General features: G+C 71.3%; 51 protein-coding genes and 2 tRNA genes (2 of these 53 cut by a window edge). 31 read left to right on the top strand and 22 right to left on the bottom strand.

Annotated elements, in window-relative coordinates; genetic code table 11:
* From VTA80_RS04105 to VTA80_RS04085, 5 genes are all read right to left on the bottom strand, one after another.
* A protein-coding gene (locus VTA80_RS04105; protein ID WP_407344136.1) for a 6-phospho-beta-glucosidase crosses the window boundary here: on the bottom strand, nt 1–328 show its start. It extends 950 nt beyond the left edge of the window; the window shows 328 of its 1,278 coding nt (coding positions 1–328); the start codon lies at nt 326–328; the stop codon falls past the left edge of the window.
* A 2-nt stretch (nt 329–330) separates the two neighbouring features.
* Nucleotides 331–1,164: a carbohydrate ABC transporter permease gene (locus tag VTA80_RS04100; protein ID WP_407344135.1), complete on the bottom strand. Its 834-nt coding sequence runs from the start codon at nt 1,162–1,164 to the stop codon at nt 331–333.
* The gene (locus VTA80_RS04095) at nt 1,161–2,189 is read right to left on the bottom strand and encodes a carbohydrate ABC transporter permease (protein WP_407344134.1); all 1,029 of its coding nucleotides are present in this window, start codon (nt 2,187–2,189) and stop codon (nt 1,161–1,163) included. The genes VTA80_RS04100 and VTA80_RS04095 overlap by 4 nt, the downstream gene beginning before the upstream one ends.
* 2 nt (nt 2,190–2,191) lie before the next feature.
* Nucleotides 2,192–3,544 (bottom strand): ABC transporter substrate-binding protein, encoded by a 1,353-nt coding sequence (locus VTA80_RS04090; RefSeq protein ID WP_407344133.1) that lies wholly within the window; start codon nt 3,542–3,544, stop codon nt 2,192–2,194.
* 87 nt (nt 3,545–3,631) lie between these two features.
* Complete coding sequence (locus VTA80_RS04085) at nt 3,632–4,807, bottom strand: ROK family protein (protein WP_407344132.1); 1,176 nt, start codon at nt 4,805–4,807, stop codon at nt 3,632–3,634.
* Nucleotides 4,808–4,975: 168 nt separating this feature from the next.
* On the opposite strand from VTA80_RS04085, the gene VTA80_RS04080 reads away from it, so the two are divergent.
* Nucleotides 4,976–6,043, top strand: a complete 1,068-nt coding sequence (locus tag VTA80_RS04080; protein ID WP_407344131.1) for a 3-isopropylmalate dehydrogenase — start codon at nt 4,976–4,978, stop codon at nt 6,041–6,043.
* An 83-nt stretch (nt 6,044–6,126) separates the two neighbouring features.
* A complete protein-coding gene (locus VTA80_RS04075; protein ID WP_407344130.1) occupies nt 6,127–7,257 on the top strand; it encodes a branched-chain amino acid aminotransferase in 1,131 nt (376 codons plus the stop codon).
* 84 nt (nt 7,258–7,341) lie between these two features.
* On the opposite strand, the gene VTA80_RS04070 is transcribed toward VTA80_RS04075, so the two are convergent.
* The 6 genes from VTA80_RS04070 to VTA80_RS04045 are packed head-to-tail and all read right to left on the bottom strand — an operon-like array spanning nt 7,342 to nt 17,140.
* Entirely contained in the window at nt 7,342–7,755 is a 414-nt protein-coding gene (locus tag VTA80_RS04070) for a response regulator (RefSeq protein ID WP_407344129.1), read from the bottom strand.
* Nucleotides 7,752–10,082, bottom strand: coding sequence for a PAS domain-containing protein (locus tag VTA80_RS04065; protein ID WP_407344128.1), 2,331 nt, complete (start codon nt 10,080–10,082; stop codon nt 7,752–7,754). Before VTA80_RS04065 ends, VTA80_RS04070 begins: the two co-directional genes overlap by 4 nt.
* Entirely contained in the window at nt 10,079–12,178 is a 2,100-nt protein-coding gene (locus tag VTA80_RS04060) for an ATP-binding protein (RefSeq protein ID WP_407344127.1), read from the bottom strand. The genes VTA80_RS04065 and VTA80_RS04060 overlap by 4 nt, the downstream gene beginning before the upstream one ends.
* Nucleotides 12,175–12,642, bottom strand: coding sequence for a two-component system response regulator (locus VTA80_RS04055; protein ID WP_407344126.1), 468 nt, complete (start codon nt 12,640–12,642; stop codon nt 12,175–12,177). Before VTA80_RS04055 ends, VTA80_RS04060 begins: the two co-directional genes overlap by 4 nt.
* A complete protein-coding gene (locus tag VTA80_RS04050) occupies nt 12,639–14,186 on the bottom strand; it encodes an ATP-binding protein (protein WP_407344125.1) in 1,548 nt (515 codons plus the stop codon). Before VTA80_RS04050 ends, VTA80_RS04055 begins: the two co-directional genes overlap by 4 nt.
* The gene (locus tag VTA80_RS04045; RefSeq protein WP_407344124.1) at nt 14,186–17,140 is read right to left on the bottom strand and encodes an ATP-binding protein; all 2,955 of its coding nucleotides are present in this window, start codon (nt 17,138–17,140) and stop codon (nt 14,186–14,188) included. Before VTA80_RS04045 ends, VTA80_RS04050 begins: the two co-directional genes overlap by 1 nt.
* Before the next feature lie 398 nt (nt 17,141–17,538).
* Here VTA80_RS04045 and cimA point away from each other — a divergent pair, with 398 nt between their 5' ends.
* Entirely contained in the window at nt 17,539–19,161 is a 1,623-nt protein-coding gene (gene cimA, locus VTA80_RS04040; RefSeq protein ID WP_407344123.1) for a citramalate synthase, read from the top strand.
* 98 nt (nt 19,162–19,259) lie between these two features.
* A complete protein-coding gene (locus tag VTA80_RS04035; protein WP_407345681.1) occupies nt 19,260–20,309 on the top strand; it encodes a biotin/lipoate A/B protein ligase family protein in 1,050 nt (349 codons plus the stop codon).
* 94 nt (nt 20,310–20,403) lie between these two features.
* Here VTA80_RS04035 and VTA80_RS04030 read toward each other — a convergent pair whose 3' ends face one another.
* Nucleotides 20,404–21,114 (bottom strand): YggS family pyridoxal phosphate-dependent enzyme, encoded by a 711-nt coding sequence (locus VTA80_RS04030; protein WP_407344122.1) that lies wholly within the window; start codon nt 21,112–21,114, stop codon nt 20,404–20,406.
* A 56-nt stretch (nt 21,115–21,170) separates the two neighbouring features.
* Here VTA80_RS04030 and VTA80_RS04025 point away from each other — a divergent pair, with 56 nt between their 5' ends.
* Entirely contained in the window at nt 21,171–21,563 is a 393-nt protein-coding gene (locus VTA80_RS04025; RefSeq protein WP_407344121.1) for a YccF domain-containing protein, read from the top strand.
* Nucleotides 21,564–21,594: 31 nt separating this feature from the next.
* On the opposite strand, the gene ybaK is transcribed toward VTA80_RS04025, so the two are convergent.
* Together ybaK and VTA80_RS04015 are read right to left on the bottom strand one after the other, a co-directional pair.
* Nucleotides 21,595–22,143 (bottom strand): Cys-tRNA(Pro) deacylase, encoded by a 549-nt coding sequence (gene ybaK / locus VTA80_RS04020; protein WP_407344120.1) that lies wholly within the window; start codon nt 22,141–22,143, stop codon nt 21,595–21,597.
* An 11-nt stretch (nt 22,144–22,154) separates the two neighbouring features.
* Nucleotides 22,155–24,677: a DEAD/DEAH box helicase gene (locus VTA80_RS04015; RefSeq protein WP_407345680.1), complete on the bottom strand. Its 2,523-nt coding sequence runs from the start codon at nt 24,675–24,677 to the stop codon at nt 22,155–22,157.
* A 193-nt stretch (nt 24,678–24,870) separates the two neighbouring features.
* Here VTA80_RS04015 and VTA80_RS04010 point away from each other — a divergent pair, with 193 nt between their 5' ends.
* Nucleotides 24,871–25,188: a hypothetical protein gene (locus tag VTA80_RS04010; RefSeq protein WP_407344119.1), complete on the top strand. Its 318-nt coding sequence runs from the start codon at nt 24,871–24,873 to the stop codon at nt 25,186–25,188.
* A 102-nt stretch (nt 25,189–25,290) separates the two neighbouring features.
* Nucleotides 25,291–26,673, top strand: coding sequence for an aminopeptidase C (locus VTA80_RS04005; protein ID WP_407344118.1), 1,383 nt, complete (start codon nt 25,291–25,293; stop codon nt 26,671–26,673).
* A gap of 69 nt (nt 26,674–26,742) precedes the next feature.
* Here the strand turns inward: VTA80_RS04005 and VTA80_RS04000 are convergent, their stop codons facing one another.
* Nucleotides 26,743–27,099 carry an SHOCT domain-containing protein gene (locus VTA80_RS04000; RefSeq protein WP_407344117.1) on the bottom strand — a complete coding sequence of 119 codons (357 nt, stop codon included), beginning with the start codon at nt 27,097–27,099 and terminating at the stop codon, nt 26,743–26,745.
* A 9-nt stretch (nt 27,100–27,108) separates the two neighbouring features.
* Nucleotides 27,109–27,546 (bottom strand): DUF6325 family protein, encoded by a 438-nt coding sequence (locus VTA80_RS03995; protein WP_407344116.1) that lies wholly within the window; start codon nt 27,544–27,546, stop codon nt 27,109–27,111.
* Between the two features lie 122 nt (nt 27,547–27,668).
* Between VTA80_RS03995 and VTA80_RS03990 the strand changes: the two genes are divergently transcribed.
* The 3 genes from VTA80_RS03990 to VTA80_RS03980 all read left to right on the top strand — a co-directional run bounded on the left by VTA80_RS03990 (nt 27,669) and on the right by VTA80_RS03980 (nt 31,139).
* Nucleotides 27,669–27,875, top strand: coding sequence for a hypothetical protein (locus VTA80_RS03990; RefSeq protein ID WP_407344115.1), 207 nt, complete (start codon nt 27,669–27,671; stop codon nt 27,873–27,875).
* A gap of 127 nt (nt 27,876–28,002) precedes the next feature.
* Nucleotides 28,003–30,372: a transglycosylase domain-containing protein gene (locus VTA80_RS03985; protein ID WP_407344114.1), complete on the top strand. Its 2,370-nt coding sequence runs from the start codon at nt 28,003–28,005 to the stop codon at nt 30,370–30,372.
* A gap of 20 nt (nt 30,373–30,392) precedes the next feature.
* A complete protein-coding gene (locus VTA80_RS03980) occupies nt 30,393–31,139 on the top strand; it encodes an SAM-dependent methyltransferase (RefSeq protein WP_407344113.1) in 747 nt (248 codons plus the stop codon).
* Between the two features lie 29 nt (nt 31,140–31,168).
* On the opposite strand, the gene VTA80_RS03975 is transcribed toward VTA80_RS03980, so the two are convergent.
* Nucleotides 31,169–32,107 carry a 3-methyladenine DNA glycosylase gene (locus VTA80_RS03975; RefSeq protein WP_407344112.1) on the bottom strand — a complete coding sequence of 313 codons (939 nt, stop codon included), beginning with the start codon at nt 32,105–32,107 and terminating at the stop codon, nt 31,169–31,171.
* Between the two features lie 77 nt (nt 32,108–32,184).
* Between VTA80_RS03975 and VTA80_RS03970 the strand changes: the two genes are divergently transcribed.
* The 8 genes from VTA80_RS03970 to VTA80_RS03935 all read left to right on the top strand — a co-directional run bounded on the left by VTA80_RS03970 (nt 32,185) and on the right by VTA80_RS03935 (nt 38,183).
* On the top strand, nt 32,185–32,919 hold the full coding sequence (locus VTA80_RS03970) for a pyridoxal 5'-phosphate synthase (RefSeq protein WP_407344111.1): 735 nt from the start codon (nt 32,185–32,187) through the stop codon (nt 32,917–32,919).
* Nucleotides 32,916–33,677, top strand: a complete 762-nt coding sequence (locus VTA80_RS03965; RefSeq protein ID WP_407344110.1) for a maleylpyruvate isomerase family mycothiol-dependent enzyme — start codon at nt 32,916–32,918, stop codon at nt 33,675–33,677. Before VTA80_RS03970 ends, VTA80_RS03965 begins: the two co-directional genes overlap by 4 nt.
* A gap of 67 nt (nt 33,678–33,744) precedes the next feature.
* Complete coding sequence (locus VTA80_RS03960; RefSeq protein WP_407344109.1) at nt 33,745–34,557, top strand: methyltransferase domain-containing protein; 813 nt, start codon at nt 33,745–33,747, stop codon at nt 34,555–34,557.
* Between the two features lie 60 nt (nt 34,558–34,617).
* Nucleotides 34,618–35,400, top strand: a complete 783-nt coding sequence (locus tag VTA80_RS03955; RefSeq protein ID WP_407344108.1) for a fumarylacetoacetate hydrolase family protein — start codon at nt 34,618–34,620, stop codon at nt 35,398–35,400.
* An 88-nt stretch (nt 35,401–35,488) separates the two neighbouring features.
* The gene (gene gltX, locus VTA80_RS03950) at nt 35,489–37,021 is read left to right on the top strand and encodes a glutamate--tRNA ligase (protein ID WP_407344107.1); all 1,533 of its coding nucleotides are present in this window, start codon (nt 35,489–35,491) and stop codon (nt 37,019–37,021) included.
* Complete coding sequence (locus VTA80_RS03945) at nt 37,018–37,809, top strand: HAD family hydrolase (RefSeq protein ID WP_407344106.1); 792 nt, start codon at nt 37,018–37,020, stop codon at nt 37,807–37,809. The genes gltX and VTA80_RS03945 overlap by 4 nt, the downstream gene beginning before the upstream one ends.
* Nucleotides 37,810–37,953: 144 nt before the next feature.
* Nucleotides 37,954–38,025, top strand: a tRNA-Gln gene (locus tag VTA80_RS03940).
* An 85-nt stretch (nt 38,026–38,110) separates the two neighbouring features.
* Nucleotides 38,111–38,183 (top strand) — tRNA-Glu (locus tag VTA80_RS03935).
* 151 nt (nt 38,184–38,334) lie between these two features.
* Here the strand turns inward: VTA80_RS03935 and VTA80_RS03930 are convergent.
* On the bottom strand, nt 38,335–39,054 hold the full coding sequence (locus tag VTA80_RS03930) for an IclR family transcriptional regulator (RefSeq protein WP_407344105.1): 720 nt from the start codon (nt 39,052–39,054) through the stop codon (nt 38,335–38,337).
* Nucleotides 39,055–39,153: 99 nt separating this feature from the next.
* Between VTA80_RS03930 and leuC the strand changes: the two genes are divergently transcribed.
* The 6 genes from leuC (at nt 39,154) to VTA80_RS03900 (ending at nt 45,221) form a co-directional block, all read left to right on the top strand.
* Nucleotides 39,154–40,620, top strand: a complete 1,467-nt coding sequence (gene leuC, locus VTA80_RS03925; protein WP_407344104.1) for a 3-isopropylmalate dehydratase large subunit — start codon at nt 39,154–39,156, stop codon at nt 40,618–40,620.
* 58 nt (nt 40,621–40,678) lie between these two features.
* Nucleotides 40,679–41,317 carry a 3-isopropylmalate dehydratase small subunit gene (gene leuD, locus VTA80_RS03920; RefSeq protein WP_407344103.1) on the top strand — a complete coding sequence of 213 codons (639 nt, stop codon included), beginning with the start codon at nt 40,679–40,681 and terminating at the stop codon, nt 41,315–41,317.
* Nucleotides 41,318–41,475: 158 nt separating this feature from the next.
* Nucleotides 41,476–41,988: an HU family DNA-binding protein gene (locus tag VTA80_RS03915; RefSeq protein ID WP_407344102.1), complete on the top strand. Its 513-nt coding sequence runs from the start codon at nt 41,476–41,478 to the stop codon at nt 41,986–41,988.
* 96 nt (nt 41,989–42,084) lie between these two features.
* The gene (gene murA / locus VTA80_RS03910; RefSeq protein WP_407344101.1) at nt 42,085–43,401 is read left to right on the top strand and encodes a UDP-N-acetylglucosamine 1-carboxyvinyltransferase; all 1,317 of its coding nucleotides are present in this window, start codon (nt 42,085–42,087) and stop codon (nt 43,399–43,401) included.
* 27 nt (nt 43,402–43,428) lie between these two features.
* Nucleotides 43,429–44,217 (top strand): lysophospholipid acyltransferase family protein, encoded by a 789-nt coding sequence (locus tag VTA80_RS03905; RefSeq protein ID WP_407344100.1) that lies wholly within the window; start codon nt 43,429–43,431, stop codon nt 44,215–44,217.
* A gap of 5 nt (nt 44,218–44,222) precedes the next feature.
* Entirely contained in the window at nt 44,223–45,221 is a 999-nt protein-coding gene (locus VTA80_RS03900) for an NAD(P)H-dependent glycerol-3-phosphate dehydrogenase (RefSeq protein WP_407345678.1), read from the top strand.
* A gap of 81 nt (nt 45,222–45,302) precedes the next feature.
* On the opposite strand, the gene VTA80_RS03895 is transcribed toward VTA80_RS03900, so the two are convergent.
* Nucleotides 45,303–46,478, bottom strand: a complete 1,176-nt coding sequence (locus tag VTA80_RS03895) for a trans-sulfuration enzyme family protein (RefSeq protein WP_407344099.1) — start codon at nt 46,476–46,478, stop codon at nt 45,303–45,305.
* A gap of 77 nt (nt 46,479–46,555) precedes the next feature.
* On the opposite strand from VTA80_RS03895, the gene VTA80_RS03890 reads away from it, so the two are divergent.
* Nucleotides 46,556–47,752: a D-alanine--D-alanine ligase family protein gene (locus VTA80_RS03890; protein WP_407344098.1), complete on the top strand. Its 1,197-nt coding sequence runs from the start codon at nt 46,556–46,558 to the stop codon at nt 47,750–47,752.
* 12 nt (nt 47,753–47,764) lie between these two features.
* Here VTA80_RS03890 and VTA80_RS03885 read toward each other — a convergent pair whose 3' ends face one another.
* Nucleotides 47,765–48,250: a DUF3515 domain-containing protein gene (locus VTA80_RS03885; RefSeq protein ID WP_407344097.1), complete on the bottom strand. Its 486-nt coding sequence runs from the start codon at nt 48,248–48,250 to the stop codon at nt 47,765–47,767.
* A gap of 101 nt (nt 48,251–48,351) precedes the next feature.
* On the opposite strand from VTA80_RS03885, the gene VTA80_RS03880 reads away from it, so the two are divergent.
* Nucleotides 48,352–49,359: a thiamine-phosphate kinase gene (locus VTA80_RS03880; protein WP_407344096.1), complete on the top strand. Its 1,008-nt coding sequence runs from the start codon at nt 48,352–48,354 to the stop codon at nt 49,357–49,359.
* A gap of 24 nt (nt 49,360–49,383) precedes the next feature.
* On the opposite strand, the gene VTA80_RS03875 is transcribed toward VTA80_RS03880, so the two are convergent.
* Together VTA80_RS03875 and rpmB are read right to left on the bottom strand one after the other, a co-directional pair.
* A complete protein-coding gene (locus tag VTA80_RS03875) occupies nt 49,384–49,908 on the bottom strand; it encodes a GNAT family N-acetyltransferase (RefSeq protein ID WP_407344095.1) in 525 nt (174 codons plus the stop codon).
* Between the two features lie 171 nt (nt 49,909–50,079).
* The gene (gene rpmB, locus VTA80_RS03870; protein ID WP_130103427.1) at nt 50,080–50,271 is read right to left on the bottom strand and encodes a 50S ribosomal protein L28; all 192 of its coding nucleotides are present in this window, start codon (nt 50,269–50,271) and stop codon (nt 50,080–50,082) included.
* Nucleotides 50,272–50,466: 195 nt separating this feature from the next.
* Here rpmB and VTA80_RS03865 point away from each other — a divergent pair, with 195 nt between their 5' ends.
* The 5 genes from VTA80_RS03865 to rsmD form a co-directional block, all read left to right on the top strand.
* The gene (locus VTA80_RS03865) at nt 50,467–52,119 is read left to right on the top strand and encodes a DAK2 domain-containing protein (protein ID WP_407344094.1); all 1,653 of its coding nucleotides are present in this window, start codon (nt 50,467–50,469) and stop codon (nt 52,117–52,119) included.
* 42 nt (nt 52,120–52,161) lie between these two features.
* Complete coding sequence (locus VTA80_RS03860; RefSeq protein WP_407344093.1) at nt 52,162–54,462, top strand: ATP-dependent DNA helicase RecG; 2,301 nt, start codon at nt 52,162–52,164, stop codon at nt 54,460–54,462.
* Nucleotides 54,463–54,525: 63 nt separating this feature from the next.
* On the top strand, nt 54,526–55,221 hold the full coding sequence (locus VTA80_RS03855; protein ID WP_407344092.1) for an ATP-binding cassette domain-containing protein: 696 nt from the start codon (nt 54,526–54,528) through the stop codon (nt 55,219–55,221).
* Nucleotides 55,222–55,223: 2 nt separating this feature from the next.
* The gene (locus VTA80_RS03850) at nt 55,224–56,765 is read left to right on the top strand and encodes a DUF6297 family protein (RefSeq protein WP_407345677.1); all 1,542 of its coding nucleotides are present in this window, start codon (nt 55,224–55,226) and stop codon (nt 56,763–56,765) included.
* On the top strand, nt 56,762–57,236 hold the 5' portion of the coding sequence (rsmD, locus tag VTA80_RS03845) for a 16S rRNA (guanine(966)-N(2))-methyltransferase RsmD (RefSeq protein ID WP_407344091.1). It continues 191 nt past the right edge of the window; the window shows 475 of its 666 coding nt (coding positions 1–475); it begins with the start codon at nt 56,762–56,764; its stop codon lies beyond the right edge, outside the window. The genes VTA80_RS03850 and rsmD overlap by 4 nt, the downstream gene beginning before the upstream one ends.

The following is a 57,236-nucleotide window of genomic DNA, read 5'->3' as shown; positions in this document are numbered from 1 at the left end:
CGCCGGTCGTCTCCTGGCCGATGCACCCGCACGCGTGCGGAAACGTCTCGTCCCTGTGCCGGGCCTGCTGGCCCCCGATCCGCAGCTGGAAGAGCACCGCGTTCGCGTCCCGGACCCCGGCGACGACGTCGGACGTGGTGGTCACGCGCACGGGGTAGCCCGCGTGGTCGAACATTCGCCGGGACACCGCCGCCACGAGCGCGAGCCGGTGGGCGTCCGGGTCGACCAGGCAGAGCTCGTCGAGCGGGAGGATGCCGCGCAGGCGGGCGAACCCGTCGACGAGCTCGGGGGTGTAGGTCGAACCGCCGCCGATGACAGTGAGCTTCATGACTATCCCTTCACTCCGGTCAGGGTGATGCCCTGGACGAAGATGCGTTGTGCGAGGAAGAAGATGAGGACGACGGGGACCATGGCGATCAGCGTCGCGGCCATCGTGAGGTTCCAGTCCACCGACCGGGAGCTGCGGAACTGCGCGAGCGCGTACGAGATCGGCCAGGCCGACTCGTTCTCGGACGTGTACAGCAGCGGTCCGTAGTAGTCGTTCCACGAGGCGAAGAACATGAAGATCGACGTCGCCGCGATGCCCGGCTTGGCCATCGGCAGGATCACGCGCCAGAGCGTGCGCAGCTCGCCGCAGCCGTCGAGACGGGCCGCCTCGGTGTAGTCCTTCGGGATCGTCAGGAAGAACTGGCGCATGAGGAAGATCGAGAAGGCATCCCCGAGCAGGTTGGGCAGGATCAAGGGCCACAGGCTGCCGGTGAGGCCCAGCTTCGTCCACAGGACGTAGAGCGGGACCGAAGTGACCTGCGGGGGCAGGAGCATCATGGCGATGATGCCGAGGAAGAGCAGGTTCGACCCGCGGAACTGGATCCGGGCGAGCGCATAGGCGGCCGGGACCGACGAGATGAGCATGAGCGCGGTGGCGGCGGTCGCGTAGATGAACGAGTTCCCGAAGTACTTCACCATCGGCAGCTTGTCGAAGACGGTCGCGAAGTTCTCCGGATGCCACGACGTCGGCCAGGAGAAGGAGGTGCCCGCCTGCTCAGGTGACATCAGCGACGTGAGGATGATGAAGGCCAGCGGTGCGAGGAACATCGCCGCCAGGGCGCTGAACACCAGGTGGTCGGTCACGAAGACGACTGCGGAGCGCTTTCGGGTGTTCAACTCGCCACCTCCGGGCTGTAGGCCTTGAACTTGCGGAGCAGGACCGCCATGAAGATCGCCGTGACCACGAACAGCAGGACCGCCATCGCGGAGCCGTAGCCGAGGAGGTTCGCGCCGAACGCCTTGGAGTAGAGGAGCTGTCCGTACGTCAGGGTCGAGCTGTCGGGCCAGCCCAGGAGCGAGCTCGTCCCGGCACCGACCGCGGCCTTGCCCTGGGCGGTCGCCGAGGCCACGGCGGGTTCGGTGAAGTACTTGAGCGCCCCGATGATCCCCGTGATGAGGGAGAACAGGATGATCGGCGCCATGTGCGGGACGGTGACGTACCGGAACGCCTGCCACGAGTTCGCGCCATCGAGCTCGGCAGCCTCGTACTGCTCGGTGGGGACGTCGAGCAGGGAGGCCAGCAAGATCACCATGAGGTCCCCGAGGACCCACAGCCCGAGGAACGTCAGCGCGGGTTTGGCCCACGCAGGGTCGGTGAACCATCCGGGGCCGTCGATCCCGAAGTGCCTCAGGATCTGGTTGAGCGGGCCGTTCTGCGGGTTGAGGACGAACACGTAGGCGATCGTCGAGGCCACCGGCGGGATGAGGGCAGGCAGGTAGTAGATCGTCCGCAGAACACCCGAGGTGCGCCGGGCGCGGGTCAGGACCCACGCCACGAACATCGCCCCGATGATGCGCACCGGGACCAGGATCACGATGAACCACAGGGTGTTCAGCGCTGCGGTCCCGATCAGCGGGTCGCCACCGAACATGTACTTCCAGTTCGCGAAGTTGTTCCACCGTGGCGGGTTCGACAGGTCGAACGCCGTGAACGAGTAGTACACGGTCATGATCAGCGGATAGATGAAGAAGATGACCATGCCGAGCAGGGTCGGGGTGAGGAGCGCGAGGGCGACGAGCTGGCGGCGGCGGCGGACGGTGGTCGGCCGCCGGGCCGGTGCACCCGCCGCCGCCAGAGCGGCGGGGGGTGCACCGTCGACGGGCCCGAGGCCTGCGGCCAGGTCGGGGGTCGGTGACCGCATGGTCAGCTGCCGGCCTGGAGGGCCACCGCAGCGTCGATCTGGTCATCGACGGTGGTGAGCATCGAGCCGAGGTCGTCGATCGTGCCGGCCTGCCACTTCTGCGTCTGCGTGCCCAGGATCGTCTGGTACTCGGGTCCGATGCCGCTCGGCGGCGTGGTCTGCGAGTGGGGGTCCTGGAAGATCGACAGGAACGTCCTGAACTGGTCGGAGACCTCGAGGGCGGGGTCGTTGATGGCGTCGCTCATGGTCGGCACGTTCTTGAGCCCGTTGGAGAGCTTGACCTGGCTCGCGGTGTCCGTCGTGAGGAACTTGATCAGTGCCCACGCGGCCTCGGGGTTCTTCGACCCCTTGCCGATGCCCACGATGTTGCCGGTGATGTACCCGGCTCCGTAGCGGTCCTCCGAGCCCGCGGCGGCGGGGAACGGGGCCGTGCCGTAGTTCAGGTCGGGTGCCTGGTCGGCGATGAACGCGGTGCGGTACTCGCCGTCGAGGTTCATCGCGAGCTTGCCGCTCTGGAAGTCGTTCTCGGCGGAGAACTCCTGACCGAGGGCTGCCTGGAAGGCGCTCAGCTTGTCGAACCCGCCGAGCTTGCCGATCAGGTCCTGCTGCCACTCGAGCAGCGTCTTCCACCCGGCGGACGATCCGACGATCGACGTACCGTCGTCCGCCAACCACTGGGCGTCCGCGGACGGGGCCCAGTGCGACTCGGCGTTCTCGTAGTAGCCGAGGAGGGGCATGAAGCCCAGGGTCTTGATCGACCCGTCGTCGTTGAAGGTCGTCAGCTTGACCGCCATCGTGGTGAGCTCGTCGAGTGTCTTGGGCGGTGCGGTGAACCCGGCCGCGGCCAGGAGGTCCTTGTTGTAGTAGAGACCGTAGACGTCAGCCAGCGCGGGCATGGTGCAGCGGGTTCCGTGGTACTGGGTGTAGGACAGCACGGTCTGGGGGATCTGGGTCAGGTCGACCGCGTCACGGGTGATGAAGTCGGCGAGGTCGACGAAGTCCCCGGACGAGCAGAGCGTGCCGACCTGGTCGGTGGAGTACGAGAGCCCGACGTCGATGGCCTGGCCCGCCGAGATGGCCTGGCGCATCTTCTGGTCGTCCTGCCCCGACTTGACGTCGACGGTGACGCCCGGATTCGCCGCTTCGAAGTCGTCGACGACCGACTGGATCACGTCGGCCTCGCGATCGGAGAAGAAGTGCCAGAACTCGACCTTGCCGGACAGCGTCGCCGGGGCGGTGGCCGCGGCGGTCGGTCCGGATGCGGCCGATCCGCTGCAACCCGTCAGGGAAACGGCGGCGGTGACCAGTACTGCTGTGGTGACAAGCAGGGAATGCCTGCCGATGCGAGGACTCACCATGTGCTCCGTTCGTTCGGTGAACGTCGACTCCGTCGACCGGCAGGTTGCCGGGGCGGGTGTGCTTGTGCGGGGGTTCAGTCGGGATCAGGTGACGAGATCGAGCAGGCGGTTGCGCAGCGCCGCGGCAACCACCGTTCGGGCCCCGCGCAGGACGGGGTGGTCGGGTACGGCGGTCGCGGCGACCGAGGGCGACCAGCCGGTCGTCTTGCGGATGCTCGCCTGCACCAGCTCGGCGAGGAGGTCGCCCCCCGCGGCGCCGGTCGGCCCGCCGAGCACCACGATGTGCGGGTCGAGCACCGCGAGCACGGGTGCGACCGCGAGCGAGATCCGGGGAGCGAGCTCCGTCAGGACGGCGATGCGGTTCGGGTGGGTGGCGAGCGCACCGACGACGACGTCCGACGAGCGCCCGTGCACGCCGTGGCGGCGCGCGATCTTCGCGACGGCTGCGCCGCCGATCAGCCCCTGGAGGTCGCGCGCCGCGGGATCCAGCTCGGCCGCGGTTCGCGGTGCGGGGAGGTACCCGATCTCGCCGGCGCCTCCCGCGGCGCCGCGGTGCAGGCGTCCGTCCAGGTCGACCGCGAGCCCGAGGCCCTCGCCCATCCACAGCAGGGCGAAGTCCTCGGTTCCGCGGCCAGCGCCCTCGGCCCGTTCGGCGACCGCTGCGAGGTTGACGTCGTTGTCGATCAGGACGGTGACGCCGAGAGCGTCTTCGAGCTGCGCGCGCACCGCCTTGCGCGGCCAGCCGGGGAGGTAGCCGGTGAAGGCGAGATCGTCCGTCCGGGGGTCGACAGCGCCCTGGAGGCCGACGATCACGGTCACGACGGTCCGGGTGGTCACCCCCGCGGCCTCGCAGGCAGCGCTGATCGCCGCCGAGATGTCACTCACGGCCGAGCGGTCCTGGCCAGTGCGGGCGAGCGGGACCTCGGCGATCGGGTAGGCGGTGCCCAGCGCGTCGACCAGGGTGGCGCGAGCGTGCTGGGGCTGCAGGTCGATGGCCACCGCACAGGTGTTCTGACCGAGCACCCCGTAGGACGCGGCATGGGGGCCGCGCGCCGTCGAGACGTGGCCCACAGGGGCGATCAGGTCAGCTCGCTCGAGCCGGGTGACGACCTGGGAGGCAGTGGGTTTCGAGAGTCCGGTGAGCTCGCCGATCTGCGACCTCGTCAGCGGTCCGCGATCGATCAGGAGGGCGAGCGCGGTCCGGTCGTTCATCGCGCGCAGGAGTCCGGGTGTGCCGGGTAGGCCCTGGGTACGGGTCATGATGTCCTCCACCTCGACCTCGAGGGATCGTCGTTGCGGATCATCGGTGATCTGCGACGCCGTCAAACTAACAGTAAAGTTTCCTAATAGTAAAGACCGAGACTCAGCGACGTTCATAGGGCGAGATGAGCATCCCGAGGCGTGGGACAATGGACTAGGCTCACGGTCATGAAGCGCACCCTCGAACTGGCAGTCATCGCTGGCGACGGCATCGGTACCGAGGTCGTCGAGCAGGGGTTGATCGCGCTCGATGCCGCGCTCAGCGGGCAGGACGTCGTCGTGCAGACCACGGCGTTCGACCTGGGCGCCAAGCGCTGGCACGCGACGGGCGAGACCCTGACCGACGACGACCTCGCCGCGATCCGCACCCACGACGCGATCCTGCTCGGCGCGGTCGGCGACCCGCAGGTCCCGTCGGGCGTGCTCGAGCGCGGGCTTCTGCTGCGGCTCCGGTTCGCGCTCGACCACTACGTCAACCTGCGCCCGAGCAGGCTGTTCCCCGGGGTGACCTCCCCGCTCGCCGATCCCGGCGAGGTCGACTTCGTCGTGGTCCGCGAGGGCACCGAGGGTCCGTACGTCGGCAACGGTGGCGTGATCCGGGTCGGCACGCCGCACGAGGTCGCGAACGAGGTGAGCGTCAACACCGCCTTCGGCGTTGAGCGTGTGGTGCGCGATGCCTTCGCGCGGGCCGCGGCGCGGCCGCGCAAGCAGCTCACCCTCGTGCACAAGCACAACGTGCTCGTCTACGCCGGGCATTTGTGGCGTCGCACCGTCGAGGCCGTCAACGCCGAGTTCCCCGAGGTCACCGTCGACTACCTGCACGTCGATGCCGCGACGATCCTGCTCGTGACGAACCCGTCGCGGTTCGACGTCATCGTCACCGACAACCTGTTCGGCGACATCCTCACCGACCTCGCCGCGGCCATCACCGGCGGGATCGGCCTGGCCGCGTCGGCCAACATCAACCCCGATCGGGATGCCGCGGGCCACGCCGTCGCGCCGTCGATGTTCGAGCCCGTGCACGGCTCGGCCCCCGACATCGCCGGTCAGGGGATCGCGGACCCGACGGCGACCGTGCTCTCGGTCGCGCTGCTGCTCGACCACCTCGGGCTCCCGGTCGCCGCTGCTCGCGTGGAGCGTGCGGTGGCCGCCGACCTGGCGGACCGCCCGGCCGGTGCACGACTCCGCTCGACCGTCGAGGTCGGCGCCGACCTGGCCGCGCGTATCCGCGCTTGATCTGACGACCGGGTCCGCCGCCGTGAACCCGGCCTCGACCCCGGGTACCGTCGTTCTCGTCTACCTGGTGAAAGGCCCTTTTCATGACTACGACCTCTGATCTCGACGCTGCTGGCCGCCTCGACCGCGCCGCCGCGGCGTTCGAGCTGCACCGCACCGACAGCCCGCTCCCGCCCGCCGAGCGCACGGCTGCGATCGCCGCCCCCAAGTTCGGCACGGTCTTCACCGACCACATGGCCCGGATCACCTGGACCGCCGTCGTCGGCTGGCACGACCGGCGGGTCGAGAAGTACGGGCCGCTCCTGCTCGACCCCGCCTCCGCGGTGCTGCACTACGGGCAGGAGATCTTCGAGGGCCTCAAGGCGTACCGCCATGCGGACGGGTCGATCTGGACGTTCCGGCCGCAGGCGAACGCGGCCCGGTTCGCCGCCTCGGCCCGCCGGCTCGCGCTGCCCGAGCTGAGCGAGGACGACTTCCTGGGTGCCATCGCGGCGCTCGTGCGCACCGACGTGGAGTGGGTGCCGTCCGGCGGAGAGACGAGCCTGTACCTGCGACCGTTCATGTATGCCTCCGAGAAGTACCTCGGCGTGCGCACCACCCTCGAGGCCGAGTTCCTCGTCATCGCCTCCCCGGTCGGCTCCTACTTCGGCGGGGTCGTCGCGCCGGTGTCGATCTGGGTCTCCCAGCACTACCACCGCGTCGGCGCGGGTGGCACGGGTACCGCCAAGTGCGGCGGGAACTACGCCGCGAGCCTGCTGCCGCAGCAGGAGGCCCACGACCGCGGATGCGAGCAGGTCTGCTTCCTCGACGCCGCCACGAACACGATCATCGAAGAGCTCGGGGGCATGAACGTGTTCGTCGTGCACGCCGACGGACCCGTGTCGACCCCCGCGCTCACCGGCTCGATTCTCGAGGGCGTCACGCGCTCGTCGATCATCGAGCTGCTGACCGACGCCGGTCACGAGGTCGACGAGCGCACGATCTTGCTCACCGAGCTTCAGGCGGGGATCGCCGACGGGTCGATCGCGGAGGTCTTCGCCTGCGGGACGGCGGCCGTGATCACTCCCATCGGTCGGCTCGCGGGGGAGGACTTCGACCTCACCGTGGCCGACGGCGGGGCCGGCGACCTGACGAGTCGCATCCGCGCCCAGCTGACCGACATCCAGTACGGCCGCGCGGAAGACCGTCATGGCTGGCTGCGCCGGCTGGTGTGATGGCTGGCTGCGCCGGCTGGTGTGATGGCTGGCTGCGCCGGCTGGTGTGATGGCTGGCTGCGCCGGCTGGTGTGAAGGGTCGAGTCAGGTCCGGTCGCCTGGCAGGTGAGCGGTCGGGATCGTCTCGCCACGCAGGGCGAGCGCGATCGTGCTCGCCAGGACGTCGTTCTCGACCGGCTTGCGCAGGAAGGCGGCGACGTCGAACCGGCGAACCTCCGGCTCGGTCGCGCGGGGGTCTCGCCCGGTCAGGACGATGACCGGTAGCGCGCTCAGTTCGGGCAGGCTGGCGTACCGCTCGAGCACGGTCAACCCGTCGCCTCCGGGTAGCCCGATGTCGAGCAGCACGAGGTCGGGGTTCTCCGCCAGCGCCACGCTGACCGCGGTGACGCCGTCCTGGGCGGCGGCCACCTCGTAGCCGAACGCTCGCAGGCGCAGCATCATGCCGCGTCGCAGGTCGTCGTCGTCCTCGACGATCAGGATCTTGGCGATGGTACTCATGGGGAACCTTTCGACTCGCTCGCTCCTGCTGTTGCGCTGTCTGGCGCGGGGCAACGCGGGACGGTGAACGTCACCGTGGTGCCGTGGCCCGGAGTGCTCGCTGCGCAGATCGTGCCCCCCTGCCGTTCGACCAGGTCCTTGCAGATGTAGAGCCCGAGGCCGAGTCCGTTGCGGCTCTTGTCGGCCTGGTGATCGACGTGGAAGAACAGCTCGAAGATGTGGTCGAGCTCCTCGGGTGGCATCCCGCACCCGGTGTCCGTCACCTGGACCACGACCTCCCTGCTCTGCGTGGTCGCGGTGACCGTGATGAGCCCGCCTGCCGGCGTGAACTTGATGGCGTTGTCGAGCACATTGAGGAGCACCTCGCGGAGCCGGTCCGGGTCGGCGAGCACCGGCGGCAGCTCCTCGTGGTGCTGGCTCAAGGTGATGCCGCGTTGCGTCGCCGCCGGAACGAGCCCGGTGGTGACCTCGTCGAGCACCTCACCCAACACCAGCGGGTGACAGTCGATGTTCAACCCCGGGCCGCCTGCCTGGACCACCTCGAGCAGGTCGTCGATCATGCCTTTGAGCTGGTCGATGTTGCGCGACATGACGCTCAGAAGCTCCGACTGCGCTGGAGTCGGCGGACCGCCCACGCCGTCGGCCAGCAGTGTGGCGAACTGATGCACGACGGCCAGGGGCGCTCTGAGCTCGTGGGACACGTGCGACAAGAAGTCGTCCCGCCGCTCCTCGGCCAGATGCCGCTCGGTCACGTCCCGCCAGGCCAGGCAGATCCCGTCATCGACGCGCGCTGCTCGGATGTCATAGTGCAATTCGGTGCCGATGATCTCGTGGTAGTAGGCGACACCGTCGAGCGAGAGCGGTTCTCCGGTCTCGACCACACGCCGATACGCCTCCAGCGTGGCGGTGCCGGTGTGGCCCGGGAACAGGTCGAGCAACCGTGCTCCGAGCAGTTCAGAGAGAGTCAGGCGGTTGTGGGTGCACGCGGCCGGGTTGGCTTCGAGATACACGAAGTCCACGATCTGTCCGGCCGCATCACGAACGGCCTCGAGCAGGACCTGCGGGTCCATGAGGGAGTCCACCGCGGCGCGCAGCCGGCTCCGGTGGCGCTGGGCGGACTCCTGCGCCAGGACGAGCTCGGTGACGTCCTGGAAGCTCGCAACCACGCCCGCTTGGAGACCGAGCTCGTTGACAACCGGCGCGATGTGCTCCGACATCCATCGCCAGGTCCCGCACGTGGTGCGAAGCCGGATGACTATCCCGGCTTCGGCCGGGTCGGCCCCTGGCGTTGCATACGCAGCGTCTCGCATCACCGCTGTGGCGAGCAGGTCGTCCGGATGGATCAGGTCGCCCAGCGTCGTGCCCACCAGTTCCTCGGGCGTCCAGCCCATCGAGCGGGTCACGGCGGGCGATACCCAGCTGATCACACGATCCGACTGAGTGAGAACCACGAAGTCCGAGGCGTTCTCGGCGACCAATCGATAGTGATCTTCCGAGGCCTGCAGCGCGTTCTCCACATCGACCTCGGCCTGGACGTCCCTGAACCCGGCGACGAGGGCCACGACGGAGCCCGTGTCGTCGGCGATCGGGCGCCATCTCCGCGAGATCCAGCGGTAGGAGCCGTTCGGGCAACGGATGCGTGCCCGCCCGGAGACGGATTGGCCGAACAGGAGGCGGGGGACGCTCTCGTGCGTCCGCTCGAGGTCGTCGGGGTGGGCCAGGTCAAGCGTTTGCTGGCCGACCAGATCCTCGGGCAACCACCCCAGGACGGGCGTGACCGAGGTCGATGCCCAGGTGATGACGCCGTCGGGCGCGGCCTGGAGCACGAAGTCGGAGGCGTTCTCTGCGAGCAGCAAGTTGACCCGGCCCGTCTCAGCGAGGGACAGCTCGGCGTGACGTTGTTCCGTGATGTCACGTGCCGACACCAGAAGACCATCTCCGAACCGTGCGACCGTGAGCCAGACGGAGCCCTCGACCCCGTTCTCCTGGAACCACGGCACGTCGAACGACGCGGGCGTCCCCGAATCGATCACCGCGAGACACGCATCGAAGATCCCCAGCTCGCGGACCGAGGGAAACAGCTCGCACTGTCCGCGCCCGACGATCGCCTCGACCGGCATGCCGTAGAGCCGAGCCGCGGCGTGGTTCGCGAACGCGTACAACAGCTCGACGATCGCGCCGTCCGGGTCGCGGACCGCGTGCAAGAGAAAGACCGGGTCCGGCAGTGCCGCCAGCGCCGCGGCGAGCTCGATCGTCGAGGGCCGCTCGGCTGTGGGCGTGGTCCGGCGGGGGTGCGGCACGCCCGCCGGTTCCTGCGGGGTGCTCATCCGACGGCCAGCCGATCGGCGCGTCGACGGGCGGGGCACGGAAGGGTGAACGTCACGGTGGTGCCGCCGGCAGGCGGGCTCGCCGCCCAGATCCGTCCGCCCTGGGTCTCGATCAGTGCCCGACAGATGTACAGGCCCAGGCCCAGGCCCTTGCGGCTCTCCGCGCTGTTGTGATCGACCTGGAACGACTTCTCGAAGATGCGATCGACGTCGTCGATCGTGATCCCTCGTCCGGTGTCTCGAACGCTCACCTGGACGCTGCCATCCCTCGGCACTGCCTCGACCGCGATCAGTCCGCCCGACGGGGTGAACTTGAGGGCGTTGTCGACCAGGTTCGCGAGGACCTCGTGCACCCGCTCCGCGTTCGCGACCACCAGCGGGAGGTCGCCACACTCCAGCTCCAGGGTGATCTGGCGGTCGTCGGCGGTCCGGGCATATCCGGCGATCGTCTGGGTGAGCACGACCCCGAGCGCGAGCGGCTCGCACTCGAACGTCAGCCCGCCCGTCCCGGCCCTGCTCACCTCGAGCAGGTCGTCGATCATGACCTTGAGCTGTTTGACGTTGCGTTCGACGATCCCGAGGAACTCCTCCTGGTCGCTGGTCAGCGGTCCACCGACCCTGTCGATCAGCAAGGAGGAGAACTGGTGCACCACCGCCAGCGGGGATCTGAGCTCGTGCGAGATGTGCGACAGGAACTGGTCCATCGAGGTGAGTTCCTGCTCCCGTTCGATGTTCGCCGTCACGGTGGCGGTCGCATCATCGATCTGAGCGAACAGGACCGCTTCGCCGTTGGGCTCGTCCAGCCACGACAGCGCGACCATCCCCCAGGCACCACCAGCTTCGCTCGCCCGCAGGGCCATGTTGCCGCGAAGCTCACCCTGGCCGGACTCGATCACCTCGAGAAGGGCGCGCTGGTCGAGCTCGGCAGCGAAGATCGAGATGAAGGGGGCTCCGACGAGCTGGTCAGCTCCGCAGTCGATCAGGCGCACCAAGGCAGCATTGACCCGGGTGATCTCGCCGTGGCGGTTGACGAGGAGCTGGCCGGTGAGCGCCTCGTCGAATACGCGCTGGAAGCGATCCTCCGTGACTCGAAGCGCTCGCTGGGCGCGGACCAGGGCGGCTTGTTCGGTCACCCGGATGTGCGCCAACCTGCCGACGAGCGCCGTGACCATCAGGACGAAGGCAATGGCGCCACCGAGTGCGAGAGCGAGGTTGCGCTTGAAGGCGGAAGCTGGGGCGAGCCCGACCGAGACGGGCAGGGTTGCCGTGACGGTCCAGCCCAGCTCGGGTACAGGCGCGGTCTCAGTGAACTTCCCGTCCACGATGGCGCTCGTGGCGGACCCGGCAAGCGCACGGGTGGTCGCGGCGGAGAGCTTGTGCGGAAGGGGTTGCCCCCGCCCGTCGACGGCCACCTCGCTGAACAGGCCCTCGCCGCGCTGGTCGGTCACGAGCAGAGTCACGCCGTCATCGATGCGTGCACCGTCGACCACCCCGCGGATGGACTCGAGCGACCACAGCACGGTCAGCGATCCGAGCATCTGCGATCCGTCGAACACAGGAGCAGAGATCGCCACGACGAGCGGGGCTCCGGTAGCGGCGCTGCGGTAGGCGGAGGAGACGTACGGCCGGCCCGTGCGCGCCACGCCCTGGAACCAGTCGCGGAAGGAGAAGTCTTGGCCGATCATCCCTGGCTGGGTCGGGTAGAAGGCGACGATCAGCCCGTCGCTGTCGGTCAGGAAGGTGGCAAACCCTCCCGCGGTGCGCGCGAGGGTCGAGAGCTCGCCGTCCATCAAGGCGGGGGGAGCGGGCTTCCGGAGGCTGTCGACCACGGGCGCGTGCTCGGCCGTCACTGCGACGGCGTCCTTGAACTTCTGACCCTCGTGCTCCAGCGCGCGCAGGGCGGCATTGCGGTTGGACTGCACGCTCCGCTCCGCCCCGTTCCGGACGGTTCGGGTCGTCTCGAGGGCCGCGAACCCCGCCAGCCCGACGAGCAGTGCGATCGCCAGCAGCGCCACGGACACCACCAGAGCGAGGGGATGCGTGAGCGGCGCCAGCCGTGACCCGCTCATCCGGGCGTCGAGCGACCGTGTGGTCATGACCGAAGCGGCGGTGGGGGCCAGGCGGACCAGTCGGGGACGAACGGACCGGCCGAGGGGTCATCGGGGACGGCCGCCGCGGGGACCGTCTCGCCCCGCAGGGCAAGGGTGATCGTCCTGGCGAGCACGTCGTTGTCGACCGGCTTGCGCAGGAACGCCGCGACGTGGAACTTGCGGGCCGCCGGTTCGGACGTGCGGGGGTCTCGTCCGGTCAGCACGACGACCGGGATGGCGCACAGGGCCGGGAGGTTCGCATACCGTTCGAGGACCGTGAAGCCGTCGCCCCCGGGCAGCCCGAGGTCGAGGAGCACCAGGTCGGGCTGCTCCTGCCGGGCGATGCTCACGGCTGCGACTCCGTCCTGGGCGGCCACCACGTCATATCCGTAGGTCCGCAGGCGGAGCATCAGACCCCGTCGCAAGTCGTCGTCGTCCTCGACCACCAGAACCTTGGACTGGGTCTTCATGTCGTGACCTTCTGTCGATCGGGTGGTTGTTCGGTGCGGCGCGGGGGCGTGAGCAGCGGGAGGGTGACCGTGATCGTGGTCCCCTGGCCGAGGACGGCGGCGGCCTTGATCGTCCCGCCCTGGAGCTCGATCAGGTCTTTGCAGATGTACAGGCCCAGGCCGAGCCCGTTACGGCTCTCCTCGCCGTCGTGGCTCACCTGGAAGAACTGCTCGAAGATGCGGTCGAGGTCCTGGGGCGGGACTCCGCGACCCGTGTCCGCGACGGTCACCGCGACGTGGTCGTCCTGTGTGATCGCGCCGACCGTGATCTGCCCACCGGCCGGGGTGAACTTCAGGGCGTTGTCGATGAGATTGGTGATCACCTCCTGGATCCGGGCCGCGTCGGCGCGTATCGGGGGGAGGTCGCCGAGCTCGAGGTTCAGACCGACGCGCCGGCGCTTGGCCGCCCAGATGAAGCCCGCGGTCGCTTCGGTGAGCACGCTGCTCAGGTCCACCGCGCCACAGTTGACCGTCAGCCGACCGTTCGTGGCGCGGCCCACCTCGAGCAGGTCGTCGATCATGAGCTTGAGCTGACCCACGTTGCGCGTGACGACGGTGAGGAACTCCTGCTGGTCCTCGGTGAGCGAGCCACCGACGCCATCGATCAGCAGCGACGTGAATTGGTGGACGACCGCGAGCGGAGCCCGCAGCTCATGCGAGACATGCGAGAGGAAGTGGTCCTTGGCCTTGAGCTCGTCCTCGCGCGCGAGGCTCCGGTGCACGTCGGCCGTCACGTCCGCCACGGTCCCGACCCACCCGGGCCTGCCGCCGGGGGACGGGAGAGGTCGGGTGGTGATCAGCACGAACCGGGACTCCCCGCCGGGAGTCGGGATCTCGAGGCGTCGGCCGACCATCGCGCTGTCGTCGTCGACACGCTCCGAGACGAGCTCGGCGCGCTGCTGCGGGGTGAGGAAGAGATCCCACTGGCGCCCGGCGGCGGCCTCGGCCGAGATTCCCGTGACCAACGACCACTGAGGGTTGGTGTAGGTGTACCGCTTCTCGCCGTCGGTCTGGAAGATGCCGATCGGCGCAGCGTCCGTCAGCAGGCGCAGCCGGTCGGCCAACGACTGGACCTCGCCCATGCTCGTGGCGATGTCGCGACCCTTGCGGTACAGGCCGGCGAACGCCGCGACCTTGGCGCGGAGCTCGTCCGGCTGGACCGGGGAGAAGATGAAATCGACCGCCCCCTGGGCGTAGCGGTCGAGGGCGGGGATCTCGTGATTGGCGTTTGCCGTGACGAAGATGATCGGGGTCAGCTCGTTCGCCTGGCGTTGGCGGATCAGCGCCGCCGTCTCGAACCCGTCCATGCCCGGCATCCGCACGTCGAGCAGGATCACGGCGAAGTCCTGGACCAGGACGGCGCGCAGCGCGGCCACCCCGGAATCGGCCTCGACGATCGCATAGTCGAACGGCGACAGCACGGCCGTCAGGGCGAGACGCTTGGCGGGATTGTCATCGACGATGAGAACGGGGACCGATGCCGGGACCGCCCGTGGCTCGGTCATTACGGGGTCGTCTCGGTGTGGGTCGTGCTCCACGGCGCGAGGGTCTGGAGCAGTTGTGCGGTATCGATCGGCTTGGGGACGAAGCCGCTCGCGCCGGCCTCCAGGCATCGCTCGCGCTCGCCGACCACCACCTTGCCGGTGATGGCAACGATCGGGACCGACGGGTTGAACGTCCGGATGTGCCGGATGGTCTCGTACCCGTCCATGGCCGGCATCATGATGTCCATCAGCACGATGTCGACGTCCGCGGCCGACCGGATGATCTCGATGGCGTCGGGGCCGCTCTCGGCGGTCACGACGTCGGCGCTGCATCGCTCCAGCAGTGCCGCGAGCGAGAAGACGTTGCGGAAGTCGTCGTCGACCACCAGGAACTTCATGCCCGCGATCGAACTCGTCGTGGGTGGAACCTGTCGCTGATGGGGGATCACGGCGGGTTTCGGGGCGATCTCTGCGACCTGCAGAGCAGCAGGGACAGAGACCCGTACCGGGGTCGGTGCCGTCTCCTGCTGGTCGAGAGGCAGGTACACGCTGAAGATGCTGCCGCGACCGGGCGTGCTGGCGACAGTGATCTCCCCACCGAGCAGGCCGACCAGCTCGCGGCTGATCGACAGGCCCAGACCGGTGCCGCCGTAGGTGCGCGCCGTGGAGCCGTCGCCCTGGGCGAAAGCCTCGAAGATCAGGCGGTGCTGCTCGGCATCGATGCCGATGCCGGAGTCGGTGACCGAGATGACCAGGACGGACGGCGCTGCTACCAGGGCGGGGACGTCCGTGCTCCAGCCGCCCTCAGCGAGCCCGAGCCGGACCTGGACCGCACCCGTCTCGGTGAACTTGAACGCATTGGCGAGCAGGTTCGTGAGGATCTGGCGGAGCCGCAGCGGATCCGTGACGATCGTCGTCGGACTGCTCGGATCGAGATCGATCGACAAGCCCACCCCCTTCTTCTGGGCGATGGCCGCGAACTCTCGCAGGAGGGTCGCGCGGAACTCCGCGACGGACACCGCGGCCATCTCGACGACGACGGTCCCTGACTCAGCCTTGGCAAGGTCGAGCACGCCGTTGAGGAGCCCCAGCAGGTCCATGCCGGAGGCGCGGATGACTCGCGCGTACTCGACCTGCTTGTTCGTGAGGTTGCGCTCGGGGTTGTCCTCGAGCTGCTCGGCGAGGATGAGGAGGCTGTTGAGCGGCGTGCGCAGCTCGTGGGACATGTTCGCAATGAACTCGGACTTGTACTTCGAGGACACGGCGAGCTGACCGGCCTTCTCCTCGACGAGGTGCTTGGACTCCTCGATCTCCTGGTTCCGGCGCTCGGCCTCCGTCTTCTGCGCGGCGAGCAGGTGAGCCTGGCGGCCGAGGTCCTGGTTCGACGCGCGCAGCTCTTCTTGCTGCGTGCGGAGCTCTTCCGCCAGCGACTGCGACTGGATGAGCAAGTTCTCGGTCCGGGTGTCGGCCTCGATCGTGTTCAGGACGAGCCCGATGCTCTCCGTGATCGAGTCGAGGAAAGTCTGATGGGTCGGGCCGAACGCCGAGAACGAGGCGAGCTCGACGACGGCGCGCACCACCCCCTCGAACAGCACGGGCAGCACGATGATGTTCAGCGGAGCGGCAGCCCCGAGCCCCGAGTTGATCCGCACGTAGTCGCTGGGGACCTCCATCAGCAGGATCCGCTTCTTCTCCTTGGCGCACTGGCCCACCAGGCCCTGGCCGACCCGGAACGACGTCGAGAGGTTGCGGCGCTCCTCGTACCCGTAGCCGGCCTGCAGCTCCAAGATGGGCTCGCCGGTGGGCGCTTCGGTCATCGAGTAGAAGACCGCGTGCTGGGCCAGGACGAGCGGCGCGAGCTCGGACAAGATCATGTTCGCGACGGTCGTCAGGTCGCGCTGGCCCTGCAGCATGCGAGTGAAGCGCTCGCGGTTCGTCTTGAGCCAGTCCTGCTCGACGTTCTGGCGGGTCGTCTCCCGCAGGGTCCGGATCATGGAGTTGAGCTTGTCCTTGAGGACTGCGACCTCCCCGCTCGCGTCGACGCTGACCTGCCGGGTGAGGTCGCCCTCGATGACCGCGGTCGCGACCTCCGAGATCGCGCGCACCTGGTTGGTGAGGTTGGCGGCGAGCTGGTTGACGTTGTCGGTGAGGTCCATCCAGACCCCGCCGACCTCCTTGGTCTGCGCCTGCCCACCGAGCTTGCCCTCGACGCCGACCTCGCGGGCGACCCGGGTGACCTCCCCGGCGAAGGTCTTGAGCTGGTCGACCATCGCGTTGACCGTGTTCTTCAGCTCGAGGAACTCTCCGGCCACGTCGATCGAGATCTTCTTGCTCAGGTCACCGTTCGCGACGGCGGTGGTGACCTCGGCGATGTTGCGCACCTGGCCGGTGAGGTTGCGGGCCATCAGGTTGACGTTGTCCGTCAGGTCCTTCCACGCACCCCCGACCTCGGAGGTGACCGCGGCCGCCTGACCGAGCTTGCCCTCGGTCCCCACCTCGCGGGCGACTCGGGTCAGCTCGGACGTGAGCCCGTTGAGCTGGTCGACCATTGCGTTGGTCGTGTTCTTGAGATCGGCCATCTCGCCGCCGACGACGACCGTCACCTTCTTGCTCAGATCACCGTTGGCCACCGCGCCGATGACCCGCTGCATCTCGATGGTCGGGCGGACCAGGTCGTCGATCAGCACGTTGACCGACTCGATGCTCTCGGACCAGCCCTGGGTGCGGCCGCCGACCGTGGCGCGTTGCGACAGCCGGCCCTGCTTGCCGACCACCTGGCCGACCCGGGCCAGCTCGGCAGCGAGCGCCTCGTTGGCCCCGATGATGTCGTTGAGCCCGTCGGCCACCTTGCCGGGGAGCCCGGTCAGGTCGATCGGCATGCGCGCGGTGAAGTCGCCCGCCTTGACCCGGAGCAGCACTCCCATCAGGACACTCAGATCGAGAGCGCTGGCGTCCGCAGGTGCGAGAGCAGGCACGGGTAACCTCCGGGAGAAGTCGTGACGATCAACCCATATCGGCCCTTGCGGAGAACATCGACCGACCTGCCCTCGAGGATGAGGTCAACAGCGACGCGAGTTTTCGCCCATCCAGTGGATGGACAAGGGGTTCTCATCCTCCGGACGCTGTGCCATGATGCTCAACGTGCCTCTCTTCCAGCTCATTATCGTGTAGCGCGTTCGGCAGACCGCCGAACGCGCAGACCTCCCGAGCCCTCGGGGGTCTTTTTGTTGTCGGGCACCACCCCCGCCTGACAGCTCGTCGATCGCCCGCCCGGCACCACCCCTCGCCGGCTGCTCCTCGCACAGGACACGTGATCGACGAAAGCGGCACCCAGACCTAGACACTCACCTCTACGTCTTGAAGAAAGTTCATCGTGACCAGCGACCGCTCCCCGCTCAGCGCCTTCGACGTCTACGACACGACCCTGCGCGACGGCGCGCAGCAGGAGGGGATGAACCTCTCGGTCGCGGACAAGCTCGCCATCGCCCCGCTCCTGGACGAGCTGGGCGTGGGCTACATCGAGGGCGGTTGGCCCGGGGCCATCCCCAAGGACACGGAGTTCTTCGCGCGTGCGGCCAAGGAGCTGCACCTGAAGAACGCCGTCCTCGCGGTGTTCGGCGCGACCCGCAAGGCCGGGGTGCGGGCGTGGGAGGACCAGCAGGTGCGCGCCCTGCTCGACGCCGAGGCCCCCGTCGTCACCCTCGTCGCCAAGAGCGACATCCGGCACGTCGAGCGGGCGCTGCGCACGACCGCCGCCGAGAACCTCGCGATGATCACCGACACCGTCGCGCTCCTCGTGGGAGAGGGGCGCCGGGTGGTGCTCGATGCCGAGCACTTCTTCGACGGCTACCGCTACGACCCCAGGTACGCCGTCGAGGCCGTCCGGGCCGCCTTCGCGGCGGGCGCCGAGGTCGTCACGCTGTGCGACACCAACGGCGGCATGCTGCCCGACATGGTGGGCCAGATCGTCGGTGAGGTGCGAGCCGCCATCGGGCATGGGCCTCGGCTCGGGATGCACGCCCACAACGACTCGGGCTGCGCGGTCGCCAACTCCCTCGCGGCCGTCGGGGCCGGGGCCAACCACGTCCAGGGCACGGTCAACGGCTACGGGGAGCGCACGGGCAACGCCGACCTGATCGCCGTCGTCGCGAACCTCGAGATCAAGCAGGGCCGCGCCCTCCTGCTTGGCTCGGGCGCGCTGCGCGAGGCCACCCGGATCGCGCACGCGATCAGCGAGATCACCAACATCAGCCCGTTCGCCCGTCAGCCGTACATCGGCGCGAGCGCGTTCGCGCACAAGGCGGGGCTGCACGCCAGCGCGATCCGGGTGGACCCCGACCTGTACCAGCACATCGACCCGGTGCGCGTGGGCAACGACATGCGGATGCTCATCTCCGACATGGCTGGCCGCGCGTCCATCGAGCTCAAGGGGCGTGAGCTCGGCATGGACCTGTCCGGCCAGAGCGAGCTGCTCGGCCGGGTGATGAACCGCATCAAGGATGCCGAGGCCGAGGGCTACACCTACGACGCCGCGGACGCCTCGTTCGAGCTGCTGCTCCGCGAGGAGGTGGGCGGGGAGCGTGTCGCGTACTTCGACGTCGAGAGCTGGCGCGTGATCGTCGAGACCCTTCCAGGCGCACTCGACCACGCCAACGCCGAGGCGACCGTGAAGCTCACCGCGGGCAACCAGCGCACCGTCGCGACCGGCGAGGGCAACGGCCCGGTCAACGCGCTCGACCACGCGCTGCGCCAGGCGCTGCTCACCACGTACCCCGAGATCGAGCGCTTCGAGCTCATCGACTTCAAGGTGCGGATCATGGACACGATGCACGGCACCGACGCGGTGACGCGGGTGCTCGTCGAGACCATGGACTCCGGTGCGGAGACCACCTGGCGCACGGTCGGCGTCGGGCCCAACGTCATCGAGGCGTCGTTCGAGGCGATCGTCGACTCGCTCGTCTACGGGCTGCTCCGATCGGGCATCGTGCGCCGCTGAGCCGGTCATAGGATGACTTGGTGACCACCTCGGCGACAGTCCCCGGCTCCACGCCCCCCGACCCGCTGGCCTCCAGCAGCACCGAGCTCGTCGGCGCCCTGCGGGGCGAGTACAAGGTGCCGGGCGGCAAGATGGTGGCCGCCGACGTCGTCGTCGTCGACGGGGTGCTGACCTCGGTGGCGATCAGCGGGGACTTCTTCCTCGAGCCCGACGACGCGCTCGAACGCATCGACGCCGCCCTGGTCGGGCAGCCGGTGGCCGCCAAGGTCGCCGAGCTGACCGCGGCCATCGACGCCGCGCTCGACGACTCGGTGACGCTCATCGGCTTCACGCCCGAGTCCGTGGCGATCGCGGTGCGACGTGCCCTGGGGCACGCGACGAGCTGGCGCGACCACACCTTCGAGCTGATCCACACCGGCCCGCAGGCGCCCGCGTTGCATGTGGCGCTCGACCAGGTGCTCGCCGAGGAGCTCGCGGCCGGTCGCCGGGGCCCGACGCTGCGGTTCTGGGAATGGGTCGAGCCCGCGGTCGTGATCGGGTCGTTCCAGTCGCTGCGCAACGAGGTCGATCCCGACGGCGCCGCCAAGTACGGGATCACCGTGGTCCGGCGCATCTCCGGCGGTGGGGCGATGTTCATGGAGGCCGGCAACTGCATCACGTTCTCGCTCGTGGTGCCGGCGTCGCTGGTCGACGGGCTGAGCTTCGAGCAGTCCTACGCGTTCCTGGACGACTGGGTGCTCGGGGCGCTGGCCGACGTCGGCGTCACGGCCGGGTTCTCGGGGCTGAACGACATCGCGTCGCCGGCGGGCAAGCTCGCCGGGGCGGCGCAGAAGCGGCTCGCCGGGGGGGCTGTGCTCCACCACGTGACGATGGCCTACGACATCGACGCGGACAAGATGCTCGAGGTGCTCCGCATCGGCCGCGAGAAGCTCTCCGACAAGGGCACCACGAGCGCCAAGAAGCGCGTCGACCCGGTGAGATCGCAGACCGGCCGTCCGCGCACCGAGGTCATCGAGGCGTTCAAGGCCCACTTCCGCACCCGCTACCCGACGGTCGACGGCGCACTGACGGAAGCAGAACTCACCAGAGCGGCCACCCTGGTCGAAACCAAGTTCGGCACAGAAGCCTGGCTCCAGCGAGTCCCGTAGGCCGCCGAACTCGGAGGTTTGCGTCGAACTAGGACCTCAGGGTGTCCTAGTTCGAGGCAAACCTCCGAGTTCGCGGGCTCTGTTGGTTCGCCGGTTATCTCGGGCCGAAGACGGCTTGGCCCGGGCGGACTATCGTCGCGCCTTCCTTGATGGCCAGGTCTAGGTCTCTGGTCATGCCCATCGAGAGGTCCGTGGCCTGAGCCGTGGCCTCGCCGCCCTGGTGGACGACGGCGTCTCGTAGCTCGCGCAGGCGGGCGTAGCCCGCTCGTACCGCGCCCACGTCGGGGGAGTTCAGCCCGATCGTCATGAAGCCGCGCAACCTCAGGCCACCGAGCTCGGCGACCTGCATCGCCAGGTCGGTCGCCGCATCCGGGACGACGCCGTACTTGGTCGCCTCGCCGGAGACGTTCACCTGCACCAGCACGTCCAGCACGCGGTTGGCGTCGGCGCAGCGCTGGGCGAGGCGGGTGGCGATCTCGAGGGAGTCGACGGTCTCGACGCAGGTCGCCCAGCGCAGCGCGGCGTTGACCTTGTTGCCCTGCAGGTGGCCGATCAGGTGGACCTCGACGTCGAGATCCGCGAGCTCGGGCCCCTTCGCGACGAGCTCCTGGACCTTGTTCTCGCCGATGAGGTCGACGCCGAGCCCGATCGCGGCGCGCACGAGGTCGGCGGGGATCGTCTTGGTGGCGAGCAGGAGCCGCACCGACCCGGCGGGCCGGTCGGCCGCATGCTCGGCCGCGGCGATCCGGGCCCGGACCGCCGCCAGGCCCCGGGCGACCTGAGCTGGGGCGTCGTCGTCGGTCATGGGAACGCACCCTAGCGGGGTGTCGGGCCGGGGCCGGGATGCGGCAGGGTAGGAGGATGCGAACGCTGCTCAACCTCATCTGGCTCGTCCTGTCCGGCTTCTGGATGGCCGTCGGCTATGCCCTCGCAGGGGTCATCTGCTGCCTCCTGATCGTCACGATCCCCTTCGGGATCGCCTCGTTCCGGATCGCGAACTACGTGCTGTGGCCGTTCGGGCGCACGGTGGTTGAGAAGCCGACGGCCGGGATCGGCTCGGCCCTCGGCAACGTGATCTGGGTGATCGTGGCGGGCATCTGGCTCGCGATCGGGCACCTGACCACCGGCGTGGCGCTGTGCCTGACCATCATCGGGATCCCGATGGGGATCGCCAGCTTCAAGCTCATCCCGGTCTCGCTCATGCCGCTCGGCAAGGAGATCGTCTCGACGGACGTCCCGTTCGGGGCCCGCTGACCGCTGCCCGGCCGGGGCGGTCCGGGTCGGCCTAGGCGCGGGCGATCGGGGCGACGACGGCGCCGGTCAGCCGGATCAGGTCGACCGGGGCCAGCTCGACGTCGAGCCCGCGCCGCCCGCCTGAGACGAACACGGTCTCGTGGTCCTGTGCGGTCGCGTCCACGACCGTGCGCAGCCGTTGCCGCTGGCCGAGCGGGGAGATCCCGCCCACGACGTACCCGGTCGCGCGCTCGGCCGCGGCCTGCTCCGCCATCGCGGCCTTCTTCCCGCCGACGGCGTGCGCGAGGGCCTTGAGGTCGAGCTGACCCGTGACCGGCACCACCGCGACGGTGAGAGTGCCGTCGACGGCGGTGACGAGCGTCTTGAAGACCCGGGCCGGGTCGACGCCGAGCACCTCCGCCGCTTCCATCCCGTACCCGACCGTGCTCGCGGGGTCGTGCTCGTAGGGGTGCACCACGTGCTCGGCGCCCGCGACGTCGAGTGCCACGAGGGCCGGGGTTCCGCCGGCGGAGTGCTTGGCCGACTTCTTCGACGCGGTGTTCTTCGACGCGGTGTTCTTCGACGCGGTGTTCTTCGACACGGTCGCCGCCCCTACATCGGGCCGACGGCGGTGACGTGCAGGACGGCCTCGCCGGCGACGTCGCTCGCGTCGAGGTCGACGACGGCCTCGATCCGCCAGTCGTGGTCCCCGGCGGGCTCGTCGTCGAGCATCTGGCGCACCTCCCAGCGCAGGCCGTCGGCGCCGGAGCGCTCGGTGATCTGCAGCAGCTTCGGGCCGCGCGCGTCCGGGCCGATGCCGATCGCGTCGTGGTCGGTGTAGAACGGGTCCAACGCGGTGGCCCAGGCCTCGGAGTCCCAGCCGTCGGCGCCGTCGAGCGCGCCGAGCGCGGCGTAGTTCTCCCGCGCGGCCAGGTCGACGCGGCGGAACAGGGCGTTGCGCACCAGCGCCCGGAACGCGCGCTTGTTCGTCGTGATCGGCTTGGGTGCGTCCTCGGTGTCGACGTCGACGACCGCGTCCGACCCGTCGGCCGACGGGTTGCGCAGCCGCTCCCACTCGTCGAGCAGGCTCGAGTCGGTCCGCCGGACGAGCTCCCCGAGCCACTCGACCAGCTCGGCGAGCTCCTCGGTGCGGCTCTCCTCGGGCACGGTCTGGCGCAGCGCCCGGTAGGCGTCGGCCAGGTAGCGCAGCAGCACGCCCTCGGTGCGCTCGAGCGCGTAGTTCGACACGTACTCGACGAACGTCATGGTGCGCTCGTGCATGTCGCGCACGACCGACTTGGGCGAGAGCTCGAGGTCCGCGACCCACGGGTTGGTCTGGCGGTAGGTCACGAACGCGCCCGTGAGGAGCTCGGCGAGCGGCATCGGGTAGGTGATGTCCTCGAGCAGGGCCATGCGCTCGTCGTACTCGAGGCCGTCGGCCTTCATGGCTGCGACAGCCTCGCCGCGAGCCTTGTTCGACTGTGCCGAGAGCACCTGGCGCGGGTTGTCGAGCGTCGACTCGATGACCGAGACGACGTCGAGTGCGTGCGTCGGCGACTCGAGGTCGAGCAGCTCGAGGGCGGCGAACGCGAACGGGGACAGCGCCTGGTTGAGGGCGAAGTTCGCCGGGATGTCGACGGTGAGGCGCACGGTCAGCCCGTGGCCGTCCGGGCGCGGTACCCGCTCGATGACCCCCGCGGCCTTGAGGGAGCGGTACACCGCGATCGCCTGCCGCACGTGGCGGCCCTGCGCGGACTCGGGCTCGTGGTTGTCGGTGAGGAGGTGCTTCATCGCCTCGATCGGGTCGCCCGGCCGGGCGAGGATGTTGAGCACCATCGCGTGCGAGACGGCGAAGCTCGAGGTCAGCTGCTCGGGCGCGGCGTCGCGCAGGCGTTCGTAGGTCTTGTCGGTCCAGTTGACGGCGCCCTCGGGGGCCTTCTTGCGCACGATCTTGCGGATCTTCTTCGGGTCGTCGCCGGCCCGCTCGAGCTGCTTGCGGTTCTCGATGACGTGATCGGGGGCCATCACGATGACCTCGCCTACGGTGTCGTAGCCGGCGCGGCCGGCGCGGCCGGCGATCTGGTGGAACTCGCGCGCCGACAGGTGACGCATCCGGACGCCGTCGTACTTGACCAGCGAGGTCAGCACGACCGTGCGGATCGGCACGTTGATGCCGACGCCGAGGGTGTCGGTGCCGCACACGACCTTGAGCAGGCCCTTCTGGGTCAGCCGCTCCACGACGCGGCGGTACTTGGGCAGCATGCCCGCGTGGTGCACGCCGATCCCGTGGCGCAGCAGGCGCGACAGCGTGCGGCCGAACCCGGGGCCGAACCGGAAGCCGCCCAGCTCGACGGCGATCTCGTCGCGCTGCTCGCGCGAGGCGACGTTCATGCTCATGAGCGCCTGCGCGCGCTCGACGGCGGCGGCCTGCGTGAAGTGCACGACGTACACGGGGGCGCGGTGGGTGTTGACCAGCTCCTCGAGCAGCTCGTGCAGCGGCTCGATCGCGTAGCTGAAGTTCAGCGGCACGGGCCGCTCGGTGTTCTCGACCACGGCGACCGTGCGGTCGGTGCGCCGCTCCAGGTCCTCCTTGAAGAACGTGACGTCGCCGAGCGTCGCCGACATCAGCAGGAACTGCGCCTGCGGCAGCTCGAGCAGCGGGATCTGCCACGCCCAGCCGCGCTGCGGATCGGCGTAGAAGTGGAACTCGTCCATCACGACCTGCCCGACGACGGTCGGGTCGCCGTCCGCGCCGCCCTCGCGCAAGGCGATGTTCGCCAGGATCTCGGCCGTGCAGCAGATGATCGGGGCGCCCGGGTTGACCGACGAGTCGCCCGTCATCATCCCGACGTTCTCGGACCCGAATGCGGCCACGAGCGAGAAGAACTTCTCGCTCACCAGGGCCTTGAGCGGGGCGGTGTAGTACGTGCGCCGACCCTGGGCGAGCGCCACGAAGTGCGCGGCGATGGCGACCAGGGACTTCCCCGAGCCCGTCGGCGTCGACAGGATGACGTGCGCCCCGGTCACCAGCTCGAGGAGCGCCTCTTGCTGAGCGGGGTAGAGCTCGAGTCCCTGGTCCGAGGCCCAGGCGATGAAGGCCTCGTACAGGGAGTCCGGATCCGGGTTGGCCGGCATCCGCGCGGTGAGCGTGAGCGGGCGGTCGGTGAGGGTGGACACCCCCCTATGGTCTCAGGCGGTGCGCGCGGGCGGGCCGCCGCCGACGACGGGCCCGGGTTTGTCACAGGAGCGGGCCCTAGAGTCAAGGCCGCAGAGTCGAGCCCTCCGGTGGCGGGTGTCGAGACGTCAGGCGAAGAACGGTGGTCGAAGCATGACGGCACGTCCCCGGGCAGCATCCCCCGAGTCGACCGCACCCGAACCGGGCGGACCGCCGTCCGATCGCGACACCGCCGGCAGAAACACGGCCGCGACCGCCGGGTTCGTCCTCGGGGTGGTCAGCGTGGTGGTCAACCCGGTCCTGCTCGTCGGGATCGGTGCGATCGGGGTGTCGGCGTTCGCCTTCAACCGGGCGTCACTGATGAGCCAGTTCGGCTATGCGCCGATCGGCCGCGGGAAAGCCATCCTCGGCGTGATCCTCGGGTTGGCCGGGATCGTCGTGTCGGTCGTGTTCAAGGGCTCCCTGTACTAGGCCGGTCGGTCGCGCACCAGGCCGCTGGCCGGACCCGTCGCCGGGCGAGGCTACTGTCGACGGAGCCATCCAGCCTGTCCAGCGCAAGGAATCGAGCACCACATGACGACAACGTCCCCAGCGATCCAGACCCGGCACGGCAGCTCCGCGGCCGTCGCAGGCGCCCTGACCCCGGAGGTCCTGCACGGCCTTGCCGCCGCGTTCACCGCGGACAGCTCCGCGATCCGGATGCAGAACGCCGTCACGCGCTCCGGGTTGGACGAGGTCGCGGCCAACCATGCCCGCCAGGTCTCGCTGTCGACGACGATGTCGAACCGCCTCGACAACTGGACCGTCGCCAACCAGAAGAAGTCGGGCCGGTGCTGGCTCTTCGCCGCGCTGAACCTGTTCCGCTTCGGGGCGCGCGACGTGCTGGGGGTCAAGCAGTTCGAGTTCTCGCAGAGCCACGCGATGTTCTGGGACAAGCTGGAGCGGGTCAACTACTTCCTGGCGGACGTCGTGGCCACCGCCGGACGGCCCGTGGACGACCGGCTGGTCGCCTTCCTGCTCGCTGAGGTCATGGGCGACGGCGGGCAGTGGAACATGGCCACGAGCGTGTTCGCCAAGCACGGCGTGGTCCCGCGTGAAGCGATGCCCGAGACCGAGTCGTCGGGCAACACCGGTGCGCTGAACCGCTCGCTGCGCTCGTTGCTGCACCGGGCGGCCTGGACGCTGCGCGACATGCTCGACGCCGGCGCGCCCCAGGCCGCGGTGGACGCGACCCGCGACCAGGTCGTCGCGGATGCCTACCGGATCCTGGCGATCCACCTGGGCACCCCGCCCGAGTCGTTCGACTGGCAGTGGCAGGACGACGCCGGCACCTTCCACAGCGACGGGACGATGACGCCCCAGGAGTTCTTCGCCAAGTACGTCACCATCCCGGTCGAGGAGTACGTGTGCCTCGTGGACGACCCGCGGCCGGAGCACCCCAAGGGCGCGACCCTCACGATCCAGCACCTGGGGAACGTCGTCGGCGGCGACCGCGTCATGTACCTGAACACGGAGATCGCGCTGATGAAGCGCCTCGCGATGGAGGCCATCGTCGCGGGGGAGCCCGTGTGGTTCGGCTGCGACGTCAGCCAGCAGATGCTGCGCAAGGAGGGCCTGTGGTCCGCGGACCTGCTCGACCTCGAGGGCGTCTACGGCACCGACCTGTCCATGGACAAGGAGAACCGGGTGCGTTTCGGTGAGTCGCAGATGACCCACGCGATGCTGCTCACCGGCGTCGACGTCGTCTCCGGCGTCCCGCGCCGCTGGCGGGTCGAGAACTCCTGGGGCGACGCCGGCGGTGACAAGGGCTTCTTCACGATGGACGACTCGTGGTTCGACGAGTACGTGTTCGAGGTCGTCGTACGCACCTCGGCCCTGCCGGCGGACTACCGGGACGCCCTGACCGCCGAGCCCGTGGCCCTGCCCGCCTGGGACCCGATGGGTGCGCTCGCCTGAGCCGTCCGGACAGCGACGATCGCCGAGCCCCTGGTGGAGCTCGGCGATCGTCACGACGGCGGTTGAGTCCTAGCCGGCGAGAAGTTTGGCCTTCTCGGCGGCGAACTCCTCTTCGGTGAGCAGCCCCTCCGCCTTCATCTGCCCGAGCTCGCGGATCTTCGCCATCCGGTCCTCCGGGGGTGCGGCGGGCGCCGCCGGTTGCGCGGCCGCCTGCTGGGCCTGCGAGCGCGCGACGGCGTCGTCGATCGCGGCCTGCTGCTCCGCCGCGGCCTGCTGCGACTGCGCCTGCGCCTGTTGCTGGGCTTGGGCGGACTTCTCCGCCTGGTTGCGGTGCACGCTGCCCGACACCGCGGTGGCGGTGCCGGCGACGACGGCGGTGCGGGCCATCGTGCCCATCAAGCCGGGGCGACCCATTCGTCGGGGCATTGTCGTCTCCTACTCGTCAAGTGCGGCGATGGCTCGCAGCACGCTGTCGCGGGGGATGCGTTCGAGGACCGCAACCTGACCCTGGGACTCGCGAACCGCGGAAGCCAGCCGTGCCAGCCACGCGTTCTCCCAGACGACCACCATCGCCGACGAGCCCGGCTCGAGCCCGCTCGACAGCTCGGTGAGGTCGTCGTCGTTCAGCAGGTCGAACTGCTTGTCGTAGACCCGCTCGAAGTCGGCCGCGATGTCGGCGTCGGCGACCTCGATGACCGACGTCGAGCCATCGCTCTCCTTGCGGACGAAAGCCAGGTCGATGACCCGGACGGTCCCGTTGTCGTGCAGCTCGGCGAGCGCAGGTGCGATCTCACCGTTGAACTCGTTCTTCTCGAACACGATCAGGGCGACGTCGACGGGCCCGATCGAGTCCGCTTTCAGGCGTGTGGGCATGGTGTGGAACCCCCCTTTGACGATGTGCTGGGCGGCCGCACCCTGCTCGGTCCGGTCCGGTCCTCGAAGGATCGGCGTTCTGAAACTCGCCGGCCTCACCCCTGCAGGATGATGACGAGCCCGTGATCTGCCGGCGGGTCGGCGAGAAGGGCGAGCGCGTCACGCGGATCGAGCCGCGCGCCCTGGTCGACCCACCCGTGGGTGAGTACGCCTGGCGCCGCTTCATGGCCACGTGGGAGGCCAGCGTGGGCGATCACCTGCTCCGCGCCCGCGCGACGGATGAGGGTCGGCGACCAATGCTGTCGGCCGACAGGGTCTGGTGGATTTGACGAAATGCATTGTCGATCCATTGTGAAGGGGTTGTTCTTCCCCAGGCGATAAGGGGCGAACGCACCTAATCTGGGCGACATGGTGAAGTCCGCGCGATCTCGTGGCCGTCAGCTCAGCCTGGTTCAGGTGATAGCACTTCTGCTGGCGTTTGTGCTGGTCGCGGGCGTCGGTGGGGTGCTAGCCGCCGGGCTGGTGATGCCGGCGGTCGCCAGCGTGAGTGCGGTCGCCGGTGCGACGACCACCGTGTTCACCGATCTGCCGACCGAGCTCGAAGAGCAGGCGTTGTCGCAGAAGTCCACGGTGCTCGCCAATGACGGCAAGACCATGCTGGCGACGTTCTACCTGGAGAACCGGATCGTCGTGCCGCTCGACAAGATCGCCCCCGTGATGCAGCAGGCGGTCGTCGCGACCGAGGACAAGCGGTTCTTCGAGCACGGTGGTGTCGACCCCACGGGCATGGTGCGGGCTGCAGTCAAGAATGCGCTCACCTCGGACCTGCAGGGGGCCTCCACGCTCACCCAGCAGTACGTCAAGAACGTGCTCATCGAGGCGGCGGCCCGGAACAACGACCCCGCCGGGATCGCCGCGGCGCGCGAGATCGAAGGGACGGCGGGCATCAGCCGCAAGCTCCGCGAGGCCAAGCTCGCCATCGCGCTCGAGCAGAAGTACTCCAAGCTGGAGATCCTCGGCCGTTACCTCAACATCGCCCCGTTCGGTGCGTCGGTGTACGGGGTCGAGGCGGCCGCGCAGTTCTACTTCAGCAAGTCCGCGATGGACCTGAACTACCTCGAGGCGGCCACGCTCGCGGGCGTGACCCAGAGCCCGACCCGGTGGGACCCGGTCGTCAACCCGAAGCAGTCGCAGTACCGGCGGAACATCGTCCTGGGGCAGATGCTCGACCAGGCGGTGATCACGCAGGCCGAGTACGACGCCGGGGTGGCCACCCCCGTCGCCAGCGTGGCCGACGGCGGCTACCTCAACGTCCAGCGGACCGGGCTGGGGTGCATGGCCGCGAACGCCGTCCGGGGCTCCGGCTACTTCTGCGACTACGTGACCAAGGTGATCACGAACGACGACGCGTTCGGCGCGACGAAGGACGACCGTGCGCAGCTCCTCTACCGTGGCGGCCTCACCATCACCACGACCCTCGACCCGCGGATGCAGCAGATCGCGGACAACGAGGTCAAGGCGGGCATACCGGTGGATGACCCGTCCGGCGTCGCCTCGGCCATCTCCGTCGTCGAACCAGGCACGGGCAAGGTGCTCGCCATGGCCCAGAACCGGACGTTCAACACCACGAAGTCCGCGGGCGACCGGGAGACGTCCGTCAACTACAACACCGACGCCGCCTACGGCGGGTCGACGGGCTTCGCACCGGGCTCGACGTTCAAGCCGTTCACCCTGATGGAATGGCTCAAGGAGGGGCACAACCTCAGCGAGGTCATCGACGCGCGGCAGATGGTCTACCCCCTGACGGCGTTCCGGGCGCCGTGCACCCGGCTCACCGGCAAGCCCTGGGCGTTCGGCAACGCCGAGGGTCCCGCCGGCATCATGACCGTGCTCGACGCGACCAAGAACTCGGTCAACTCCGGCTATGTGCGCATGGCGAGCCAGCTCGACCTGTGCGCGATCATCGCCGGGGCGAAGTCGCTCGGGGTGCACCAGGGCTCGGGCAAGGACATCGGGGTCTTCGCGCCCAACGTCCTCGGGTCCGAGTCGCTCGCTCCCCTCACGATGGCGGCCGCGTTCGCGTCGTTCGCGGCGGAAGGCATGTTCTGCGAGCCGATCGCGATCACGAAGGTGACCGACGCGACCGGCAAGGAGCTCCCGGTGCCGGCGGGCAACTGCCGCCAGGCGCTCGAACCGCGCATCGCTGCGGCCATGAACTTCGCGCTCAGCCACGTGTTCGAGGGGACAGGCAAGCCCATCGGGGCGCTGGACCGGCCGTCCGCCGGCAAGACGGGCACGACGTCCGCGAACGAGCACACCTGGTTCGTCGGCTATACCCCGCAGCTCGTGGCGGCTGTCTGGGTGGGGCACTCCGAGGGCATGATCCCGGTCCAGCGCGTGACCATCAACGGGAAGTACTACCGCAACGTCTACGGCTTCTCGATCGCGGGCATGACGTGGAAACGGTTCATGGTGCAGGCGAGCGAAGGCATGCCCGTCGAGCAGTTCGCACCGGCGCGTCCCGAGGAGATCAACGGGGGCAAGGTCGGGGTGCCGCGGGTGGTCGGCCTGCCCGAGGCGAGTGCCCTCGCGGCGCTCAGCGCGGCCGGATTCCAGGGGGTGACCGGGGGACAGGTCGACTCCGCCCTGCCCGCAGGCGCCGTCGCGAGCACCTCTCCGCGCGGCGGGGCGAACGCCCCGGTCGGCTCGGTCGTGACTCTCACTCTGTCGAACGGGCAGGCCCCGGCCCCGACCACACCCCCTCCGCCTGCGCCCGACCCGAACGCGGCCCCGGGCGCGGCACCCGGCGCGGCAAACCCCGGCTAGACCCACGGCACCGAGTACACATGAGCATGAGCCTGCGCAAGTACGAGATCGCTGAGGGCGACCACCGCATCCTGAACCCGTTCACCGACGCCAAGCTGGCGCTCCTCGGCGAGGTCGCCCGGCTACGGCCCGGGATGCGGATCCTCGACCTGGCCTGCGGCCGCGGCGAGCTGCTCTGCCGGTGGTCCGTCGCCCACGGGATCGAGGGCGTCGGCGTCGACCTCAGCGAGGTGTTCCTCGCGGGTGCCCGGGAGAGGGCGGCGGAGCTGGGAGTCGGAGCGCGGGTCCGGTTCGAGCTGGGCGACGCCGGCGCCTACCGTGCCGAGCCCGGCTCGTTCGACGTCGTCGCCTGCATCGGCGCGACCTGGATCGGCGGTGGCCTGGCCGGAACGCTCGACCTGATGGCCCGGGGGTTGCGGGACGGCGGCGTCCTGCTGGTCGGCGAGCCGTTCTGGCTCGAGGAGCCGCCGGCAGCAGCGGAGGCGTCCCTCGGCTTCCCGCTGGGGGAGTACGCGTCGCTGGCCGGCACCGTCGATCGGTTCGCGGCCGCCGGCCTCGAGGTGCTCGAGATGGTCCTGTCCGACCCCGACAGCTGGGACCGCTACGTGGCCAGCCAGTGGTGGACGCTGAGCGACTGGCTCCGCACCAACCCGAACGACCCGGAGCGTGACGAGATCCGCGCGTTCCTGGAGAGCGGCCGGCGGGCTCACGTCGAGTACGGCAGGCGGTACCTCGGTTGGGGCGTGTTCGTCCTTCGGCGCCGCTGAGCCCGCTCGCACGGGTGTCGGCGGCGAGGTCAGCCCGCGCTGCGTCGCGGCCCGAGGCTCTCGACGACGTCGATCAGGCGGGTGCGCAGCACGGCCGCCCGGTCAGCGAACGCGCGCTGCTGCGCGACGTACTCGGCCTTGCCCGCCCGGGTCTCGATCGCGACGGCCGGCTCACCGAGCGAGGACACGTCGTACGGGGATGCCTGCATGTCGAGCGTGCGGATGTCGTGTGCCAGCTCGAAGCAGTCGAGCAGCAGGTCGCCGGGCGCGGCGGGTCCGAGCTTCCCGGCCCACTTGAACAGATCCATGTTCGCGTGCAAGCAGCCGGGCTGCTCGAGCACCACCTGGGTCTCGCGCGTGGGTGCGACAGCGGTACGTCCGACGGCGTCGGGCGTGAAGAACCGGTAGGCGTCGAAGTGCGTGCACCCGATGGTGTGGGACTCCACGACGGCGTCGGTCCCGGCCTGACCGAGGCGCAAGGGGAGGTCATGGCGGCGTCGGGCATCGCCGGAGCGGTAGACCATCGCCCACTCGTGCAGGCCGAGACAGCCGGCGAAGGCCGGCCGGGAGGCCGTTGCCCGCAGGAGCGTGCCGATGTAGGCCACGGTGTCGCCGCGGTCCGCGATGAACGCCTCCACATCGAGGGTCACCGCGCCCGTCGCGTCGACGACGTACCAGCGCCACGACGCGTGCTCGGTCTGCGGTGCGCCGGGAGCCGGGAGCAGCACGACGCCCGCGCCGGGATGCCAGCGACGGAGCTGACCGGGGCGGGTGCCGTAGTAGTCGTACAGGAAGTCGTCGATCGGGTGGCGGACGCCGGCAGCTCGGCGCTCGCGGTGCCCCGCCGTGAGGGCGTCGGCGCGCGCCGCGTGGGCGGCCGCGTCCGGGCCCCAGTCGGCCGCCTCGCGCACGGCCGCCGGGTGCGCTGCAGCCCGGTGCGTCGTGCGGCCGCCCGTCGGGATCGTCATGGGCAAAGCGTAGGCGGGACGCAGGTCGGATCGACCGTAGGGTCGTAGACCTCAGCGTCTCGTCGAGGGGGAAGCACGTGGCAGACAACGGCAGCCGGTCCATGGCAGAGCAGGACGGGGCGGTGCCCGACGGCGCCCCGGCGCCGTCGTCAGGCTCGCCGCTGCGGAGCAGGCTGCGGCGCCTGCCGGTGTTCGCCGGTGACCTGCCGAGCTTCGACCCTGCGGACGTGCCCGGTGACCCGGTCGCGTTGTTCGTCATGTGGATCGGTGCGGCCATCGATGCCGGGGTCGCCGAGCCGCACGCGATGATGCTCGCCACGGCCGACGCCGGCGGCGCGCCCTCGGTCCGCGTCGTGATCCTCAAGGACGTGCGCGACGGCGGCTGGGAGTTCGCCACCGATGCGCGCAGCCGCAAGTGGGTCGACCTCGCCGCGAACCCGCAGGGAGCCGCCACCTTCTACTGGCAGCCGCAGGCGCGGCAGGTACGGCTGCGCGGCCCGGTCGTCCCGGCGGACCCCGAGCTCTGCGCGGCCGACTTCCTGTCGCGCTCGCCCGGTTCACGCGCCGCCGCGCTCGCGGTGCGACCTGGGGAACCGCTCGGCTCGCCGGCCGAGCTCGAGGCCGCGATGGCCGCCGCACTGGTCCGGGTCGAGCGCGAGCCGTCGCTCGTGCTGCCCGAGTGGTCGCTGCAGGCCGTGGTCCCGCTCGAGATCGAGTTCTGGCAGGGCGATCGGCGGCGTGCGCACACCCGGGTCGTGTACCGCCGGGACGCCGTCGGCGCTCCGTGGCGCCACGAGCTGGTGTGGCCGTGACCGTCGTCGACCCCGGGCACCGGGCGATCACCCCGGGCGAGCTGGTGACCGCGATCCGACGCACCCACGAACGGCTGGGCGGCGCGGTCGAGTCGCTGACCGACGCGCAGGTTCTCGAGCCCTCCCGCCTGCCCGGGTGGAGCCGCGGCCACGTGCTCGCCCACCTCGTCACCCTCGGTGCCGCGGCCGCGCGTCAGATCTCCGCCGCACGTCGCGGTGAGCTTGTGGACTTCTATGACGGCGGTCGCGCCGGCCGGGACGCCGCGATCGAGGCGGGGGCGACGGCGCCCGCGGCGGAGCAGGTCCGGGCGCTACGTCAGGCGACGGAACGGATCGACGAGCTGCTGGCCGGCCTCGCGCCCGTGGACTGGGACCGCCCGGTGCGTTTCCGCAACGAGGTCGTGCTCTCGATGGCTCTGGCCTGGTGGCGCGAGACCGAGATCCATCTCACGGACCTCGACCTCGGCCCCGACAGCGACTCGTGGCCGGCCGAGCTCTGCGATCACCTGACCGACTTCCTCGGTTCGCGGGTCCCTGCAGGGACAGCGCTGGTGCTCGTGGCCCCGGACGGGTGGACCCGCGAGCTGGGCCGGACCCGGGGTGCGGCCGTGCCGAGGGTGGTTCGGGGCGCGCGCAGCGACCTTGCCGCCTGGCTGGCCGGCCGGGAGCCGGTCCGACCGGTGCTCGACAGCGCTGGGGGGCCGCTCCCCGAGCTGGGACCCTGGCCCGAAGCGACCCGGCCGGAACCTGTGCCGTGAGTCTCGCTGGGTGAGACATCGTGTCCATAAGTTGAGAAACCTGGACCGATGCCCCCCTACTGGTGGAGTGACAGCACCCGACCAGTACACCCACGGCCATCAGGAGAGCGTCCTGCGCTCGCACCGGTGGCGCACCGCCGAGAACTCCGCGGGCTACCTCCTCGCGGCGCTCTGCCCCGGCCAGCGCCTGCTCGACGTCGGCTGCGGACCGGGCACGATCACGATCGACCTCGCGGCGCGGATCGCCCCCGGGTCGGTCGTCGGCCTGGACCGGTCCGAACGGGTCCTCGAGCTGGCCCGTGACGCGGCCCGGATCGCGGGTGCTGCCAACGTCTCGTTCCAGGTCGGCGACGTGTACGCGCTCCCGTTCGAGGACGCGAGCTTCGACGTCGTCCATGCACATCAGGTGCTCCAGCACCTGACCGACCCGGTGGCGGCGCTGCGCGAGCTGCGGCGCGTGACGCGGCCCGGCGGGCTCGTGGCGGTGCGGGACGCGGACTACTCGGCGATGACCTGGTACCCGCCGTCGGCGGGGCTCGACGAGTGGCGCGCGCTCTACCACGAGGTCACCCAGGCGAACGGCGCCCAGGCCGACGCCGGCCGCCGGCTGCTGTCCTGGGTGCTCGCGGCGGGCTTCGACCCCGCCGGCCTGGTGCCCAGCGCCGGGACGTGGTGCTACGCGACCCCCGACGACCGAGCCTGGTGGGCCGGGCTGTGGGCCGAGCGGTCGACGTCGTCCGACTTCGCCCGTCAGGCCGTCGAGCACGGGCTCGCCGACGACGTCGGCCTCGAGCACCTCGCCGCGGCGTGGAACGCCTGGGGCCGCCACGAGGATGGCTGGTTCGCCGTGCTGCACGGCGAGGTGCTCGCCCGGGTCTGAGCGCGGGTCTGAGCGCGACCCCCGACCGGGGGTGGCCGCCGACGCGCCTAGGGTTGCGCCATGCGCATCGCCAGATTCACCACCGGGGAAGACCCCCGCTACGCCCTCGTCACCGGCGAGCCGGGTGCGGAGCACCTGGTCGTCCTGACCGGTGACCCTCTCTTCACGCCTGTGACGCCGACGGGGGAGCGGATCCTGCTCGCCGACGGCGCCCGGCTGCTCGCTCCCGTGATCCCGCGGTCGAAGGTCGTCGGCGTCGGGCGCAACTACGCCGCCCACGTGACCGAGATGGGCCACGAGCTGCCGACCGAACCCCTGCTCTTCCTCAAGCCGAACACGTCGGTGATCGGCCCGGACGACCCGATCGTGCTGCCGACCTACTCGGACGAGGTGCACCACGAGGCCGAGCTCGCCGTCGTCATGGGCAAGATCACCCGGAACGTGACGCCCGAGCGCGCGCTCGCGCACGTGTTCGGCTACACGGCCGCCAACGACGTCACGGCGCGCGACGTGCAGCGCACGGACGGGCAGTGGACCCGCGCCAAGGGCTTCGACTCGTCGTGCCCGCTCGGCCCGTGGATCGTGACCGAGCTCGACACCGACGACCTCCGGGTCTCCTCGCGCGTCAACGGCCAGCCGCGCCAGGACGGCCGCACGTCCGAGATGGTCTTCGACGTCGCCCACCTGGTGTCGTACATCTCCGAGGTGTTCACGCTCCTGCCGGGCGACGTGATCCTCACCGGCACCCCCGCCGGCGTCGGGCCGATGGTGCAGGGCGACGTCGTCGAGGTCGAGATCGAGGACATCGGCGTGCTGCGCAACCCGGTGGTCCGCCGGGGCTGACGCCGGTCGCCGTCGGCCCCGCGGGGCGGGAACGGGGCGGGGCAGGCCGGCTGCAGGGCGCCCCGTGGGCGACAACTAGGCTGGGCTGGTGAGTGACACCGTTTCGACTGCCCCCGCCGGCACCCCCACCGGCTCCGCCATCCGGGTCCGGTTCTGCCCTTCGCCGACGGGAACCCCGCACGTCGGCCTGATCCGCACCGCGCTGTTCAACTGGGCCTACGCGCGGCACGTGGGTGGCACGTTCGTCTTCCGCATCGAGGACACCGACACCGAGCGCGACAGCCAGGAGAGCTACCTCCAGCTGCTCGACGCCATGCGCTGGCTCGGCCTGGACTGGGACGAGGGCGTCGAGGTCGGCGGACCGCACGAGCCCTACCGGCAGTCGCAGCGGCTGGACCTGTACGCCGACATCGCGGCGCGGCTGCTCGCGGGCGGGTACGCGTACGAGTCGTTCTCGACGCCCGAGGAGATCGAGGCGCGCCACCGGGCCGCCGGTCGCGACCCCAAGCGCGGTTACGACGGCTTCGACCGCGACCTCACCGACGAGCAGCGGGCCGCCTACCGGGCCGACGGGCGCTCACCGGTGCTGCGGATGCGGATGCCGGCCGACGACGTGTCGTTCTTCGACCTGATCCGTGGCGAGGTCACCTTCAAGGCGGGCTCGGTGCCCGACTACGTCATCGTGCGCGGCAACGGGCACCCGCTCTACACGCTGGTCAACCCGATCGACGACGCGCTCATGGGCATCACGCACGTGCTCCGCGGGGAGGACCTGCTCTCGTCCACCCCCCGGCAGGTCGTGCTGTACAACGCGCTGCTCGAGCTCGGCGTCGCCGAGGTGATGCCGGTCTTCGGCCACCTGCCGTACGTCATGGGCGAGGGCAACAAGAAGCTCTCCAAGCGGGACCCCGAGGCCAACCTGTTCCTGCACCGGGAGCGGGGCTTCACCCCCGAGGGGCTGCTCAACTACCTCGCCCTGCTGGGCTGGGGGATCGGTCCCGACCGGGACATCTTCTCGGTCGACGAGCTCGTCGCGGCGTTCGACGTCGCGGACGTCAATCCCAACCCGGCCCGGTTCGACCTCAAGAAGGCCGAGGCGATCAACGCCGCGCACCTGCGGCTGCTCGCGCCCGAGGACTTCCGGGACCGGCTCGTGCCGTACCTGCACGCCGCCGGCCTGGTGCCCGCAGCCTCGTTCGCGGACCTCGCCCTCGAGCACCGCGCGCTGCTCGAGGCCGGCGCCCCGCTGGTCCAGGAGCGCATGACCCTGCTCGGCGAGGCCCCCGGGATGCTCGGGTTCCTGTTCGCGGCCGACGACGCCGTCGCTCTCGAGCCCGAGGCCGTCAAGGCCCTGCGCGACGACGCGGCTGCCGTGCTCGATGCCGCCCTGGCCGCCCTGGCGCTCGTGCCGGCGGACGGTTTCGTGGCCGAGCCGGTGCACGTCGCGCTCCAGGAGGCGATCGTCGACGCGCTCGGGATCAAGCCCCGGTTCGCGTTCGCTCCGCTGCGCACCGCGATCAGCGGTCGGCGCGTGTCCCCGCCGCTGTTCGAGTCGATGGAGATCCTCGGCAAGGACTCCTCGATCGCGCGCCTGGCGGTGCTGCGGGAGACCCTCGGGTGAGCACCGCGCGCGTCGACGGGGTGCTCTTCGACGTCGACGACACGCTCGTCGACACCCGGGCGGCGTTCGGTCGCGCGCTCGTGGGCACCACGGCGGCCTACCTGCCGGACCTGCCGCCCGAACGTCACGTCGACGTGCTCGCGCACTGGCGGGCGGACGCGAACGGCTACTACCGCCGGTACACGGCTGGCGCGCTCGAGTACCGCGCGCAGCGGATGGCCCGCGCGAACGACCTCCACGAGGCGTTCGGCGGGCCGGTGCTCGACGACGCGGGGTTCGAGGAGTGGGACGCGGTCTTCGAGTCGGGCTTCCGCGAGGCGTGGGTCGCCCACGACGACGCCGCGCACGTGGTGCGCGAGCTCCTGGCCGCCGGGGTGGCGGTCGGGGCCCTGTCGAACGCGTCGGTCGCGTATCAGCACCTCAAGCTCGAGCGGGTCGGGCTGGCGGACTCGGTGCCCATGCTCGTGGGGGTCGACACCCTGGGGTTCGGCAAGCCGGACCCGCGAGTCTTCCTCGAGGCGTGCGCGCGCCTGGGTACCGCCCCCGAGCGCACCGCGTACGTCGGCGACGAGCTCGACTTCGACGCGGTCGCGGCGCACGACGCCGGCCTCGTCGGGGTCTGGCTGGACCGGCCGTCCGCCCGGCGGCAGCCGTCGTCCGCAGAGCAGGGTCCCGCGGACTCGTCCGCAGAGCAGGGTCCCGCCGAAGGCGACGCTGCGCTGGTCGCGGCCGGGGTCGTCGTCGTGCGCGGGCTGGACGAGCTCCGTGCTGCGCTCGGCCTGGCGTGAGGTGAGACACGTCTGGGGGCTTTCGGGGCTGCGCGAAGGGGGAGTGGTTGGACCCACCCCCCAGGCTCGGGTAGAGTTGACGACCGGTGCAACCCCCGCGGATATCGCGGTTCCATTCGTGGAAACGAGGGGGTGAGTACCCCATGGGGTATGGTGTAATTGGCAACACATCGGTTTCTGGTACCGACATTCTAGGTTCGAGTCCTGGTACCCCAGCGTGATGACCTACCGGATTGCGGTAGGGTCTCCACTCGGTAGTTGATCGCGATCCGGACATTTTCCGGAACGTGTTGCTGCAAAGGCCCCCGTTGTGTAGCGGCCTAGCACGCCGCCCTCTCACGGCGGTAGCGCCGGTTCGAATCCGGTCGGGGGTACGTTCGAAGGCCCGGTCACCTGAGGGTGACCGGGCCTTCGTGTTTCCGCAGCCGACCGCCCCGCCTGATCGTCGGAAGAACGGGCGCACCGAAAGTGCGCGCGAGTTCACCGAGAATCGATCGGACGGGGCGGGCGGGTGAGGGAAATTCGTTATTCGCCGGTGCGGCGCAGGACCTCGGTCAGGCGGTTGGCCGCGGAGACCACCGCGGCCGCGTGGAGCCGACCGGGCTGGCGGCTCAGCCGCTCGACCGGTCCGGAGACCGACACCGCGGCGACGATCCGCCCCGACGGTCCGCGCACGGGTGCCGACACCGAGGCGACACCCGCCTCGCGCTCCGAGACCGACTGGGCCCAGCCGCGCCGTCGGACGCCCGACAGGATGGTCGCGGTGAACGCCGCCCCCTGCAGGCCGCGGTGGAGCCGGTCCGGCTCCTCCCAGGCGAGCAGGATCTGCGCCCCCGAGCCGGCCTGCATCGACAGCGCGGCGCCGACCGGGATCGAGTCGCGCAGGCCGATCGGACGCTCCGCAGCGGCCACGCAGATGCGCTGGTCGCCCTGGCGCCGGTAGAGCTGGGCGCTCTCGCCGGTATGGTCGCGCAGGGCGGTCAGGACGGGGCCCGCAGCGGCGAGCAGGCGGTCCTCGCCTGCTGCCGTGGAGAGCTCCGCGAGGCGTGGTCCGAGCACGAAACGACCCTGCATGTCGCGTGCGACCAGGCGGTGATGTTCGAGGGCGACGGCGAGTCGATGGGCCGTCGGTCGGGCGAGGTGGGTGGCGGCGACCAGCTGTGCCAAGGTGGCCGGGCCGGCCTCGAGGGCACTGAGAACCGAGGCTGCCTTGTCCAGGACGCCGACTCCGCTAGAGTTGTCCATAGGTCGATACTGCAGTCTCGAAGGCTGAGACGCAAATCTCCGACCCGAAAGGGGCCCTCGCGGCACCTGGCATCGGGCGATGACGAAAGGACGAACGACATGGGCGGCACGCTTGCGGAGAAGGTCTGGGATGCGCACATCGTGCGCCGCGGCAGCGACGGAGCGCCGGACCTGCTCTACATCGACCTGCACCTCGTCCATGAGGTCACGAGCCCCCAGGCGTTCGAGGGCCTGCGGCTGGCCGGTCGCCCGGTGCGGCGCCCGGACCTGACGATCGCGACCGAGGACCACAACACCCCGACGCTCGACATCGACCGGCCCATCGCCGACCTGACCAGCCGCACGCAGATCCAGACCCTGCGCAACAACGCCGTCGAGTTCGGCATCCGGCTGCACTCCCTCGGGGACGCGGACCAGGGCATCGTGCACGTCGTCGGCCCCCAGCTCGGTCTGACGATGCCCGGGCTGACGGTCGTGTGCGGCGACTCGCACACCTCGACGCACGGCGCGTTCGGCGCGCTGGCCTTCGGCATCGGGACCAGCGAGGTCGAGCACGTGCTCGCGACCCAGACGCTGCCGCTGAACCCGTTCAAGACGATGGCGGTGACGATCAACGGCGCGCTCCGTCCGGGCACGACGGCCAAGGACATCATCCTCGCGGTGATCGCGAAGATCGGGACCGGCGGTGGGCAGGGCTACGTCCTGGAGTACCGCGGCGAGGCGATCCGCGCGCTGTCGATGGAAGCCCGGATGACGATCTGCAACATGTCGATCGAGGCCGGCGCGCGCGCCGGCATGATCGCGCCCGACGCCACGACCGCCGAGTACCTCCAGGGCCGACCGCACGCGCCGCAGGGGGCCGACTGGGACGAGGCCGTCGCCTACTGGAGCACCCTCAAGAGCGACGACGACGCGGTCTTCGACGCCGAGGTCGTGCTCGACGCCGGAGCCCTCGAGCCCTTCGTCACGTGGGGCACGAACCCCGGCCAGGGGCTGCCGCTCTCCGCGAACGTGCCCGTGCCGGAGCAGATCGCCGACGCCGGCGACCGGGCCACGGCCGAGCGCGCCATCGAGTACATGGCGCTGACCCCGGGCACGCCGCTGCGGGACATCGCCGTCGACACGGTCTTCATCGGCTCGTGCACCAACGGCCGGATCGAGGACCTTCGGGCCGTGGCCGCCGTCGTCGAGGGGCGGCACAAGGCGGACTCGCTGCGCGTGCTCGTCGTGCCGGGCTCGGCCCGCGTGCGGCTTCAGGCGGAGGCCGAGGGCCTCGACCGGATCTTCCTCGACTTCGGCGCCGAGTGGCGCAACGCCGGGTGCTCGATGTGCCTCGGCATGAACCCGGACCAGCTGGCCCCGGGCGAGCGCTCCGCGTCGACCTCCAACCGCAACTTCGAAGGTCGGCAGGGCAAGGGCGGACGCACGCACCTCGTCTCCCCGCTGGTCGCGGCCGCCACGGCGATCCGCGGCACGCTGTCGTCGCTCGCGGACCTGACCGACGACGCCGGTCGGCCCGCGGGCGCCGGGTCCGGTGCCCCGGTGCGGGACTTCTCGCCGGCCTGACCCACCTCGCTCGGACCCGCAGGCTGCTCACGCGACGCACAACCGAAGGACGCGCACCATGGAGAAGTTCAGTCAGCACACCGGCGTCGGCGTTCCGCTGCGCCGGAGCAACGTCGACACCGACCAAATCATCCCCGCGGTGTACCTCAAGCGGGTCACGCGGACCGGCTTCGAGGACGCGCTGTTCGCCGCGTGGCGCAGCGATCCCGAGTTCGTGCTCAACCAGAGCGCCTACGCGAGCGGGTCGGTGCTGGTCGCCGGTCCGGATTTCGGCACCGGCTCGTCTCGTGAGCACGCCGTCTGGGCGCTCAAGGACTACGGGTTCCGCGCCGTGATCTCCGCCCGGTTCGCCGACATCTTCCGGGGCAACTCGGGCAAGCAGGGGCTGCTCGCCGCGACGTGCGATCCGCAGGACATCGAGCTCATCTGGAAGATCCTCGAGACGCGGCCGGGCACCGAGGTGACCGTGGACCTGGAGTCCCGCACGGTCACGTGCGACGACGTCGTGGTGCCGTTCCAGATCGACGACTACACCCGCTGGCGCCTCATGGAGGGCCTGGACGACATCGGCCTGACGCTCAACCACGCCGACGAGATCACCGCCTTCGAGGCGACGCGCGCCGACTGGCGCCCGCGCACCCTGCCGGCCAAGCACCTGCCGCCGGTGGACATCGAGGCCGCCCGCCCGGTGCGCTGACCTGCGGCCTCGCCCGCGGGGTGGGCCGAGCGGCGGCCGGTGCACGCGACGCCGGTCCTGGGCGCGTCGTGTGGACCTGACCTGCGGTTCGCCCTACCGTGGGAGCCGCGCGACGCGGCGAACCCTCGCTCGGGGCGCACCCGACCGGGAGGTGTCCCTTGAACAAGACCGAGATGGTCACGCTGCTCGAAGGCCGACTGGGGAGCAAGGGGGCGGCCGTCGCCGCGCTCGATGCCGTCCTGGACGAGATCACGCACGCGGTGGCCTCGGGGGAACGCGTCACCCTGACGGGGTTCGGCACGTTCGAGCGGGTCGAGCGACCGGCCCGGATCGGACGCAACCCCCGCACCGGGACCGCGATCGAGATCCCGGCCGCTGCTGCCCCCCGGTTCCACGCCGGCTCGAGCCTGCGCGCGGCCGTCTCCGGGCCCGCGCCCGCAGCGCGACCCCGCGCCGCGGCGTCGTCGGGCACGACGACGCGCACCGCGACCCCCAAGGCGCCCGCCAAGGCGCCCGCCAAGGCGCCCGTGAAGGTCAAGGACAAGGTCGCCGCTGCGAAGTCGGCGCCTGCGACCACATCGGCCAAGAGCGCGAAGGGCTCGAAGTCCGCGAAGAAGTCGGGCTCGACGAAGTCCGCGAAGGCGTCGTCGGGCAAGAAGAAGAAGAAGTAGTCCGACCTGCAAAGACGTGTGCAGGTTTCGGGCCGGGAACTCGTCCCCGCGCCGTGTCGGTAGGGAGGAGTGCTCTGCGTGAGTAACGATGGGGTCATGACAGACCTGCTCTACGTCAACGGCGGCACGCCCCTCGCGGGCGAGATCACCGTTCGCGGTGCCAAGAACTTCGTGTCCAAGGCCATGGTCGCCTCGCTCCTCGGCGACGGCCCGAGCCTGCTGCGCAACGTCCCTCAGATCCGCGACGTCGGCGTGGTCACAGGGCTGCTCGAGCTGCACGGGGTCCAGGTGAAGTGGGACGACCACGCCGGCACCCTGCACCTCGACCCGAGCAACGTCGAGTCGGCCCACGTGGCGGACATCGATGCGCACGCGGGGTCGAGCCGGATCCCGATCCTGTTCTGCGGGCCGCTGCTGCACCGGCTCGGCGAGGCGTTCATCCCCGACCTCGGCGGCTGCCGCATCGGCGACCGGCCGATCAACTATCACCTCGACATCCTGCGGCAGTTCGGCGCCGTGGTGGAGAAGCGTGAGCAGGGCATCCACATCACCGCCCCGTTCGGCCTGCAGGGCACCAAGATCGCGCTCCCGTACCCGAGCGTCGGCGCCACCGAGCAGCTGCTGCTGACCGCGGTGCGTGCCGAGGGCATCACGGAGCTCTCGAACGCGGCGATCGAGCCCGAGATCATGGATCTCATCAACGTGCTGCAGAAGATGGGCGCGATCATCTCGGTCGACACCGACCGCGTGATCCGCATCGAGGGCGTCGAACGCCTGCGCGGCTTCACGCACACCGCGCTCGCGGACCGCATCGAGGCCGCGTCCTGGGCGTCGGCTGCGCTGGCCACGCAGGGCGACATCTACGTGCGCGGCGCGAGCCAGCCGGAGATGACGGCGTTCCTCAACACGTTCCGCAAGGTCGGGGGCGAGTTCGACGTCGACGACGACGGCATCCGGTTCTACCACCCGGGTGGCGACCTCAACCCGATCGTGCTCGAGACCGACGTGCACCCCGGCTTCATGACCGACTGGCAGCAGCCGCTCGTCGTCGCGCTCACGCAGGCCAAGGGCCTGTCGATCGTGCACGAGACGGTCTACGAGAACCGGTTCGGGTTCACCGAGGCCCTCGTGGGGATGGGCGCGACCATCCAGGTCTACAAGGAGTGCCTGGGCGGGCGGCCGTGCCGGTTCGGCCAGCGCAACTTCTACCACTCGGCCGTCGTGTCGGGCCCGACGCCGCTCGCGGCCGCCGAGATCGAAGTGCCGGACCTGCGCGGCGGGTTCAGCCACCTCATCGCGGCCCTCGCCGCGAAGGGCACCTCGACGGTCAAGGGCATCGGCCTGATCGACCGGGGCTACGAGCACTTCACGGACAAGCTGACCTCGCTCGGGGCCGAGTTCAGCCGGACCTGAGGCGCTCCGCGGGTAGCATCCCAGACCGTGCCCGCACCGCAGCGATCCAACCGCGCCTACCGCAACGTCGCCCGCCTGATCCGGCCGTTCATGCTGGCCATGACCAAGCGGGACTGGCGCGGCACCGAGCACCTCCCGGTCAGTGGCGGCTTCATCGCCGCGGCGAACCACATGACCGAGGTGGACCCGCTCACGTTCGCGCACTACCTCTACGACAACGGCTATGCCCCCCGCATCCTGGCCAAGGCGTCGCTGTTCTCGGTGCCGGTGCTCGGCCCGGTGCTGCGGGCGACCGGGCAGATCCCGGTCTTCCGGGGGACCTCCGACGCGCGCAAGTCGTTGCAGTCGGCCGTCCAGGCGCTCGAGGGCGGTGAGTGCGTCGCGGTCTTCCCCGAGGGGACGCTGACGCGCGAGCCCGACCTGTGGCCGATGGTCGGCAAGACCGGGGTGGCGCGGCTCGCGCTCACGACGCGCGTGCCCGTGATCCCGGCCGCGCAGTGGGGGCCGCAGGACCTGCTGGGCCGGTACAAGAAGCTGCTCAAGCCGTTCCCGCCCAAGCGCGTCACGATCGTGGCAGGTCCGCCGGTGGACCTGAGCGACCTGTACGACCTGCCGATGGACAGCGCGACCCTGCGCGAGGCGACCGAGCGCGTGCTCGCGGCGATCACCGGGCTGCTCGAGGAGATTCGGGGCGAGCGCGCCCCGGCGGTCCGGTACGACCCGCGCTTCCCGGACCGCGGGACCGCCACGCCGACGACCCCCGACCGTCCCGCCGCCCCCGAGGACCCCCAGGACCCGGTCGAGGGACCGGCGTGACCGCTCTGCGTGCCGCCGTCCTGGGGACGGGCGCCTGGGGCACCACCTTCGCGACCGTCCTGGCCGACGCCGGCTGCGACGTCGCCCTCTGGGGTCGCAATCCCGTGGTGTGCGCCGAGATCGAGGCGGAGCACCGCAACCACGCCTACCTGCCGGGGATCACGCTGCCCACCGGGATCACGGCGTCGACCGACGCGGCGACCGTGCTGGCCGGCGCCGACCTGGTGGTGATCGCGATCCCCTCCCAGAGCGCGCGCGCGACCCTCGAGACCCTGCGGGCCCTCGTGCCGCCCGGCTGCGTGGCCGTCTCGCTGATGAAGGGCGTCGAGCTCAGCACCGACCAGCGCATGAGCCAGGTCGTCGCCGAGGCCCTCGGGCTGCCGGCGGACCGGGTCGCGGTCGTGTCCGGGCCGAACCTCGCCCGCGAGATCGCGGAGCGTCAGCCGACGGCGACCGTCGTCGCCTCGGTGAGCGAGGAGACGGCTCAGCTTGTGGCGCGCGCCTGCTCGTCCGCGGCGTTCCGGCCGTACACGAACACCGACGTCGTGGGTGTGGAGCTGTGCGGGGCGGTGAAGAACGTCATCGCCCTCGCGGTCGGGATCGCGCAGGGTCGCGGCCTGGGCTACAACACGCGCGCGACGATCATCACGCGCGGGCTGGTCGAGATCACGCGGCTCGGACTCGCGCTCGGGGCCGATGCCGAGACGTTCCCCGGCCTGGCCGGGATGGGTGACCTCATGGCGACCTGCGCGTCGCCGCTGTCCCGGAACCACTCGTTGGGCGTGCGGATCGGTCAGGGCATGACCTTGGACGAGGCGATCGCCGCGACCGGGGGAACGGCCGAGGGCGTCAAGTCGTCGCGGTCCGTGCTCGAGCTCGCGGCGTCGGTGGGGGTCGAGATGCCGATCACGGCCGCCGTCGTCGGCGTCCTGCACGAGGGCTTCCCGGTCGAAGACCTCGCGCCCCTCCTCCTGGCGCGCCCCCGCAAGGCGGAGGGCGTCTAACCCGCAGCGCAGCGGTTCAGTTCGCTGGTTCGGGGCGAGTCCGCCGGTCTGGACGGGCGAGCTCGGCCCGAACCAGCGAACTCAGGCCTCGGGCAGGTTCGACAGGGCCAGCGAGAGGTCCGCCCAGAGGTCGTCCACGTCCTCGATGCCGACCGACAGGCGCAGCAGGTCCTCGGGCACGGTCACCGCCTCCGTGGCGAAGCGGCGACGGCGCTCGAGGCTCGACTCGACACCGCCCAGGCTGGTCGCCGGGACCCAGAGCTGGAGGGCCGCCACGACGGCGTCGGCCGCGGCGACCCCGCCGACCGGCCGCAGCCCGATGATCGAGCCGAACCCCGTCATGAGCCGGGCCGCGCGTGCGTGCCCGGGGTCGGACGGCAGGCTCGGGTGACGCACCTGCGCGACCCGGGGGTGCGCGGCGAGGCGGCGCGCGAGCTCTGCAGCCGTGTCCTGCGAGCGCCCCACCCGGAGCGCAAGCGTGCGCAGTCCCCGCAGCGCGAGCCACACCTCCCACGGCCCGGCGATCGAGCCGTGCAGGGTCCGGTAGGCGTGGAACCGCGCGTGCAGGTCGGCGTCGTTCACGACGACGGCCCCGAGCACGACGTCGGAGTGCCCCGCGAGGTACTTCGTGACCGAGTGCACGACGACGTCCGCACCCCAGGTGAGCGGTTGCTGGCCCAGCGGGGTGGCGAAGGTGTTGTCCACCGCGACCGGTACGCCGGCGGCGTGCGCCCCGGCCACGAGGGCGGGCGTGTCGGCGATCTCGAGCATCGGGTTCGTGGGGGACTCGACCCACAGGAGGGAGGCGGGCACCGGGCCGGCCACGGCGGCGAGCACGGCGGCGGTGTCCGCGATGTCGACCCGGACCACCTCGACCCCGGCTCGGGCCGCGAGGTCGTCCGCGAACCCGAGCGTGACCTGGTAGGCGTGCTGCGGGACGACCAGCCGGCCTCCGTGCGGCACCAGGGACATCGCGGCGGCGATCGCGGCCATGCCCGAGGCAAACACCAGCGCGGGCTGGTCGGCGTGCTCGAGGTCGGCGAGGGCCCGCTCGAACGGCACCCAGGTCTCGGTCCCGGCGCGCGCGTAGAGCAGGTCGCCGGGCGCCGGGGGACCGGCCGAGACATACGTCGACGACAGCACGACGGGTGGGTTCACGGGGCCGCCGGGAACGCGCCCGGGACGTCCGGCGGCCACGGCGACGGTGGCGGGGGAGAGCTCGTGTTCTTGGCCCTCGGGCCCGATGGGTGCGCGCACCCGTGCAGGCTAGTCGCCCGGTGCGGGCTGGTTGCCCGGTGCGGGTCGCCCGGTCAGCACCGGTAAGGTCGGGCGCGATGGAGACCACGCCGCAGCCCGAGACCACCGACCCCACCGGTGCTGGTTCGTCACAGCCCCCGATCGCGGCCTGGCTCGCCGACCCTTCGGCGCGTCCCCGGGTCCTGCTGCTGTTCGGTGGCCGGTCCGGCGAGCACGCGATCAGCTGCGCGACCGCGGGCGGCGTGCTGCGGGCGATCGACCGGGCGAAGTACGACGTCGTCGCGGTCGGCATCACCCCCGCCGGGAAGTGGGTGCTGGTCGAGGACGACCCCGACCTCTGGTCGATCGTGGACGGTCGGTTGCCCGAGGTGCAGGACGGTCCGGCGCACGTGCTGCTGCCGCAGTCGACCGACGCGCGCGGCCTGCAGGTCATCGCGCCGGACAGCCTTCCCGTGGCCATCGGCCGGGTCGACGTCGTCTTCCCGCTGCTGCACGGCCCGTTCGGCGAGGACGGCACGGTCCAGGGCATGCTCGAGCTCGTCGACCTGCGGTACGTCGGCGCGGGCGTGCTCGCGTCCGCCGTCGGCATGGACAAGCACTTCATGAAGCTCGTGCTCGCAGCCCAGGGGATCCCGGTCGCACCGTTCGTGGTGCTGCACCCCGGGGACTTCGAGCGCAGTCCCGCCGTCTGGACCGAGACCATCGCGGCCCTCGGGCTGCCTGTCTTCGTCAAGCCCGCGCGGGCCGGCTCGAGCCTGGGGATCTCCAAGGTGAGCTCGCTCGACGAGCTGCCCGCGGCGATCACCGAGGCGCAGCGGCACGACCCCAAGGTGATCGTCGAGGTCGGCGTCGTCGGTCGCGAGATCGAGTGCGCTGTCCTGGGTGCCCGGGAGGGCGAGCGCGCGCGTGCCTCGCAGCCCGGCGAGATCGTGGTGACGAGCAGCGAGCACGGGTTCTACGACTTCGAGGCGAAGTACCTCGACGAGCGGTCGGTCGTGCTGACCTGCCCCGCGGACCTTCCCGCCGACGTGATCGAGGTCGTCCGGGACCTGGCCGTGCGCACGTTCGAGGCCGTGGGCTGCGAGGGCCTCGCGCGCGTGGACGTCTTCGTGACCGCGGACCAGGACGTGATCGTCAACGAGATCAACACGATGCCCGGGTTCACCCCGTTCTCGATGTACCCCCGCATGTGGCAGGAGTCGGGCATCGCGTACCCCGACCTGATCGACGAGCTCCTCCAGCTGGCCCTGACCCGGCGTATCGGTCTCCGCTAGCCCTCGGCCTCCTCAGAGGCAGGAGCGAAGCTTCGCGGTCGTGGCGACCGCAGGGCCCAGGTCGACCAGGAACGACGTCGAGCTGTCCTTGGTGACCGCCGGGGGGACCGTGACCTCGATCGCGGGCTCGCGGCCGTAGGTCGTGAACGTCCAGGTTGCGCCCCCGTCCGCGCCGGCGGTGCCCTCGATCGCGATCCAGTCGACGGACGTGCCGGCGGCGTCCGTCGCGGTGACGCACTTGTCGGTCGTCGGGGGCGGTGGCTCGACCCCGCACCGCAGCACGATCGGGCTGGCGGACTCGCCCCACGCGGTCGTGGCCTGGCTCGTGGTGCGCAGGCGCGGGTACGTGGCGAGCTCGGCCGGCAGCGCCAGCACCACGTCCGCGCACACGGGATCGGCGGCGTGCGCCGCGACCGGCACGGACACGGCCGACGAGCACGCGGCCGCGGTCGCCACCGTGAGGAGAGCGAGAGCGCTGAGACGCATCGTCCGGGGCACGGTGTCACGGTAGCCCGCCGCCGCCGTCCGGGCGTCCACCCGCCGCTGCCCCGCAGGTGGTCCGGCACGAGCCCGCGCGCAGCGTCGGTAGGTTGGCGGCCGTGACCCGCGCCGAACCCACCCCGCCCCAGCCGGCCGACCGGACCGTCGCCGACGTGACCGAGGACGAGCTGCTCGCCTTGATCTTCCCGCTGCTCCCGCGGGGCTCGGCGACGCTGCTCGGACCCGGCGACGACGCCGCCGTGGTCGACGTCCCGGACGGCCGGATGGTCGTCTCGACCGACGTCCTCGTCGAGGGTCGCCATTTCCGGCGAGACTGGTCGACCGGGTACGACGTCGGCTGGCGTGCGGCGATGCAGAACCTCGCCGACATCGCGGCCATGGGTGCGCGCCCGACGTCGCTCGTGGTCACCGTCGTCGCCCCGGCGGACCTCCCGGTCCAGTGGGTGACCGGACTGGCCCGAGGCCTGGCGGCGGCGTGCGAGCCGCACGGCGTCGGGGTCGTCGGCGGCGACCTGTCCGGCGGAGACCTCATCGTCGTGACGGTCACGGTGCACGGGGATCTCGCGGGGCGCGCGCCGGTGCTGCGCTCGGGAGCCCGACCCGGCGACGTCGTCGGGCATGCGGGGGTGCGGGGGTGGTCGGCAGCCGGGCTGGCGCTCCTGGAGGCCGGCCGGCCCGAGGTGGCCCCCGAGCTCGTGCGCGCGTATCTGCGCCCCGACCCGCCGCTGGCCGCCGGGGTCGTGGCGGGCCTGGCCGGCGCGACCTCGATGCTCGACCTGTCCGACGGTCTGCTGCGCGATGCCGGCCGGGTCGCCCGGGCGAGCGGCGTGGTGCTCGACCTCGATCCGGTCACGCGGGCGTTCGCCGCGGATCTCGCGGTCCTCGCGGACGCCGCCGCCGTGCTCGGCGCGAGCGCTGAGGAGTGGGTGCTCGCGGGCGGGGAGGACCACGGCCTGCTGGCGACGTTCCCCCCCGGCGTGGCGCTCCCGGCACCGTTCCGCGCGGTGGGCGTCGTCCGGCCGGGCGCGCCCCAGGGGCCGCACGTGCTGGTCGGCGGTCGCGCACCGCAGACGGCGTCGCCCGGTTGGGACCACTTCGCGCGCTGAGCCGGCGCGTGCTCCGGGCCGAGCTCAGGGTCGGCGGTACCGCACCTCGAGCAGCTCCTGGTCGCCCACCTCGCGCAGGCGTTCTGTGCCGTCCGGGGAGAAGCCGTGGCGCCGGTAGAAGTGCCGGCCCCGCTCGCTGTCCGCGAGCACCCAGAGCGAGACGGGCGCCGGGGGCCGGACCTCCCCGAGCACGGTGCGCAGCAGGTCGCGAGCGACCCCCTGGCCCCACATGCCCGGGTCGAGATACATGGAGTAGATCTCCTGCTCGTTGCGCGCGGCGTCCTCGTCGCGGCTCGGGCCGATCGAGGCGAAGCCGAGAGCGCCCGGCCCGGTCCAGGCGACCCAGGTGCGCACCCCGTCGCGGGGGCCGTTGCGCAGGTGCTCGGTCCACATGGACTCGCGGTTCTTCGGGTCCAGCGACGCAAGGTAGTCGGCCGAGACGATGCCGGCGTAGGCCTCCTTCCAGGAGGCGGTGTGGACGCGGGATATCTCCGGTGCGTCCGGTACCTCGGCGGGCCGGATGTCTACTTCGCCGAGGGTCTCAACCATGAGTACACCTTGCCATCCGGGCCCTCGGCTCGCAGCACAATTCTTGGCCGACCTGCCGGAACCTGCGCAGGGCGCACCAGAAACCCTGCCGAGGACGCACAAAACCCGTGGGGTTAGCCCACGGGTCTTGGTAACAACTCAGTTCTTGGTTACAGCTCGGTGCGGTACAGCTCAGACGTGCCGGACGACCTTGTTGGCCTTGAGGCACGAGGTGCACACGTAGAGGCGCTTGGGAGCACCGGCCACCACGGCGCGAACGCGCTGGATGTTCGGGTTCCAGCGACGCTTCGTCCGGACGTGCGAGTGCGAGATGCTGTGCCCGAAGCTCGGGCCCTTGCCGCAGACTTCGCAGTTGGCAGCCACGGTCTCTCCTGATCGTCGTGCACGCCGCGCAGAGCGGCGAGGAATGGTCGGGGTGTGCAGTGCATACCCGAAGGTCGCTCCGCATGTGCCCGGGCTCGGCCGGACAACCTGGCAAGACTAGCCGATGACGGCCAGTCACCCAAATGAGGGTGGCATGAGGCATCGTGTGGGCGGGGCCGTGGGACGGACGAAGGGATGCGGACGCACGTGGAGCGACTGGATGGTGGGGCGATCGCAGCCTGGGCGGTGGGCGCGGCGGAGGCCCTCGAGGCCGTTCGTGGCCCGATCGACGCCCTGAACGTCTTCCCGGTGGCCGATGCGGACACGGGCACCAACCTCCACCTGACGATCGCCGCGGGGGCGCAGGAGGTCGTCGACGCCCCGCAGGCCACGGCGCTCGAGGCGACGCGGTCCTTCGCGCGGGGCGCGCTCCTCGGGGCCCGGGGGAACTCCGGCGTCATCGCGAGCCAGTTCCTGCTCGGCCTGGCGCAGGGGTTCGAGCTGGGGGTGCCCGACGGCGTCGGGCTCGCCCGGGCGCTCGACGTCGCGCAGGCAGCGGCACGGGTCTCGGTCGCGTGCCCGGTCGAGGGCACGATCCTCAGCGCGGCGTCGGCGTCGGCCGTCGCCGCTGCGGCGGTGGCTGACGCAGGCGGCGACCTCGCCGCGACCGCGGTGGCCGCGCTCGGCGGTGCTCGCGCGGCGCTCCTGCGCACCCCGGACGAGCTGGCCGTCCTGCGCGCCGCCGGGGTCCTCGACGCGGGCGCCACGGGACTGGTCGTCATCCTCGAGGCTCTGGTCGTGATCGTCACGGGTCGCCCCGCCCCGGGGGCCGTGCCGATCGCGGCCCGGGCCCGGGTGGAGCCGGTCGGCCCGGTGGCGGGCCCGGGGGTCGAGCCGGTGGCGAGCCCGGGAGCAGAGCCGGATTCAGGTCGGGGGGCAGAGCCCGCGCGGCACGGCGAGTTCGAGGTGATGTTCGTGGTCGAGTCGGACGTCGCGGACCTGGCACCCGAGCTCAGCCGCCGCCTGCAGGTGCTCGGGGAGTCCGTGGCGGTCGTGGGTGGCGGGGGAGTCTGGCAGGCGCACGTCCACACCGACGACCCCGCCGCCGCCGTCGTCGCGGGCGCGTTGGGGGTCCAGCGGCAGATCACGGTCCGCCAGCTTCGGCCGCACGCCGCGGACGAGCTCGCCGGCCGCGCGAGGCCCGAGCCCATCGAGCCCGCGTCGGCTGACGCCGGTCCGCTCGGGCTCGTGGTCGGGACGCGTGCGCCCGGTCTCGTCCGCTCGCTCGCCCGCACGGGTGCCGTCGTGATGGTGCTCACCGGTGCGCCCGTGACCGCGTCGAGCGTGTTGCGCGCGGTCGTGGACACCGGTGCGGCGCGGGTCGCGGTGCTCCCCGGCTCACCGCAGGCGTGCACCGCCGCGCTGGCCGCCGCCGGCCTCGCGAAGGCTCGCGTGCAGGTGTTCGACGCGGTCGACGACATGCGGGTCGTGGCCGGGCTGGCGGCGGTCGTCGCGCGGCGGTCGGCACCGCGCGGTGCGGCCGACGGTGCCCCCGCGGCGGACATCGGGGTCGAGCTGGACGCCATCCGCCGGGCTGTCGGAGACGTGCGCACGGCGGAGCTCGGGGCGGTCGACGACGAGGTGGTCGACGGCGCCGCGGCGCTCACGGTGGCCGACGAGCTGCTCGCGTCGGGCGGCGAGGTGCTCACGCTGCTGCGAGGCGCCGACGCCCGGGACGGCGTGATGGAGGCGCTCCTCGGGCACCTGGCCGGCACGTACCCGGCGCTCGAGGTCGTCGTGCTCGACGGCGGCCAGGCGCGGCCGGTCGTGGCGATGGCGCTCGAGTGATGGGCGGATGATGAGCGATCGGACAACGGGGAGGGGCCGGCGATGACCGTCGAGCTGGGTGACGTCGTCCGCGGTCCGGTCGACCGGTTGGCCGAGCCCCTGACCAAGGTGCTCGGCACCCGCACCGCCGGCGCGCTGGTCAAGCTGGGGCTGCACACGACGGGCGACCTGCTGCGGCACTACCCGCGGCGCTACTCCGAGCCGGGCAAGCTCACGGACCTGTCGAGCCTCGAGATCGGCGAGCACGTGACGGTGATGGCGCAGGTCCGCCAGGCCACGGTCCGCGAAATGCGTTCGCGCGGCGGGGCGATGCTCCAGGCGGTCGTGACGGACGGCACGCGCACGCTCAACCTGACGTTCTTCGCGAAGCACAAGGGTGCCCTCCATGGGCACGAGAACAAGCTCCGGGCCGGACGGGTGGGGCTGTTCACGGGCGTCGTCGGGGCGTACCAGGGCACCCGTCAGCTGACCCACCCCGACTACCAGATCATCGGCGTCGACGTGCAGGACGAGGCCGAGGCGATGATCGAGGCGGGGCGTCCCATCCCGATCTACCCCGCGAGCGCCGCGATCGCGTCGTGGCGCATCCACGCCAGCGTGCGCACCGTGCTCGACCCGCTCGGCCTGGCCGACGTCCCCGACCCGATCCCCGAGGAGCTGCGGACCCGGCTCGCGCTGCCCACCCTGCACCAGGCGCTGCACGACGTGCACGAGCCGTTCGACGACGCCCAGGCGCGCCGGGGGCTGGGCCGGCTGAAGTACGAGGAGGCGTTCGTGCTCCAGGCGGCCCTCGCGCGCCGCCGTGCGGAGGCGGCCGGCCAGGAGGCCACCGCGCGTCCGCGGCTCGCGGGCGGGCTCCTGGACGACTTCGACGCCAAGCTGCCGTTCACCCTGACCAACGGTCAGCGCGAGGTCGGCGCCGAGCTGGCGGCCGAGCTCGCGGAGCCCGCACCGATGCAGCGCCTGCTCCAGGGGGAGGTCGGCTCGGGCAAGACCGTCGTCGCGCTGCGGGCGATGCTCCAGGTGGTCGACGCCGGGGGGCAGGCGGCCCTCATGGCCCCGACCGAGGTGCTCGCCGCGCAGCACACCCGGACCCTGCGCGGGCTCCTGGGGCCGCTCGCCGACGGGGGTTTCCTCGGGGGCGACGACCGGGCCACGCGGGTCGCGCTGCTCACGGGGTCGCAGGGGGCGGCGGCGCGCCGCGAGAACCTGCTCGACGCCGCGAGCGGCCGCGCCGGCATCATCGTCGGGACGCACGCGCTGCTCAGCGAGAACGTCCAGTTCGCCGACCTCGGTCTCGTGGTGGTCGACGAGCAGCACCGGTTCGGCGTCGAGCAGCGCGACACGCTGCGCGCCAAGGCGAGCCGCACGCCGCACCTGCTGGTGATGACGGCCACCCCGATCCCGCGCACGGTCGCGATGACGGTGTTCGGCGACCTCGAGACGTCGACGCTGACCGAGGTGCCGGCGGGCCGCAGCGGGGTCACCACGCACGTCGTGCAGGCGGACAACCCCGCCTGGATGGACCGCACCTGGCGGCGCGTGCGGGAGGAGGTCGACGGGTTCCACCGCGTCTTCGTGGTGTGCCCGCGCATCGACCCCGACGACCCCGCGGCCCCGGCCGCTGCGGCCCGCACCGCGAAAGCCTCGATGGACGACGACGGCGCCGACCTGCTCGCGCTCGATCTCGACCTCGCGGACGACGTCGGCCAGCGGCGTCCGCTGCGCGCGGTGCTCGAGGTCGTCGACGAGCTCCGGGCGCTGCCGGCGCTCGCGGGGGTCGACATCGGCGTGCTGCACGGCCGCATGACGGCCGACGACAAGGAGCGCACGATGGCGCAGTTCGCCGCCGGGCAGATCCAGGTCCTCGTCGCGACCACGGTCATCGAGGTCGGGGTCGACATCGCCGAGGCCACCGGCATGGTCGTGCTCGACGCCGATCGGTTCGGCATCTCCCAGCTGCACCAGCTGCGCGGTCGGGTCGGGCGGGGGAGCGCCCCCGGGCTGTGCCTGCTCGTGTCGGGAGCGGTGGAGAGCGGCCCGGGGAGCCCGTCCGCGACGCGCCTGCGCACGCTCGAGGAGACGACCGACGGGTTCGTCCTGGCGGCGGTCGACCTCGAGCTGCGGCGCGAGGGCGACGTGCTCGGTGCGGCCCAGTCGGGTCGGCTCAGCTCGCTCCGGCTGCTCCGCGTCACCCGGGACGCCGACCTGATCGCGCAGGCCCGGACCGAGGCGACCGCCGTCGTCGACGCGGACCCGACCCTCGAACGGTTCCCGGCGCTGCGGGCCGCGATCGAGCAGCAGCTCGCGGGTGAGCGCGAGGAGTACCTCGACCGGTCCTGAGCGCCGTTTCGCGGGGCGGGGGAGCGTGCTCGACCCGGTCGGTCGCGTGCGTAGGCTGACCGCGTGGCCGCCACCCCCGTCATCCGTGTGAACGAGCTCGTCCTCAGCTACGGCGGTGAACCCGTCTGTGCGCCCGTTTCGTTCACGCTCGGCGCCGGTCGTGCGCTCGCCCTGGTCGGCGCGAACGGCTCGGGCAAGTCGACCGTCCTGCGGGCCGTGCTCGGGCTGCTCGAACCCGTCAGCGGGGTGCTCCAGGTGCTCGGGCGGGACGTCGACGAGCGCGAAGAGACGTTCCGGGCGCAGGTGTCGAGCGTGCTGGACGACGACGCGTACTTCCCCGCGCTCACGGTGTCCGAGCACCTGCTGCTGACCGCGCGCGGTCACGGCGTGGTCGATCCCGGGACCGTCGTCGCGGAGCTGCTCGAGGACTTCGGCCTCACCGACCACGCGGGCGTGCTGCCCGTCGCGCTGTCGTCCGGCCAGCGCCGCCGCCTGCTGCTCGCTGCCGGGTTCGTCCGTCCCCGCCAGCTGCTCGTGCTCGACGAGCCCGAGCAGCGCCTCGACCAGCGGATGCGGGCGGCCCTCGCGGAGCGGCTGCGCGCCGAGACCGCCGCGGGCGGGTCCGTCCTGCTCGCCACGCACGACCCCGAGCTGCTCGAGGCCGTGGCTCACCGGGCTGTCCTCGTCGCCGACGACCAGTCGGTGCGGCTCAGCGTCGCCGACGCGGCCCGCGCGATCCGCGCCGAGCCGTCCCGGTGACCATGCCCAGCGCGCGGATCCCCTCCGGCCGGGAGATCCGCCGGTTCACGGCGGTGACCGCGCGCACGCGTGGCGGCGCCGGCATCGGTGAGCTGCTCGGGGATGTCTACTACGCCTTCATCACGTCCGCGATCGGCATCGGCATGGCGCTCGGCGTAGTCAACACGATGCGCGACGCGCTGCCGCCCGTCTCGGCCGTGCCGCCGCCCGGACCCGACCTGAGCCTGCCCAGCCTCGCCGCGCTCGCCGTCCTGGGATTCGTCGGGGTGCTGCTCTCGCTGGCCGGCCGGCTCGGCCCGGTCGGGGTCGGTGGCGCGGAGGCGACGTGGTGGCTCGCGCTCCCGATCGACCGGCGCGGGCTGCTGCGTCCCGTGGCTGTCCGGCTGCCCCTGCTCGCCGGCGTGGTGAGCGCCGTCCTGCTCACGCTGATGGACATCGGCCTGCGGACGCAGACGGCGGTGTCGCCGGGGCGCGTCCTGAGCGTCGCGGCCATCGGTGGGTTCGGCGCGGCGGCCCTGGTGCTGCTCGCCGGCGTCGGCCAGTCGCTCGGAGCGGTCCGCCGGCGCATCGCCACGGCCGGCAACGTGCTGCTCGGCCTCGTCCCGGTGCTCGCCCTCGTCGGTGCGTTCGCGGGTTGGCAGCTGAACGAGGTCCCCGCCCCCGCGCCGTGGGTCGTGCCCGTCCTGCTGGGGCTGGTGGTCGCTGCGGCGGTCTTCCTCGACCGGCGGCTCGCGCGGATCCCCGCCCGGGACCTGCGCGACAGCGGGTCGGTCGCGAGCCAGGCCGTCGGCGCCATGGTCTCGCTCGACTCCCGGGAGCTCGGCCGGGCGCTGACCGACGGCGCGGCCCCCACCCGTCGTCGGCGCGTCTCACGCTTCGCCTGGGTGACCACGCCGTCGACGGCGCTCGTGGCGGCGGACCTCGCGGTGCTGCGTCGCTCGCCCCGGCACGTGGTGCAGGTGATCGCGGCGGCCTGCGTGCCCGCCGTCGTCGTCGGGGTCCACCAGATCGCGAACGCCGGCGTGCTGGCGGCCGCCTTCGTCATCTCCGGGTACATCGCCATGGTCGCGACGGCGGAAGGCGCTCGCCGCGCCGAGATGGCGCCGATCCTCGACCGGCTGCTGCCGCTGGCGGCCGCGCGGGTGCGCAAGCTCCGCATGATCGTGCCGGCGGCCGTCATGCTCCTGTGGTCGCTGGCGGCGTTCGCGGCCGTCGCTCGCCTCGAGGGCGACCTGAGCAGCTGGCTCGCCCTGGCGGTGCTTTCGACGCCCGTGTGGGCCGGTGCCGCGGTGCGCTCGGCCTACCGCCCCTCGCCGGACTGGTCCGGCCCGCTCGTCTCGACGGCGGCCGGGGCGTTGCCGGTCGGGGTCGGCGGGGTCCTCGCGCGGGGCCCGGACACGGTGATCCTCGGCCTCGTACCCGTGCTCATCGCGATCGTGCTCGGCTTCGTCACCCCGCCGCTCCTGATCGCCCAGGTCGTGACGTCGGCGATCGCGTACGCGGTCGGCGCCCACATCAAGAGCCGTCCGAGCATCCACGCATGACCAGGATCGTGGCCGGGACGGTCGGTGGCCGGACGTTGCGGGTCCCCCCGGTGGGGACGCGCCCCACGAGCGACCGCGTGCGCGAGGCGCTCTTCTCGCGGCTCGACCACCTCGGGGTGGTCGACGGCGCGTCCGTGCTGGATCTGTACGCCGGCTCGGGGGCGCTCGGGCTCGAGTCGGCCAGCCGCGGTGCGGCCGCCGTGACGCTCGTCGAGTCCGCCCGGCCGGCGGCCGAGGTCTGCCGGCGCAACGTGACCGAGCTCGCTCTGGCCGGGGTGCGGGTGGTCACCGAGCGCGTCGAGAAGTTCGTCCAACGGCCGGTGGCCGCGCCGTGGGACCTCGTCTTCCTCGACCCGCCGTACGAGCTCACGGAGGATGACCTGGCCGGGGTGCTCGCGTCCCTGCTCGGCGGACCCGCTCTGACGCTCTCCGCGGACGCCGTCGTCGTCGTCGAAAGGTCCTCGCGCAGCC

The sequence above is a fragment of the Pengzhenrongella phosphoraccumulans genome (assembly GCF_045689905.1).
GTDB lineage: Bacteria > Actinomycetota > Actinomycetes > Actinomycetales > Cellulomonadaceae > Pengzhenrongella > Pengzhenrongella phosphoraccumulans.
Note: the sequence above shows the minus strand (reverse complement) of the source record. Positions and strands in the feature narration are given on the sequence as shown.

What these genes read in the sequence shown, in the direction of transcription:
- VTA80_RS04005 (WP_407344118.1), top strand. Translation starts at nt 25,291, where the DNA reads ATGACGACAACGTCCCCAGCGATCCAGACCCGGCACGGCAGCTCCGCG.
- VTA80_RS04030 (WP_407344122.1), bottom strand. Translation starts at nt 21,114, where the DNA reads ATGACCGACGACGACGCCCCAGCTCAGGTCGCCCGGGGCCTGGCGGCG.
- VTA80_RS04000 (WP_407344117.1), bottom strand. Translation starts at nt 27,099, where the DNA reads ATGCCCCGACGAATGGGTCGCCCCGGCTTGATGGGCACGATGGCCCGC.
- VTA80_RS03865 (WP_407344094.1), top strand. Translation starts at nt 50,467, where the DNA reads ATGCGGACGCACGTGGAGCGACTGGATGGTGGGGCGATCGCAGCCTGG.
- VTA80_RS04010 (WP_407344119.1), top strand. Translation starts at nt 24,871, where the DNA reads ATGACGGCACGTCCCCGGGCAGCATCCCCCGAGTCGACCGCACCCGAA.
- VTA80_RS03890 (WP_407344098.1), top strand. Translation starts at nt 46,556, where the DNA reads ATGGAGACCACGCCGCAGCCCGAGACCACCGACCCCACCGGTGCTGGT.
- VTA80_RS04025 (WP_407344121.1), top strand. Translation starts at nt 21,171, where the DNA reads ATGCGAACGCTGCTCAACCTCATCTGGCTCGTCCTGTCCGGCTTCTGG.
- VTA80_RS03850 (WP_407345677.1), top strand. Translation starts at nt 55,224, where the DNA reads ATGCCCAGCGCGCGGATCCCCTCCGGCCGGGAGATCCGCCGGTTCACG.
- VTA80_RS04065 (WP_407344128.1), bottom strand. Translation starts at nt 10,082, where the DNA reads ATGAGCACCCCGCAGGAACCGGCGGGCGTGCCGCACCCCCGCCGGACC.
- VTA80_RS04075 (WP_407344130.1), top strand. Translation starts at nt 6,127, where the DNA reads ATGACTACGACCTCTGATCTCGACGCTGCTGGCCGCCTCGACCGCGCC.
- VTA80_RS03955 (WP_407344108.1), top strand. Translation starts at nt 34,618, where the DNA reads ATGCGCATCGCCAGATTCACCACCGGGGAAGACCCCCGCTACGCCCTC.
- VTA80_RS04070 (WP_407344129.1), bottom strand. Translation starts at nt 7,755, where the DNA reads ATGAGTACCATCGCCAAGATCCTGATCGTCGAGGACGACGACGACCTG.
- murA (WP_407344101.1), top strand. Translation starts at nt 42,085, where the DNA reads ATGACAGACCTGCTCTACGTCAACGGCGGCACGCCCCTCGCGGGCGAG.
- VTA80_RS04060 (WP_407344127.1), bottom strand. Translation starts at nt 12,178, where the DNA reads ATGACCACACGGTCGCTCGACGCCCGGATGAGCGGGTCACGGCTGGCG.
- VTA80_RS04085 (WP_407344132.1), bottom strand. Translation starts at nt 4,807, where the DNA reads ATGACCCGTACCCAGGGCCTACCCGGCACACCCGGACTCCTGCGCGCG.
- VTA80_RS03995 (WP_407344116.1), bottom strand. Translation starts at nt 27,546, where the DNA reads ATGCCCACACGCCTGAAAGCGGACTCGATCGGGCCCGTCGACGTCGCC.
- VTA80_RS04050 (WP_407344125.1), bottom strand. Translation starts at nt 14,186, where the DNA reads ATGACCGAGCCACGGGCGGTCCCGGCATCGGTCCCCGTTCTCATCGTC.
- VTA80_RS04015 (WP_407345680.1), bottom strand. Translation starts at nt 24,677, where the DNA reads ATGCCGGCCAACCCGGATCCGGACTCCCTGTACGAGGCCTTCATCGCC.
- VTA80_RS04055 (WP_407344126.1), bottom strand. Translation starts at nt 12,642, where the DNA reads ATGAAGACCCAGTCCAAGGTTCTGGTGGTCGAGGACGACGACGACTTG.
- VTA80_RS03875 (WP_407344095.1), bottom strand. Translation starts at nt 49,908, where the DNA reads ATGGTTGAGACCCTCGGCGAAGTAGACATCCGGCCCGCCGAGGTACCG.
- leuD (WP_407344103.1), top strand. Translation starts at nt 40,679, where the DNA reads ATGGAGAAGTTCAGTCAGCACACCGGCGTCGGCGTTCCGCTGCGCCGG.
- leuC (WP_407344104.1), top strand. Translation starts at nt 39,154, where the DNA reads ATGGGCGGCACGCTTGCGGAGAAGGTCTGGGATGCGCACATCGTGCGC.
- VTA80_RS03980 (WP_407344113.1), top strand. Translation starts at nt 30,393, where the DNA reads ATGAGCATGAGCCTGCGCAAGTACGAGATCGCTGAGGGCGACCACCGC.
- VTA80_RS03860 (WP_407344093.1), top strand. Translation starts at nt 52,162, where the DNA reads ATGACCGTCGAGCTGGGTGACGTCGTCCGCGGTCCGGTCGACCGGTTG.
- VTA80_RS03930 (WP_407344105.1), bottom strand. Translation starts at nt 39,054, where the DNA reads ATGGACAACTCTAGCGGAGTCGGCGTCCTGGACAAGGCAGCCTCGGTT.
- VTA80_RS03975 (WP_407344112.1), bottom strand. Translation starts at nt 32,107, where the DNA reads ATGACGATCCCGACGGGCGGCCGCACGACGCACCGGGCTGCAGCGCAC.
- VTA80_RS04080 (WP_407344131.1), top strand. Translation starts at nt 4,976, where the DNA reads ATGAAGCGCACCCTCGAACTGGCAGTCATCGCTGGCGACGGCATCGGT.
- VTA80_RS04095 (WP_407344134.1), bottom strand. Translation starts at nt 2,189, where the DNA reads ATGCGGTCACCGACCCCCGACCTGGCCGCAGGCCTCGGGCCCGTCGAC.